50 protein-coding genes (2 of these 50 running past the window's edge) are annotated in these 56,991 nt (G+C 64.8%); 15 read left to right on the forward strand and 35 right to left on the reverse strand.

Features of this window, described 5'->3' with window-relative positions; genetic code table 11:
• A protein-coding gene (locus tag IC762_RS32280) for a type II secretion system F family protein (RefSeq protein ID WP_195786117.1) crosses the window boundary here: on the forward strand, nt 1–744 show its 3' portion. Its footprint begins 231 nt before the window's first position; the window shows 744 of its 975 coding nt (coding positions 232–975); its start codon lies beyond the left edge, outside the window; its stop codon occupies nt 742–744.
• A 176-nt stretch (nt 745–920) separates the two neighbouring features.
• On the opposite strand, the gene IC762_RS32285 is transcribed toward IC762_RS32280, so the two are convergent.
• Nucleotides 921–1,733 carry a tetratricopeptide repeat protein gene (locus tag IC762_RS32285; RefSeq protein WP_195786118.1) on the reverse strand — a complete coding sequence of 271 codons (813 nt, stop codon included), beginning with the start codon at nt 1,731–1,733 and terminating at the stop codon, nt 921–923.
• Nucleotides 1,734–1,929: 196 nt separating this feature from the next.
• Between IC762_RS32285 and IC762_RS32290 the strand changes: the two genes are divergently transcribed.
• Together IC762_RS32290 and IC762_RS32295 are read left to right on the forward strand one after the other, a co-directional pair.
• Nucleotides 1,930–3,306 carry a leucyl aminopeptidase family protein gene (locus IC762_RS32290; RefSeq protein ID WP_195786119.1) on the forward strand — a complete coding sequence of 459 codons (1,377 nt, stop codon included), beginning with the start codon at nt 1,930–1,932 and terminating at the stop codon, nt 3,304–3,306.
• On the forward strand, nt 3,299–4,141 hold the full coding sequence (locus tag IC762_RS32295; RefSeq protein ID WP_195786120.1) for a C40 family peptidase: 843 nt from the start codon (nt 3,299–3,301) through the stop codon (nt 4,139–4,141). The genes IC762_RS32290 and IC762_RS32295 overlap by 8 nt, the downstream gene beginning before the upstream one ends.
• 391 nt (nt 4,142–4,532) lie before the next feature.
• Here IC762_RS32295 and IC762_RS32300 read toward each other — a convergent pair whose 3' ends face one another.
• From IC762_RS32300 to IC762_RS32325, 6 genes are all read right to left on the reverse strand, one after another.
• Nucleotides 4,533–6,158 (reverse strand): ABC transporter ATP-binding protein, encoded by a 1,626-nt coding sequence (locus IC762_RS32300; RefSeq protein WP_195786121.1) that lies wholly within the window; start codon nt 6,156–6,158, stop codon nt 4,533–4,535.
• Nucleotides 6,159–6,161: 3 nt separating this feature from the next.
• The gene (locus IC762_RS32305) at nt 6,162–7,349 is read right to left on the reverse strand and encodes an ABC transporter permease (protein ID WP_195786122.1); all 1,188 of its coding nucleotides are present in this window, start codon (nt 7,347–7,349) and stop codon (nt 6,162–6,164) included.
• On the reverse strand, nt 7,349–8,461 hold the full coding sequence (locus IC762_RS32310; protein WP_195786123.1) for a microcin C ABC transporter permease YejB: 1,113 nt from the start codon (nt 8,459–8,461) through the stop codon (nt 7,349–7,351). Before IC762_RS32310 ends, IC762_RS32305 begins: the two co-directional genes overlap by 1 nt.
• Before the next feature lie 3 nt (nt 8,462–8,464).
• Entirely contained in the window at nt 8,465–10,336 is a 1,872-nt protein-coding gene (locus IC762_RS32315; RefSeq protein ID WP_195786124.1) for an extracellular solute-binding protein, read from the reverse strand.
• A gap of 17 nt (nt 10,337–10,353) precedes the next feature.
• Nucleotides 10,354–12,210, reverse strand: coding sequence for an extracellular solute-binding protein (locus tag IC762_RS32320; protein WP_195786125.1), 1,857 nt, complete (start codon nt 12,208–12,210; stop codon nt 10,354–10,356).
• 269 nt (nt 12,211–12,479) lie between these two features.
• Nucleotides 12,480–13,028, reverse strand: coding sequence for a c-type cytochrome (locus IC762_RS32325; protein ID WP_195786126.1), 549 nt, complete (start codon nt 13,026–13,028; stop codon nt 12,480–12,482).
• Nucleotides 13,029–13,267: 239 nt separating this feature from the next.
• Here IC762_RS32325 and IC762_RS32330 point away from each other — a divergent pair, with 239 nt between their 5' ends.
• Nucleotides 13,268–14,008 (forward strand): 3-deoxy-manno-octulosonate cytidylyltransferase, encoded by a 741-nt coding sequence (locus tag IC762_RS32330; RefSeq protein WP_195786127.1) that lies wholly within the window; start codon nt 13,268–13,270, stop codon nt 14,006–14,008.
• Between the two features lie 91 nt (nt 14,009–14,099).
• Nucleotides 14,100–14,960, forward strand: a complete 861-nt coding sequence (locus IC762_RS32335; RefSeq protein WP_195786128.1) for a prephenate dehydratase — start codon at nt 14,100–14,102, stop codon at nt 14,958–14,960.
• Nucleotides 14,961–15,114: 154 nt separating this feature from the next.
• On the opposite strand, the gene IC762_RS32340 is transcribed toward IC762_RS32335, so the two are convergent.
• Nucleotides 15,115–16,134: an LLM class flavin-dependent oxidoreductase gene (locus IC762_RS32340; RefSeq protein ID WP_195786129.1), complete on the reverse strand. Its 1,020-nt coding sequence runs from the start codon at nt 16,132–16,134 to the stop codon at nt 15,115–15,117.
• Between the two features lie 398 nt (nt 16,135–16,532).
• Here IC762_RS32340 and metF point away from each other — a divergent pair, with 398 nt between their 5' ends.
• The 3 genes from metF (at nt 16,533) to maiA (ending at nt 22,077) form a co-directional block, all read left to right on the forward strand.
• Complete coding sequence (gene metF, locus IC762_RS32345) at nt 16,533–17,438, forward strand: methylenetetrahydrofolate reductase [NAD(P)H] (protein ID WP_195786130.1); 906 nt, start codon at nt 16,533–16,535, stop codon at nt 17,436–17,438.
• Nucleotides 17,439–17,441: 3 nt separating this feature from the next.
• The gene (metH, locus tag IC762_RS32350) at nt 17,442–21,299 is read left to right on the forward strand and encodes a methionine synthase (RefSeq protein ID WP_195786131.1); all 3,858 of its coding nucleotides are present in this window, start codon (nt 17,442–17,444) and stop codon (nt 21,297–21,299) included.
• Between the two features lie 118 nt (nt 21,300–21,417).
• Nucleotides 21,418–22,077, forward strand: coding sequence for a maleylacetoacetate isomerase (maiA, locus tag IC762_RS32355; protein WP_195786132.1), 660 nt, complete (start codon nt 21,418–21,420; stop codon nt 22,075–22,077).
• 166 nt (nt 22,078–22,243) lie between these two features.
• Here maiA and IC762_RS32360 read toward each other — a convergent pair whose 3' ends face one another.
• The 6 genes from IC762_RS32360 to IC762_RS32385 all read right to left on the reverse strand — a co-directional run bounded on the left by IC762_RS32360 (nt 22,244) and on the right by IC762_RS32385 (nt 28,945).
• Entirely contained in the window at nt 22,244–22,870 is a 627-nt protein-coding gene (locus tag IC762_RS32360; protein WP_195790385.1) for a glutathione S-transferase family protein, read from the reverse strand.
• Nucleotides 22,871–23,126: 256 nt separating this feature from the next.
• Complete coding sequence (locus IC762_RS32365) at nt 23,127–23,750, reverse strand: GNAT family N-acetyltransferase (RefSeq protein WP_195786133.1); 624 nt, start codon at nt 23,748–23,750, stop codon at nt 23,127–23,129.
• Nucleotides 23,751–24,013: 263 nt separating this feature from the next.
• A complete protein-coding gene (glpK, locus tag IC762_RS32370; RefSeq protein ID WP_195786134.1) occupies nt 24,014–25,516 on the reverse strand; it encodes a glycerol kinase GlpK in 1,503 nt (500 codons plus the stop codon).
• Between the two features lie 288 nt (nt 25,517–25,804).
• A complete protein-coding gene (locus tag IC762_RS32375) occupies nt 25,805–26,848 on the reverse strand; it encodes an SGNH/GDSL hydrolase family protein (RefSeq protein WP_195786135.1) in 1,044 nt (347 codons plus the stop codon).
• Between the two features lie 73 nt (nt 26,849–26,921).
• Complete coding sequence (locus IC762_RS32380) at nt 26,922–27,686, reverse strand: SGNH/GDSL hydrolase family protein (protein WP_195786136.1); 765 nt, start codon at nt 27,684–27,686, stop codon at nt 26,922–26,924.
• The gene (locus tag IC762_RS32385) at nt 27,686–28,945 is read right to left on the reverse strand and encodes an OpgC domain-containing protein (protein WP_195786137.1); all 1,260 of its coding nucleotides are present in this window, start codon (nt 28,943–28,945) and stop codon (nt 27,686–27,688) included. Before IC762_RS32385 ends, IC762_RS32380 begins: the two co-directional genes overlap by 1 nt.
• A gap of 294 nt (nt 28,946–29,239) precedes the next feature.
• Between IC762_RS32385 and apaG the strand changes: the two genes are divergently transcribed.
• On the forward strand, nt 29,240–29,638 hold the full coding sequence (gene apaG, locus IC762_RS32390) for a Co2+/Mg2+ efflux protein ApaG (RefSeq protein WP_195786138.1): 399 nt from the start codon (nt 29,240–29,242) through the stop codon (nt 29,636–29,638).
• A gap of 118 nt (nt 29,639–29,756) precedes the next feature.
• On the opposite strand, the gene IC762_RS32395 is transcribed toward apaG, so the two are convergent.
• The 3 genes from IC762_RS32395 to IC762_RS32405 form a co-directional block, all read right to left on the reverse strand.
• Complete coding sequence (locus tag IC762_RS32395; RefSeq protein ID WP_195786139.1) at nt 29,757–30,758, reverse strand: Hsp33 family molecular chaperone; 1,002 nt, start codon at nt 30,756–30,758, stop codon at nt 29,757–29,759.
• A gap of 193 nt (nt 30,759–30,951) precedes the next feature.
• Nucleotides 30,952–31,878 (reverse strand): ornithine carbamoyltransferase, encoded by a 927-nt coding sequence (gene argF / locus IC762_RS32400; protein ID WP_195786140.1) that lies wholly within the window; start codon nt 31,876–31,878, stop codon nt 30,952–30,954.
• Nucleotides 31,878–33,083, reverse strand: a complete 1,206-nt coding sequence (locus tag IC762_RS32405; RefSeq protein ID WP_195786141.1) for an aspartate aminotransferase family protein — start codon at nt 33,081–33,083, stop codon at nt 31,878–31,880. Before IC762_RS32405 ends, argF begins: the two co-directional genes overlap by 1 nt.
• Nucleotides 33,084–33,597: 514 nt before the next feature.
• Here IC762_RS32405 and IC762_RS32410 point away from each other — a divergent pair.
• Entirely contained in the window at nt 33,598–34,113 is a 516-nt protein-coding gene (locus IC762_RS32410; protein WP_195786142.1) for a GcrA family cell cycle regulator, read from the forward strand.
• A 175-nt stretch (nt 34,114–34,288) separates the two neighbouring features.
• Here IC762_RS32410 and phoB read toward each other — a convergent pair whose 3' ends face one another.
• The 10 genes from phoB to IC762_RS32460 form a co-directional block, all read right to left on the reverse strand.
• Nucleotides 34,289–34,999 (reverse strand): phosphate regulon transcriptional regulator PhoB, encoded by a 711-nt coding sequence (gene phoB / locus IC762_RS32415; RefSeq protein ID WP_016844067.1) that lies wholly within the window; start codon nt 34,997–34,999, stop codon nt 34,289–34,291.
• A 154-nt stretch (nt 35,000–35,153) separates the two neighbouring features.
• The gene (gene phoU / locus IC762_RS32420) at nt 35,154–35,870 is read right to left on the reverse strand and encodes a phosphate signaling complex protein PhoU (RefSeq protein ID WP_195786143.1); all 717 of its coding nucleotides are present in this window, start codon (nt 35,868–35,870) and stop codon (nt 35,154–35,156) included.
• Between the two features lie 104 nt (nt 35,871–35,974).
• On the reverse strand, nt 35,975–36,793 hold the full coding sequence (gene pstB, locus IC762_RS32425) for a phosphate ABC transporter ATP-binding protein PstB (protein WP_195786144.1): 819 nt from the start codon (nt 36,791–36,793) through the stop codon (nt 35,975–35,977).
• Nucleotides 36,790–37,635 (reverse strand): phosphate ABC transporter permease PstA, encoded by an 846-nt coding sequence (gene pstA / locus IC762_RS32430; RefSeq protein WP_195786145.1) that lies wholly within the window; start codon nt 37,633–37,635, stop codon nt 36,790–36,792. Before pstA ends, pstB begins: the two co-directional genes overlap by 4 nt.
• Before the next feature lie 4 nt (nt 37,636–37,639).
• Nucleotides 37,640–38,638 carry a phosphate ABC transporter permease subunit PstC gene (pstC, locus tag IC762_RS32435; RefSeq protein WP_195786146.1) on the reverse strand — a complete coding sequence of 333 codons (999 nt, stop codon included), beginning with the start codon at nt 38,636–38,638 and terminating at the stop codon, nt 37,640–37,642.
• Nucleotides 38,639–38,880: 242 nt separating this feature from the next.
• Complete coding sequence (gene pstS / locus IC762_RS32440) at nt 38,881–39,891, reverse strand: phosphate ABC transporter substrate-binding protein PstS (RefSeq protein WP_195786147.1); 1,011 nt, start codon at nt 39,889–39,891, stop codon at nt 38,881–38,883.
• Between the two features lie 133 nt (nt 39,892–40,024).
• On the reverse strand, nt 40,025–41,338 hold the full coding sequence (locus tag IC762_RS32445; RefSeq protein WP_195786148.1) for an ATP-binding protein: 1,314 nt from the start codon (nt 41,336–41,338) through the stop codon (nt 40,025–40,027).
• Between the two features lie 83 nt (nt 41,339–41,421).
• Nucleotides 41,422–42,477, reverse strand: a complete 1,056-nt coding sequence (locus IC762_RS32450; protein WP_195786149.1) for a lysylphosphatidylglycerol synthase domain-containing protein — start codon at nt 42,475–42,477, stop codon at nt 41,422–41,424.
• Nucleotides 42,478–42,770: 293 nt separating this feature from the next.
• Nucleotides 42,771–43,067 carry a hypothetical protein gene (locus IC762_RS32455; RefSeq protein WP_195786150.1) on the reverse strand — a complete coding sequence of 99 codons (297 nt, stop codon included), beginning with the start codon at nt 43,065–43,067 and terminating at the stop codon, nt 42,771–42,773.
• A gap of 2 nt (nt 43,068–43,069) precedes the next feature.
• Nucleotides 43,070–44,464, reverse strand: a complete 1,395-nt coding sequence (locus IC762_RS32460; protein ID WP_195786151.1) for an OmpA family protein — start codon at nt 44,462–44,464, stop codon at nt 43,070–43,072.
• Nucleotides 44,465–44,633: 169 nt separating this feature from the next.
• On the opposite strand from IC762_RS32460, the gene IC762_RS32465 reads away from it, so the two are divergent.
• Nucleotides 44,634–45,692 (forward strand): polysaccharide deacetylase family protein, encoded by a 1,059-nt coding sequence (locus tag IC762_RS32465; protein WP_195786152.1) that lies wholly within the window; start codon nt 44,634–44,636, stop codon nt 45,690–45,692.
• A 132-nt stretch (nt 45,693–45,824) separates the two neighbouring features.
• Here the strand turns inward: IC762_RS32465 and IC762_RS32470 are convergent, their stop codons facing one another.
• Genes IC762_RS32470 through IC762_RS32480 form a run of 3 tightly spaced genes read right to left on the reverse strand, consistent with a single transcriptional unit; the run spans nt 45,825 to nt 46,991 of the window.
• Nucleotides 45,825–46,553: a sulfite exporter TauE/SafE family protein gene (locus tag IC762_RS32470; RefSeq protein WP_195786153.1), complete on the reverse strand. Its 729-nt coding sequence runs from the start codon at nt 46,551–46,553 to the stop codon at nt 45,825–45,827.
• Nucleotides 46,554–46,597: 44 nt separating this feature from the next.
• Nucleotides 46,598–46,789 (reverse strand): hypothetical protein, encoded by a 192-nt coding sequence (locus tag IC762_RS32475; RefSeq protein ID WP_195786154.1) that lies wholly within the window; start codon nt 46,787–46,789, stop codon nt 46,598–46,600.
• A complete protein-coding gene (locus IC762_RS32480; protein WP_195786155.1) occupies nt 46,776–46,991 on the reverse strand; it encodes a hypothetical protein in 216 nt (71 codons plus the stop codon). The genes IC762_RS32475 and IC762_RS32480 overlap by 14 nt, the downstream gene beginning before the upstream one ends.
• A gap of 233 nt (nt 46,992–47,224) precedes the next feature.
• Between IC762_RS32480 and IC762_RS32485 the strand changes: the two genes are divergently transcribed.
• Nucleotides 47,225–48,025, forward strand: coding sequence for an SDR family NAD(P)-dependent oxidoreductase (locus IC762_RS32485; protein WP_195786156.1), 801 nt, complete (start codon nt 47,225–47,227; stop codon nt 48,023–48,025).
• Between the two features lie 190 nt (nt 48,026–48,215).
• Here IC762_RS32485 and boxB read toward each other — a convergent pair whose 3' ends face one another.
• The 4 genes from boxB to IC762_RS32505 all read right to left on the reverse strand — a co-directional run bounded on the left by boxB (nt 48,216) and on the right by IC762_RS32505 (nt 54,150).
• Nucleotides 48,216–49,667 carry a benzoyl-CoA 2,3-epoxidase subunit BoxB gene (boxB, locus tag IC762_RS32490; protein ID WP_195786157.1) on the reverse strand — a complete coding sequence of 484 codons (1,452 nt, stop codon included), beginning with the start codon at nt 49,665–49,667 and terminating at the stop codon, nt 48,216–48,218.
• A gap of 128 nt (nt 49,668–49,795) precedes the next feature.
• Entirely contained in the window at nt 49,796–51,484 is a 1,689-nt protein-coding gene (boxC, locus tag IC762_RS32495; RefSeq protein ID WP_195786158.1) for a 2,3-epoxybenzoyl-CoA dihydrolase, read from the reverse strand.
• A gap of 172 nt (nt 51,485–51,656) precedes the next feature.
• On the reverse strand, nt 51,657–52,466 hold the full coding sequence (locus IC762_RS32500) for an alpha/beta fold hydrolase (protein ID WP_195786159.1): 810 nt from the start codon (nt 52,464–52,466) through the stop codon (nt 51,657–51,659).
• Nucleotides 52,467–52,617: 151 nt separating this feature from the next.
• Nucleotides 52,618–54,150 (reverse strand): benzoate-CoA ligase family protein, encoded by a 1,533-nt coding sequence (locus IC762_RS32505; RefSeq protein WP_195786160.1) that lies wholly within the window; start codon nt 54,148–54,150, stop codon nt 52,618–52,620.
• A gap of 143 nt (nt 54,151–54,293) precedes the next feature.
• Between IC762_RS32505 and IC762_RS32510 the strand changes: the two genes are divergently transcribed.
• Entirely contained in the window at nt 54,294–55,202 is a 909-nt protein-coding gene (locus IC762_RS32510) for a helix-turn-helix transcriptional regulator (RefSeq protein WP_195786161.1), read from the forward strand.
• A gap of 157 nt (nt 55,203–55,359) precedes the next feature.
• On the forward strand, nt 55,360–55,983 hold the full coding sequence (locus IC762_RS32515; protein ID WP_195786162.1) for a hypothetical protein: 624 nt from the start codon (nt 55,360–55,362) through the stop codon (nt 55,981–55,983).
• A gap of 54 nt (nt 55,984–56,037) precedes the next feature.
• Here IC762_RS32515 and IC762_RS32520 read toward each other — a convergent pair whose 3' ends face one another.
• The gene (locus IC762_RS32520; RefSeq protein WP_195786163.1) at nt 56,038–56,823 is read right to left on the reverse strand and encodes an IclR family transcriptional regulator domain-containing protein; all 786 of its coding nucleotides are present in this window, start codon (nt 56,821–56,823) and stop codon (nt 56,038–56,040) included.
• A gap of 111 nt (nt 56,824–56,934) precedes the next feature.
• On the opposite strand from IC762_RS32520, the gene IC762_RS32525 reads away from it, so the two are divergent.
• On the forward strand, nt 56,935–56,991 hold the start of the coding sequence (locus IC762_RS32525; RefSeq protein ID WP_195786164.1) for an aromatic ring-hydroxylating dioxygenase subunit alpha. The gene runs 1,302 nt beyond the window's last position; 57 of the gene's 1,359 nt are visible here — the first part of the coding sequence; the start codon lies at nt 56,935–56,937; its stop codon lies off the right edge, out of view.

A 56,991-nucleotide genomic window follows, 5' to 3' on the forward strand; every position in this document is an offset into this window, starting at 1 on the left:
GTCGTCTCCAAGGTGGTCGACGACCTCAACCTCACCAAATGGCTCGCTCAGGAAGCCGCGCTCGAGAAGCTGGTGATGGCGGGCTATCGCGGCCACGCCCCCTACGTCACCTTCCTGTTCGCGCGCGCGGTAACGCCGATCGTGATGCTGATCGCCGCCATCGTCTATACGTTCTTCATCGCAGGCGCGAACTGGTCGCTGATGCTCAAGGTCGGCATCTGCGTCGGCGCGGCCTATGCCGGCCTGCAAGCGCCGATGCTGTTCCTGAAGAACGCCATCAGCAAGCGCCAGCTCCAGATCAAGCGCGCTTTCCCGGACTCGCTCGACTTGCTGCTGATCTGCATCGAGTCGGGCATGTCGGTCGAAGTCGCCTTCCGCAAGGTGGCCAATGAGATCGCCGGGCAATCGATCGCGCTGTCGGAGGAGTTCGCGCTGACCACCGCGGAATTGTCCTACCTGCAGGACCGCAAGTCGGCCTACGAGAACCTGGCGCGCCGCACCGGGCTCGAGGGCGTCAAGTCGGTGTGCATGGCGCTGCAGCAGTCCGAACGCTATGGCACGCCGCTCGGCCAGAGCCTGCGCGTGATGGCGCAGGAAAACCGCGACATGCGGATGAACGAGGCCGAGAAGAAGGCGGCCGCGCTGCCGCCCAAGCTGACCGTGCCGATGATCCTGTTCTTCCTGCCCTGCTTGTTCATTGTCATCCTCGGGCCGTCCTACATCAAGATCGCGACCATGCATTGAGCCGCGCGGCGGCCGCGATCTGCTCCTTCCCCCTGAAAGGGGGAAGGTCGGGATGGAGGTCAAGCCACGGGCGATGCTCTATGCCGAGAGAGCAGATCCCCACCCGCTTTGCTCTCACGAGCAAAGCGACCTCCCCTTTTCAAGGGGGGTGCAGTCCAAAATCATCCGAGTATTGCTTAATCGCCCTTCGCGACCACCGGCGCGGCGCGCGAGGCCGTGTGTGGGCCGCTCTTGCCGCGCAGCATGTCCCTGAGATAGGCGACATTGGCCGCGGCCTCGTCTGCCGGAAGGTCGGCCTTGACGATGGTTTCCGCTTCCGCGAAGCGGCCCTGCAGACCGACGACGAGCGCGAGATTCTGCCGGATCCTGGCGTCGGCGCGGGCGCTGGCATAGGCGCGGCGCAGCGTCTCCTCGGCCTTCGGCAGTTCCTTGGTCAGCATGTAGGAGAGGCCGAGATTGGACAGCACCGACGGCTCGTCCGGCGCGATCCGCAGCGCGCTTTCGTAATAATTGCGGGCCTCCTCGTGCCGGCCCATCTTGTCGAGCGTGGTGCCCTGCACCGACAGGATGCGCCAGTCCGGATTGTCAGGGCTGTGGGCGCGGCTCAGCACGTCGAAGGCGGCCTGCGAATTGCCGTTGTCGGCGAGCGCACGGCCATAGGCCGCGAGCAGCGGCCGATTGCCGGGGCTCGCCAGCGTCGCCTGCTCGAGCACGGCGCAGGCCTGCTGCCGCTGGCCGATATTGCGCAATGCCTGGCCATAGGCGATCGCGGCATCGACGTCCTTGGGATTCTTGCGGTAGCGCTCGCTGTAGAATTCGACGGCGCGGCGCGGATCGTCCGGCGCCTGCTCGGCCTTGGAGGAGACCAAAGAGCCCGTCACGTCGGACATGGTCTGGCAACCGCCCAGTCCTGCACCCAGGACCGCCACGAGGGCCGCGGAAGCGAGATGCCGGGCGAGAGGCCGGGCCAGCTTGGACTGTCGACGCATGGCACTTTGACTCACGAAATCAGGCGAATGGATCGAGCCGAACGCGCCAGCAATAGACTGTTAACCCTAACGTCTGGTTAATTGGCGTGTCCGGCGCCACCCGGTTCCAGCGGAGCAGCGAAGCACGGCCGCGCTATCGCCCACTGCCAAAGCCGTGTTAGTTGCGACCAGCAAGGCCAGAACAGCCGAGAGCCGCATGTCATCCATCTTCGCGACCGCCGCCACCGCCGCCATCCCGATCACCTTCGTTACCGAGGCGACCTGGGATGCGATCCGCGACGAGCTGCCGCCACTTGCGCGGCAGTTCGCCGAGGCCAACGGTTTTGCGGCGAAGCCGGGCAAGGTTCTCGCCTTGCCGGCGGCTGACGGCCGCATCGCGCAGGTGCTGTTCGCGCTCGAGGACGAGACCAGCAAGGCGCGCGATCCGTTCCGGCCCGGCGCGCTGCCCGGCCTGCTGCCGCCCGGCGTCTACCGCTTCGCCAATGCGCCGCACGAACCGCGACTCGCGGCACTCGGCTTCGCGCTCGGCTGCTACCGCTTCGGCCGCTACCGCAAGAACGAGACCCCCGACGTCCGCCTGGTGCCGCCCGACGGCGTCGACGTCACCGACGTGGCGCGCATGGCGGAGGCGGCGGCGCTGGCGCGCGACCTCATCAACACGCCCTCCAACGACATGGGCCCGGCCGAGCTTGCCGGCGTCGCCCGCGAGCTGGCCGGCCGGTTTGGTGCGAGCATCAACTGCATCAGCGGCGCCGAGCTCGAACAGGACTTTCCGCTCATTCACGCCGTCGGCATGGCGTCGACACGCCCGCCGCTGCTGATCGACCTGAGCTGGGGCGATCCGGCGCACCCGAAGGTGACCTTGGTCGGCAAGGGCGTCTGCTTCGACACCGGCGGGCTCGACCTCAAGCCGTCGAGCGGCATGCTGATCATGAAGAAGGACATGGGCGGCGCCGCCAACGTGCTGGCGCTGGCGCAGATGGTGATGGACGCCAAGCTCAAGCTGCGGCTGCGCGTGCTGATCCCGGCGGTCGAAAATGCGGTGGCCGGCAATGCGTTCCGCCCGCTCGACATCTTCAGATCGCGCAAGGGCATCACGGTCGAGATCGGCAACACCGACGCCGAGGGCCGGCTGGTGCTCGCCGATGCGCTGGCGCTGGCCGACGAGGAAAAGCCGGAGCTGCTGGTCGATCTGGGCACCCTGACCGGCGCGGCGCGGGTGGCGCTGGGGCCGGATTTACCGCCCTTTTACACCAATGATGAGACGCTTGCCGCCGATGTCGCCGCTCACGCCAAGGCAGAGAATGATCCGTTGTGGCGCATGCCGCTGTGGCCGGCCTACGACACCTGGCTCGACTCCAAGACCGCCGACATCAACAACGCGCCGTCGGGCGGCTTTGCGGGCTCGATCACCTGCGCGCTGTTCCTGCAACGCTTCGTCGAGCATGCCTCGAACTGGCTGCATGTCGATATCTACGGCTGGACGCCGTCGGCAAAGCCCGGTCGGCCCGAAGGCGGCGAATGCCAGGCCGCGCGCGCGATCTACAAACTGTTGAGCCAGCGCTATGCATGATGTCAGACTGACACCGGCCCGCGACGACCTCGCCGCGAAGTATCTCGAAGGCAAGGTCAAGGCCGCGCGCTTCGTCGAGGGCGTGGTATTCGAGGTCGCTGACGCCATCGCGCCGCTGCGCCAGGCGCCGGCCGCCGATGCCGAACAGATGACGCAGGCGCTGAAGGGCGAGCGCGTCACGATCTATGACCGCAACGGCGAAGGCTGGGCCTGGGGCCAGCTGGTCGATGACGGTTATGTCGGCTGGATTCCCGATGCCGCGCTGGTGAAGGCAGGCGCTGCGCCGACGCACAAGGTGACGGCGCTGCGCACGCTCGCCTTCCCCGGACCGTCGATCAAGCTGCCGCCGGTCGAGGCGCTGGCGATGGGAGCGAAGCTGACTGTCCTCCGCGAGAACGGCGCCTTCGCGGTGACCCGCGACGGCTGGCATTTGCCGCGCCTGCATCTCGCCGCGCTCGATGCGATGCAGACCGACTTTGTCGCAGTCGCCGAGCGGTTCGTCGGCACGCCCTATCTGTGGGGCGGCAAATCGAGCCTCGGCATCGATTGCTCCGGCCTGGTGCAGGTTGCGCTGACGGCGTCGGGCACCGGCTGTCCGCGCGACAGCGACATGCAGCAGGAGGGGCTCGGCCGGGAATTGACCGCTGCGGAAGCGAGGCACCTCACGCGCGGTGATTTGATCTTCTGGAAGGGCCATGTCGCGATCGCGCGCGACGCCGACACGATCGTGCACGCGAATGCACATCACATGGCGACGGTGGTCGAGAACGCGCAAGCGGCGATCGCACGGATCAAGGCAGCCGGCAGCGAGGTCGTTGCGATCAAGCGGCTGTAACCGACTTCGTCATTCCGGGGCGACGCGAAGCGTCGAGCCCGGAATCCATTCATCCACGGAGCATGCGGCCCGATGGATTCCGGGTTCTCGCTTCGCGAGCCCCGGAATGACGGGCTTGAGTCACGTCGCCACCGCCTCCTACGCCGTCCGCTTCGAGCGAGAGTCCGTAGGATGGGTGGAGCGCAGCGATACCCGTCAATTTCCATCCGCGCGGGCACGACGATGGGTATCGCTTCGCTCCACCCATCCTACGCGGCTGCCAAAATATCGAAAAACAACCCCATGCAAAGGAGCCGGCGGCGGCCGGCGCTCGACACGCAGCTTGACACGTCGGGCAAATCAGCGGTATTCTTCCATTATTCCGAAGTCGCGCAAGCGGTGTCGCCGCTACTCACGTCGCCACCGCGCCCTCGCCGTCCGTTTCCAGCCGGAATGCGGCGGCGAACAAGGCGCGGGTGTAGTCGCTCTTCGGGTTCTTGAAGAGCTCGACGGCAGGCCCCTCCTCGACCACCTTGCCGGATCTCATCACGATCAGATGGCTCGCCAGCGACGCGACCACACGCAGATCGTGCGAGATGAACATGTAGGTGAGATCGCGCTTGCGCTGCAGGTCGCGCAGCAGGTCGACCATCTGCGCCTGGAACAGCATGTCGAGCGCCGAGGTCGGCTCGTCCAGCACGACGAAGTTCGGCTCCAACACGACCGCGCGTGCGATCGAGATGCGCTGGCGCTGGCCGCCGGAGAATTCATGCGGATAGCGGAAGCGCGACTCCGGATCGAGGCCGACTTCGTTCAGGGCCTTGATCACCCGCGTCTCGCGTTGCTCGCGCGACAGCTGCTTCTGGTGCACCTCGAGCCCCTCGGCGACGATGTCGGCGACCGACATCCGCGGGCTGAGCGAGCCGAACGGATCCTGGAACACGATCTGCATGTCGCGGCGGATCGGCAGCATCTCGCTGAAGCGCAGGCCCTGAATGTCCTTGCCGAGGAATACGATCGGACCGTTAGAGGAGATCAGCCGCAGCAGCGCCAGCCCGAGCGTGGTCTTGCCGGAGCCGGATTCGCCGACCACGCCGAGCGTCTCGCCCTTGCGCACCGCGAGGCTGACGCCGTCGACCGCCTTGATATGGCCGACGGTCGAGCGCAGCAGCCCGCGCTTGATCGGAAACCAGACCTTGAGATCGTCGGCCTTCATCACGACCGGCGCGTCCGGCTGCGGCGGCGCCGGGTCCGGCTTCGGCTCGGCCGCGAGCAGCGCTCGGGTATAGGCATGCTTCGGCGCGGTGAAGACCTGCTCGACCGGCCCCTGCTCGACGATCTTGCCGCTGTTCATCACGCAGACGGTGTCGGCGATGCGGCGGACGATGCCGAGATCGTGGGTGATGAACAACAGGCTCATGCCGAGCCGGGTGCGGATCTCCGCGAGCAGCGTCAGGATCTGCGCCTGCACGGTGACGTCGAGCGCCGTGGTCGGCTCGTCCGCGATCAGGAGGTCCGGCTCGTTGGCGAGCGCCATCGCGATCATCACGCGCTGGCGCTGGCCGCCCGACAATTGATGCGGATAGCTCTTCAGCCGCGTCTCCGGCTCGGGGATGCCGACCTGACCCAGCAGCTCCAGCGTGCGCGCCCGCGCCGCGGAGCCGCCAATGCCCCGGTGCAGCGACAGGATCTCGCCGATCTGGGATTCGATGGTGTGGAGCGGATTGAGCGAGGTCATCGGCTCCTGGAAGATGATCGAGATGTCGTTGCCCCGCACCTCACGCATCTCGCGATCGGACGCGGTCAGGAGATCTCGGCCGCGGAAGCGGATCGCGCCGGACGGATGCGAGGCCGCGGGATAGGGCAACAGCTTCAGGACCGACAGCGCGCTGGCGGATTTTCCCGATCCGGATTCACCGACCAGCGCGACGCACTCGCCGCGCTTGATCGAGAACGAAATGCGGTCCACCGCAAGCGAGCGGCCGAATGCGACCGAGAGGTCGCTGACGTCGAGCAGGGGCTGGTTGGTCGCGTCCATGCGTCAGCCCCTCGAGAACGTCTTGCGCGGATCGAAGGCATCGCGCGCGGCCTCGCCGATGAAGATCAGCAGCGACAGCATGATCGCGACCGCGAAGAATCCGGTGAGGCCGAGCCACGGCGCCTGCACATTGGCCTTGCCCTGCGACAGCAACTCGCCGAGCGACGGCGAGCCGGGCGGCAGGCCGAAGCCGAGGAAATCCAGCGCCGTCAGCGTCATCACCGAGGACGACACGATGAAGGGCAGGAACGTCATGGTCGCCACCATCGCGTTCGGCAGCAGATGGCGCCACATGATCACCTTGTTGGAGACGCCGAGTGCGCGCGCCGCCTGGATGTACTCGAAGTTGCGCCCGCGCAAGAACTCGGCGCGCACCAGCCCGACCAGCGAAACCCAGGAAAACAGCAAGAGGATGCCGAGCAGGATGAAGAAGCCCGGCGGCAGCACCGCCGAGATGATCAGGAGCAGATAGAGCGAGGGGATCGCGGTCCAGATCTCGATCAGCCGCTGGAAGATCAGGTCGGTCCAGCCGCCGAAATAGCCCTGGATGCCGCCGGCGGCGACGCCGATGATCGAGGACAGGATGGTCAAGGTCAGGCCGAACAGCACCGAGATGCGGAAGCCGTAGATCAGCCGCGCCACCACGTCGCGGCCCTGGTCGTCGGTGCCGAGCCAATTGTATTCGAGGTCGCGGCAGCCTTTCAGGCCCTTGCGCTGCACGACGTCCTTGCACTGCGCCTCGGTCAACAGCCAGGTCGGCTTCGACGGCACCGGCGTCGGCGGATCGAGGTTGCGGGTGTCGTAGGAGTAGCGGATCGGCGCCCAGACGATGCTTCCGCCCTTCGCCGCGATCTGCTTCTGCAGATAGGGATCGCGATAGTCGGCCTCGGTCTCGAAATCGCCGCCGAAGGTGGTCTCGGCATAGCTCTTCACCACCGGCCAGTACAGGTGGCCGTCATACCTGACCAGCAGCGGCTTGTCGTTGGCGATGAAGTTGGCGAACAGCGACACCACGAACAGCACGAGGAAGATCCAGAACGACCAGTAGCCGCGGCGGTTCGCCTTGAAGCTCTGCCAGCGCCGCTTGTTCAGCGGCGATGGCGAAAAGCCGTGCCTCGTGGCGGGCACCGCCTCGCCGAGCGGCGATTGCGTCGTGGTTTCGACCGGTTGCTGGGGCGCGAGCACAGTCATCAGACCTCCCGCGCCTCGAAATCGATCCGTGGATCGATCCACATATAGGTGAGATCGGAGACCAGATTGACCACGAGCCCGACCAGCGAAAAGATGAACAGCGTTCCGAACACCACCGGATAATCGCGGTTCAGGATGCTCTCGAAGCCGAGCAGGCCGAGCCCGTCGAGCGAGAAGATGGTCTCGATCAGCAGCGAGCCGGAGAAGAAGGCGTGGATGAACGCGCCCGGGAAGCCGGCGATCACGATCAGCATCGCATTGCGGAAGACGTGGCCGTACAGCACCTGGCGTTCGCTGCAGCCCTTGGCGCGCGCCGTCACCACATACTGTTTGCGGATCTCGTCGAGGAACGAGTTCTTGGTCAGCAGCGTCATGGTGGCGAAGGCCCCGAGCGCCATCGAGATCATCGGCAGCGTCAGGTGCCAGAAATAATCGATGATCTTCCAGTACCAGGGGAATTGCGACCAGCCGTCCGAGGTCAGCCCGCGCAACGGGAAGATGTTGAGGAACGAGCCGCCGGCGAACAGGATGATCAAGAGGATCGCAAACAGGAAGCCGGGAATTGCGAAACCTATGATGACCACCGCCGAGGTCCAGGTGTCGAACCGCGAACCGTCCTGCACTGCCTTGCGGATGCCGAGCGGGATCGAGATCAGGTAGGTCAAGAGCGTCATCCAGAGGCCGAGCGAGATCGAGACCGGCAGCTTCTCCTTGATCAGATGGATCACGCTGTCGCTGCGGAAATAGCTGTTGCCGAAGTCGAAGCGGGCGAAATTCCAGACCATCAGCAGGAAGCGTTCCGGCGCCGGCTTGTCGAAGCCGAACTGCACCTCGAGCTTCTTGATGAAGTCAGGATCGAGCCCCTGCGCGCCGCGGTATTTCGAGTTGACCGCACCGGCCGCTCCGGCGCCGGTCTGGCCACGCTGCGCGCCGAAATCACCACCGCCGCCCGAGACGCGCGAGGTGCCGCCGGTGTCGGCGCCGTTGATCTGCGCGATGACGCGCTCGACCGGCCCGCCCGGCGCGAACTGCACGACGACGAAGGAAACGAAGAGGATGCCGAGCAGGGTCGGCAGCATCAGCAGAATACGGCGGGCGATATAGGCGCTCATCGGCTACTTCGCCTGCTCGAGCTTGGAAGCCTTGGTCGCGTCAATCCACCAATTCTCAGGCGCACCGACGCCTTGGGCATATTTCGCCGGCTTCTCCGGATGCGCATACTGGTCCCAATAGGCGACGCGGTGCTTGTCGGAATACCATTGCGGCACCCAGTAACGGCCGGCGCGGAACACGCGGTCGAAGACGCGGCACGCCACCGTCAGCGCCTGGCGGTTGTCGGCGCCGAGAATCTTCTCGATCAGCGCGTCGATGACGGGGCTGGAAATGCCTGCGAGGTTGTACGATCCCTTGGTCTTGGCCGCATCCGAGGAAAAGAATGCCCGGATACCGTCGCCAGGTGTCGCCGAGAAGTTGAAGCGCTCCATCGTCATGTCGAAATCGAAATCTTCCAGGCGTGCACGATACTGGACGGCGTCGACCAGGCGGAATGTGGCGTCGATCCCGAGCGTGCCGAGGTTCTTCAGATAAGGCCCGTGATGCGGCTGCAACGACGGCTCGTCGACCAGGAATTCGATCGTGAAGGGTTCGCCGTTCGGCAGCACGCGCTTGCCGTCCTTGACGGCATAGCCGGCGTCGTTGAGCAGTTGCACGGCCTTGCGTAACTGGGTGCGATCCTGCCCCGATCCGTCGGTGACCGGCGGCAAGAACGGCACGCCGAACACTTCGTCCGGCACCTGGCCGCGAAACGGCTCGAGCAGTGCGAGTTCTTCCGGCGACGGCGGCCCGCTCGCCATCAGGTCCGAGTTCTGGAACGGCGACACCGTGCGGGCATAGGTGCCGTACATGATGGTCTTGTTGGTCCATTCGAAATCGAAGGCGTTGGTCAGCGCCTCGCGCACGCGCGGATCCCTGAACTTGTCGCGGCGCATGTTGATGAACCAGCCCTGCGCGCCGGACGGCGTGTCGTCGGGCAGGACCTCGCGCTTGACACGGCCGTCCTTGGCGGCCGGGAAGTCATAGCGCGTCGCCCAGATGCGCGCGGTCAATTCTTCGCGGAACAGATAGTTCTTGCCGGTGAAGCCTTCGAAGGCGACGTCGCGATCGCGGTAGAATTCGTAGCGCACCGTATCGAAATTGTAGCTGCCGCGATTGACCGGAAGATCGGCGGCCCACCAGTCCTTGACCCGGTCGTATTCGATGTAGCGGTTGGCCTCGAACCTGCCGACCTTGTACGGCCCCGAGCCGAGCGGCGTTTCCAATGTCGACTCCTCGAACGGCTGCGTCGCGTAATAGGCTTTCGAGAAGATCGGCAGGCTCGCGACATAGAGCGGCACGTCGCGGGCGCGCCCCTGCGCGAAGGTCACGACGACGGTCGCGTCGTCGGGCGCCTCGGCCTTGACGAAATCGCGCAGCTGCACCTGGATCAGCGGATGGCCCTTTGCCTTCAGCGTATTGAACGAGAAGGCGACATCCTGCGCGGTCAACTTGGTGCCGTCGTGGAAACGCGCCTCGGGCCGCATCGTGAAGCGGTAGCTCAATTTGTCCGGCGAGATCTGCACCGACTTCGCGGCGAAGCCGTACATCGCGTCGGGCTCATCGTTGGCGCGCGACATCAAGGTCGCGAAGGTCATGTCCATGCCCTGCGCGCCTTCACCCTTCAGGATGTAGGCGTTGAGCGAGCTGAAGGTGAAATAGGACTGGTTATAGGCCCGCACCGAGGGGATCAGCGAGAACGCTCCGCCCTTCGGGGCCTTGGCATTGACGTAGTCGAACTGCTGGAAGTCCGCCGGATATTTGAGGTCGCCAAACACCGATATGCCGTGCATCTCGGCGTCAGCTTCGGCCGCCGCCGGCACGGCACGAAATCCTGCAGCACTCAACGCGCCGATGCCGAGACCGAGTGCGTGCCGACGAGTGAAGTGCGCCATGCGCTGATCCTTGGACGTTATGAACGCTTGAGCTTGGCTGCCTTGTCGGCGTCGTACCACCAGAGATTTGGGAAGCCGGAGACGCCGTATTTCGGCAGCGGGTCAGGATGGCTGAAGCGATCCCAATACACATAGCGCTGCTGGTCGTAATTGAAGTGCGGAACGCAATAGAAGTTCCAGAGCAGGACCCGGTCCAGCGCCTTGGCGGCGGCGACTTGTTCGGTGCGACTCTTGGCGAAAATGACGCGCTCGATGATGGCATCGACGGCCGGATTCTTGATGCCGGGGAGATTGCTAGAGCCCGGCCGGTCGGCAGCCTGCGACCCGAAATTATCGCGCTCTTCATTGCCCGGAGAGATCGACTGCGGCCATACGGTGGTCGTCATGTCGAAATCGAAATCTCGGATCCGGTTCTGATACTGCACGGTGTCGACGGCGCGCAGATTGAGCGCGATGCCGAGCCGTTCGAGGCTCGGCTTGTAGAACAGTGAAATCCGCTCCATGCCGGGATCGGAGCTGGTGCCAAGCAGCTCGACGGTGAAGGGTTGGCCGGAAGCATCGACGAGCTTGCGATCGCGGACCTCAAACCCGGCCTCTTTCAGCAAGCGTGTCGCTTCGCGCAGATTGGCGCGCACGTTTTCCGGCGTGCCGCCGACTGGATCCTTGTAAGGCGTGGTGAATACCTCGGGCGGCACCTTGTCGCGCACCGTCTCGAGAATCTCGAGCTCCTTGCCTTCAGGCAGGCCGGTCGCCATCAGGTCGGGGATACCATCGAAATAACTGGAGTCGCGATGGTAGTCGCCGTTCGACAATGTGCGATTCATCTCCTCGAAATCGAACGCGTAGTTGAAGGCGCGGCGCAGCCTGGCATCGGCAAACTTCGGACGCCTGAGGTTGAACACCCAACCCTGCATCCGGCCGAGATTGCGGACGGGGAACAGCTCCTTGAGCAGGCGCTTCTCGCGCACGGCCGGCACGTCGTAGGAGGACGACCACTCCTTGGCGCTGCGCTCACCATACCAATCGAACTGGTCAGCCTTCAGAGCCTCGCGTCCCACGGTATCGTCGCGGAAATATTCGTAGCGGATCTCGTCGAAATTGTTCTGCCCAACTGCGATCGGGATGTCCTTGCCCCAATAGTCCTTGACCCGCTCGAGCACGAGCGATCGCCCTGCAACGAACTCCTTGATCTTGTAGGGGCCCGATCCAAGCGGCGGCTCCAATGTGCTTGCGGTGACGTCGCGCTTGTTGCCCTGCGCGTCGGTCCCCTCCCACCAATGCTTCGGCAGGACGATGAGCTGGCCCGTGATCAGTGGCAGTTCGCGATTGCCGGGACCGTCGTAGGTGAACTTGACGTCGCGGTCGCCGATCTTCTCGGCCTTCGCGATATGGCGGTAGTAGGTGCTGAACATCGGGCTGTTCGCCTTCAGCACCTCGAACGAAAAAATCACGTCTTCCGGCGTGACCGGCTTGCCGTCGTGCCAGCGTGAACTCGGACGCAGGCGGTAGATCGCATAGGAGAAATCGTCGGGAAACGCCGCGGCCTCGGCGAGCTCGCCATAATACGTATCGGGCTCGTCGAGCGACGCCTCCATCAAGGAATCATAGATGCGGGCCACGCCCGCGGCGACCGTCCCCTTCAACCCCGCGACGACCAGGTTGAAGCTGTCATAGGTGCCGAGTTGGAACAGCCGTGCCACGCCACCCTTCGGCGCGTCCGGATTGACGTAATCGTAGCGCTTGAAGTCGGCGGGATATTTAACTTCGCCGTAGGTGGAAACCCCATTCCGCCATTTCAGCCCGTTCGGGGCATCGTCCGCAAAGGCCGGCATGATCGCGGACAGGCCGGAGTTCAGTCCAAGCGCCGGAGCCATCGTGGCCAGGGCGCTGCCTTGAAGAAGGTGTCGTCGGGTGATCGCCAAGTTCGGTCTTTCCAGCTCGCGGCCCCCGGTCAGTTGGGACCCAATATAAGGCAACGGTTCGACAGATTACGTTGCTTTTTCCTCATGATCATCGCCCGGGAACCAATCCGCTGCGGCGAAACGTCCCGATAACGACTGCGCGACACCGCATGTCCCATGCGAAAACGGCCAGGCGAAGCCTGGCCGTCTGATCCGGGTGTGCTTCGTGGAGAAGCAACGCGCTACTTCGAAGCCGTCGGAAGCGGCTCGGGCTTATCCGAATTCGAGTTCAGGTAGGCGATGATGTCGGCGCGCTCGCTGTCCTTGGGAACGCCGGCAAAGCCCATCGCAGTGCCCGGGATGAAGCCCTTCGGGTTGGCGATGAACTTGTTGAGGTCGTCGAAGCTCCAGGTGCCGCCCTTGGCCTTCATCGCGGCCGAGAAGTTGAAGCCACGGCCCTCGCCGCGCGCCTCGTTGACGATGCCGAACAGGTTCGGACCGACGCGGTTCGGGCCGCCCTTCTCGAAGGTATGGCAGGCCTGGCACTTCTTGGCCGCGGCGGCGCCCTTCTCGACGGAGGCGGTCTGCAGCAGCTTCTCGATCGGCTCGGACGGCGCGGCAGCTGCGGCGGGGCCGCCGGCAGGCGCCTCTTCCTTGACCGCGATCTCGAAACCCGGCTTTTCCGGCAGCTTCGGCGCAAACGCTGCGCCGGCGGCGAAGCTGGTCACCAGAACGACGATGCAGGTGCCGAGCAACGCACCGAGGATTTTGTTGAGTTCGAAGGAGTCCATTTCGATCAGGCTCCGGGCCTAAAATGTCGACTTCAGGCCGGGAAGTGCGGCCGGGGGGAAAGAGCAGCGAAGAGACCCGGGAATCGGCCTCATCCAACCGCCCCCCAAGCAGGGTTGAGATATCGGTTTGCCCGCGCTCTGGCAACCCGTATAAACGCGCCGCAATCACCCCCTCTCTCCGTCGATTTCCGCTGGCCGGACAGGCTTTCGGACAGCCTTCTCGATAATCTTGGAGCCGAATGACCGCCTCCCGTACCTTGGTGCTGATTCCGGCCCGCATGGCCGCGACCCGCCTGCCTGGAAAGCCGCTCCTGGACATCGCCGGCCTGCCGATGATCGTCCATGTGCTGCGGCGGGCGGAGGCGGCCGGGATCGGGCGGGTTGCGGTGGCCACCGATACGGCGGAGATCGCGGCCGCGGTGACAGCCCATGGCGGCGAGGTGGTGATGACCCGCGCCGAGCACCCGTCCGGCTCGGACCGGATCCATGAGGCGATGACGATCCTGGACCCGAACGGCAGCGCCGAGATCGTGGTCAATCTGCAGGGCGATTTCCCGACCATCACGCCCGACACCATCCGCGCGGTGATGCCGGCGCTTGCCGATCCGACCGTCGACATCTCGACGCTGGCCTCGCGGATCCATACCGAGGAGGAGGACCGGGCGCCCAGCGTGGTCAAGGCGGTCGGCTCGCCGATCGGGCCGAACCGGCTGCGTGCGCTCTACTTCACCCGCGCCTCCGCGCCCTATGGCGACGGGCCGCGCTACCATCATATCGGCCTCTATGCCTACCGCCGCGCCGCGCTGGAGCGGTTCGTGCGGCTGCCGCCCTCGCCGCTCGAGCAGCAGGAGAAGCTCGAGCAGCTCCGCGCGCTGGAGGCGGGGATGCGGATCGACGTCACCATCGTCGACACGGTGCCGCGCGGCGTCGACACCGCCGCCGACCTGGACACCGCGCGTACAATCCTTTCCAAAGCCTGATCGGCATCTCTTGGATTGAGCATGACCTTCCCGGAAAACCGGTTTCCACTTTTCCGGATCATGCTCTAAAAGGCGCCGCAGGAAAGATATCATGACCAAGAAGCTGAAAATCGCGTTCCAGGGCGAGCCTGGCGCCAATTCCCATATCGCGATCGTCGAGGCCTATCCCGACGCCGAGCCGATGCCCTGCCCGACCTTCGAGGACGCGCTGGCCGCGATCTCCTCCGGCGAGGCCGATCTCGGCATGATCCCGATCGAGAATTCGGTGGCCGGCCGCGTCGCCGACATCCACCATCTGCTGCCGGCGTCGGGCCTGTTCATCGTCGGCGAGTGGTTCCTGCCGATCCGTCATCAGCTGATGGCGATCAAGGGCGCCAGGCTTGCCGACATCAAGAGCGTCGAAAGCCATGTCCAGGCGCTCGGCCAGTGCCGGCGCAGCATGCGCAAGCTCGGCATCAAGCCGATCGTCGCGGTCGACACCGCCGGCAGCGCGCGCGACATCTCCGAGCGCGGCGACAAGCACGTCGCGGCAATCGCCTCGCGGCTTGCCGCCGAGATCTACGGCCTCGATATCCTGGCCGAGAACGTCGAGGATGAGGATCACAACACCACCCGCTTCGTGGTGCTGGCGCGCGAGGCGAAATGGGCCGCGCAAGGCTCGGGCCCGCTGGTCACGAGCTTCGTGTTCCGGGTACGCAATTTGCCCGCCGCGCTGTACAAGGCACTGGGCGGCTTTGCCACCAACGGCGTCAACATGACCAAGCTCGAGAGCTACATGGTCGACGGCAATTTCTTCGCCACGCAATTCTATGCCGATGTCGACGGCCATCCCGACGACCGCGGGCTCGCCTTTGCGCTGGAGGAGCTGAAGTTCTTCTCGCGCGAATTCCGCATCGTCGGCGTCTATCCCGGCCATCCGTTCCGCGCCACGTTCAGCGAGACGCGGGACTAGGCCGCGCGGGCGCAATTCTCTCCGCGCGTCGTCCCGGCGAAGGCCGGGACCCATAACCACAAATGCAGCTTGTTGCGCAGCGCTGGAACGACGAGTCCCGTTCACAACAGGGGCCGCGGCGTATGGGTCCCGGCCTTCGCCGGGACGACGATCGTTATGCGGCGCCCCTCTTCACAAGCCCGAACGTCTCCGCCAGCAGGCTGTAGGACTTCTTCCTCGCCTCGTGATCGTACACGGCCGTGATCACCATCAGCTCATCCGCCTCGGTCGCTGCGATCAGCGGCTCGAGTTTCGCCATCACCGTCGCCGGGCTGCCGACGAAGAAGCGGGCGCGGTTGCGTGCGATCGAGGCGCGCTCGGCGTCGGTATAGGGATAGGCCATCGCCTCCTCGACGCTGGGCAGCGGCAGGTACTGGCCGCGATCGCGGCGCAGGCGGTTGAGATCCATCGACATCGCGAGCTGTTCGGCTTCCGCATCGGTCTCGGCCGCGACGGCCGCGACCGCGAGGATCGCCTGCGGCGCGGCGCGCCAGCCCGAGGCATGGAAATGCGCGCGATAATTCGTCATCGCCGCGACCGCATCATGGGTTGCGAAATGATGTGCGAACGCAAAGCCCATCCCGACCTGGGCAGCGAGCTCGGCCGAGTAATCGCTGGAGCCGAGCAGCCAGATCGGCGGCAGCGGCGAATCGTCCGGCATCGCCACCACCTTGTGGTACGGATGGCCGGCCGGGAAATCCCGCGTCTCCCACAAGGTCAATTCGTGCAGCCGCTCCAGGAAATCGTCGCCCTCGCGCTTGTCGAGCCGGCTGCGCAGCGCGTAGGCCGTGGCGCCATCGGTGCCGGGCGCGCGGCCGAGGCCGAGATCGATGCGGCCGGGAAACAGCGCCTCCAGCATCTTGAAGCGTTCGGCGACGACCAGCGGCGCATGGTTAGGCAGCATCACGCCGCCGGAGCCGACACGGATGTGCTGCGTCACCGCCGCGATCTGCCCGATCATTATATCGGGCGCCGGGCTCGCGACGGAGGCGAGGTTGTGGTGCTCGGCGAGCCAGTACCGGACATAGCCGAGCCCATCGACATGACGCGCCAGATCGATGCTGTTGCGCAGCGCGGCCGCAGGTTTTGTGCCTGATGTGACGACCGAGAGATCGAGGACGGAGAGCGGGATCATGGCGCTCAACCTAGTGGGGGCCAACGGGCCGACAAAGGCCCCGGCCGCGCAGATCAGGCCCGCGCCGGAACACCGCAGCCGATCGGCGGGCCGGTCGCGTCCGTTGGGATGAATTAGGGCATTTCATATGGAAATCACACTGCCCACATTCCAGGCTCCAACGATAACCGCTTCGGCGAAATACCTTTTATCTATTATAACAATACTTTATATTAAGCTGAGGCGCTCATGTATCCTGCCCACTTAGGTCGTCATAACGATCACTAGAAGCATATATTTGGCTGTATTGGGCAATTTCCCATATCCGATGGGCTGTTTGATCCAGCCGATTTCGCTTATCTTACAACCTCCATACCCGGCCAGACGTCTGCCCACTCGTTGCGGAGCCCTTGCGTATCATGACCGAGACCTTTTCTCCCCTGCCGAACGGGCAGCGCGCGCCAAAGATCTCCTTCGAGTTCTTCCCGCCGAAGACCGAGGAGATGGAGCGCAATCTCTGGGACACCATCAACCGCCTGGCGCCGCTGACCCCGAACTTCGTCTCGGTGACCTATGGCGCCGGCGGCTCGACCCGTGAGCGCACCCATTCGACGATCAGCCGCATCCTGCGCGAGACCGACCTGCTGCCGGCCGCGCATCTGACTTGCGTCGGCTCCTCGCGCGGAGAGATCGACGAGATCGTCGACCGCTACCACGAGGTCGGTGTCCGCCACATCGTGGCGCTGCGCGGCGATCCGCCGGCCGGCATCGGCACGCCCTATTTCACCCATCCGGACGGCTACCAGAGCTCGGCCGAACTCGTCGCCGGGATCAAGAGGCGCCACGCCGACATCGAGGTGTCGGTGTCCGCCTATCCCGAGAAGCATCCGGAAGCCGCCGACTTCGATGCCGACATCGACACCCTGCAAGCCAAGGTCGACGCCGGCGCCGATCGCGCGATTACGCAGGTATTCTTCGACAACGAGCTCTACTACCGCTACGTCGACCGCGTGCAGGCGCGCGGCATCGCGATTCCGATCGTGCCGGGCATCATGCCGATGCACAATTTCAAGCAAGCGCGCAATTTCGTCACCCGCGCCGGCACCAGCGTGCCGGACTGGCTGGCGGAGAAATTCGACGGCCTCGACAACGACGCCGAGACCCGCAAGCTGGTCGCGGCCACCGTCGCCGCCGGCCAGGTGCAAAAACTGTTCAAGCGCGGCGTCGACACTTTCCACTTCTACACCATGAACCGCGCGGACCTGGTGTTCGCGATCAGCCATCTGCTCGGCATCCGGCCGAATGGCGCCCAGAAGGCTGCTTAGCTCATGACAGTTCCGGTTTCTCCCAAGCGTTCCGCTTTGCTCGCGGCTGCCCGTGAGCGCATCCTGGTGCTCGACGGCGCCATGGGCACGATGATCCAGGGCCTGCAATATGACGAAGCCGCCTTCCGCGGCGCGCGCTTTGCGGACTTCCATCGCGACATCAAGGGCAACAACGACCTCCTGATCCTGACCCAGCCCGAGGCGATCACCGACATCCACGCCGCCTATCTGCGCGCCGGCGCCGACATCGTCGCGACCAACACCTTCTCCTCGACCTCGATCGCGCAGGCCGACTACGACATGTCGGACCTCGCCTATGAGCTGAACCTGCAAGGCGCGCGGCTCGCACGCGCCGCCGCGGAACGCGTGCGCGCCGAGGACGGCAGAGAGCGCTTCGTCGCCGGCGCGCTCGGCCCGACCAACCGCACCGCCTCGATCTCGCCCGACGTCTCCAATCCCGGCTATCGCGCGGTGACCTTCGACGACCTGCGCAAGGCCTATGGCGAGCAGGCCCGCGGCCTGCTCGACGGCGGCGCCGACCTGCTGCTGGTCGAGACCATCTTCGACACGCTGAACGCCAAGGCCGCGCTGTATGCGATCGCTGAAATCATCGAGGAGCGCGGCATCGACGTGCCCGTGATGATATCAGGCACCATCACCGACAAGTCCGGCCGCCTGCTCTCCGGCCAGTTGCCGGAAGCATTCTGGCATTCGGTGCGGCACGCGAAGCCGATCACGATCGGCTTCAACTGCGCGCTGGGCGCCGAAGACCTGCGCGCGCACATCGCCGATATCGGCCGCGTCGCCGATACGCTGGTCTGCGCCTATCCGAACGCCGGCCTGCCCAACGAGTTCGGCCAGTATGACGAGACGCCGGAATTCATGGCGCGGCTGATCGGCGAGTTCGCCGCCGCCGGCCTCGTCAACATCGTCGGCGGCTGCTGCGGCACCACGCCGGACCATATCGCGGCAATCGCAAGCGCCGTCGCCCCCCACAAGCCGCGCGCCGTGCCCACAATCGAACCGCGGCTGAAGCTCTCCGGCCTCGAGCCGTTCACACTGACCGACGCCATTCCCTTCGTAAACGTCGGCGAGCGCACCAACGTCACGGGATCGGCGCGCTTCCGCAAGCTGATCACGGCGGGCGACTACACTGCGGCGCTCCAGGTCGCGCGCGACCAGGTCGAGAACGGCGCCCAGGTGATCGACGTCAACATGGACGAGGGCCTGCTGGATTCGGAAGCCGCGATGGTGACGTTCCTCAACCTCGTCGCGGCCGAGCCGGACATCGCGCGTGTCCCCGTCATGGTGGACTCCTCGAAATTCCACGTCATCGAGGCCGGCCTGAAGTGCATCCAGGGCAAGCCGATCGTGAACTCGATCTCGATGAAGGAAGGCGAAGAGAAATTCCTGCACGAGGCGACGATCGCCAAGCGCCACGGCGCCGCCGTGGTGGTGATGGCGTTCGACGAGGTCGGACAGGCCGACACGTTCAAGCGCAAGACCGAGATCTGCAAGCGCGCCTACGATCTCTTGGTCGAGCGGCTCGACTTTCCGCCGGAAGACATCATCTTCGATCCGAACATCTTCGCGATCGCGACCGGCCTCGAGGAGCACAACAATTACGGCGTCGACTTCATCGAGGCGACGCGCTGGATCCGGCAGAACCTGCCCGGCGCGCACATCTCGGGCGGCGTCTCCAATCTGTCGTTCTCGTTCCGCGGCAACGAGCCCGTGCGCGAGGCGATGCATTCGGTGTTCCTGTATTATGCCATCAAGGCCGGCATGGACATGGGCATCGTCAATGCCGGGCAGATGATCGTCTATGACGACATCGATCCGGAGCTGCGCCAAACTTGCGAGGACGTGATCCTCAACCGCGACCCGGCTGCGTCGGAGCGGCTGCTGGCGCTGGCGGAGAAGTTCCGCGGCAAGGAGAAGCAGACCAAGGAGGCCGATCTCGCCTGGCGCGAATGGCCGGTCGAGAAGCGGCTGTCCCACGCGCTGGTGCACGGGATCACCGAGTTCATCGAGGCCGATACCGAAGCCGCGCGGCTCACGGTCGCGCGTCCGCTCAACGTGATCGAGGGGCCGCTGATGGCCGGCATGAACGTGGTCGGCGACCTGTTCGGCGACGGCAAGATGTTCCTGCCCCAGGTGGTGAAGTCCGCCCGCGTGATGAAGCAGGCTGTCGCCTATCTGATGCCGTTCATGGAGGAGGAGAAGGCGCGCAACCTCGCCAACGGCGTGACCGGCGACGGCCGCAACGCCGCCGGCAAGATCGTGCTCGCTACCGTGAAGGGCGACGTCCACGATATCGGCAAGAACATCGTCGGCATCGTGCTCCAGTGCAACAATTTCGAGGTGATCGACCTCGGCGTGATGGTGCCCGCGAGCAAGATCATCGAGACCGCGAAGGCCGAGGGCGCCGACATCATCGGCCTGTCCGGCCTGATCACACCTTCGCTCGACGAGATGAGCTTCCTCGCCGGCGAGTTGGAGCGGCAGGGCATGAACGTGCCGCTCCTGATCGGTGGCGCTACCACCAGCCGCGTGCATACGGCGGTGAAGATCGACCCGAACTACAAGAGCGGGCCGGTGGTGCACGTCAACGACGCCAGCCGCGCGGTCGGCGTCGCCTCCTCGCTGCTGTCGACGGAGAAGAAGCAGGCCTACGCCGCCGAGGTGCGCGCCGAATACGCAAAAATCTCTGCGGCGCATTTCCGCGCCCAGGCCGACAAGAAGCGGCTGAAGCTCACCGATGCCCGCGCCAACAAGGTCGCGATCGACTTTGCCGCGAAGCCTCCGAAGCAGCCGGCCTTCTTCGGGCTGAGGAGTTTTGACGCCTACGATCTCGCCGAGCTCGCGGACTACATCGACTGGACGCCGTTCTTCCAGACCTGGGAATTGACCGGCCGATACCCTGCGATCCTCGACGATCCCAAGATCGGCGAAGTCGCGCGCTCGCTTTATGCCGACGCGCGCAAGATGCTTGACACCATCATCGCGGAGAAGTGGTTCACGGCGCGGGCCACCATCGGGTTCTGGCCGGCGAATGCTGTTGGCGACGACATCGCGGTTTATGCCGACGAGACGCGGAAAGAGAGGATCGCGACCTTCCACACGCTGCGCCAGCAGCTCGAGAAGCGCGAAGGCCGCTTCAACGCCGCGCTGTCGGATTTCATCGCGCCGAAGGAGACGGGCGTGGCCGACTATATCGGCGGCTTCGTCGTCACCGCCGGGATCGGCGAGGATGCGGTCGCTGACCGCTTCAAGAACGCCAATGACGACTACTCCTCGATCCTGTGCAAGGCGCTGGCGGATCGCCTCGCCGAAGCCTTCGCCGAGCGCATGCACCAGCGCGTGCGCAAGGAGTTTTGGGGCTACGCGCCGGACGAGCCGTGGACGTCGGACGAGCTGATCCTCGAGAAATACGACGGCATCCGCCCCGCGCCCGGCTATCCAGCGCAGCCCGACCACACCGAGAAGCAGACGCTGTTTACGCTGCTCGATGCTGAGGCGACCTCCGGCGTCAAGCTGACCGAGAGCTTTGCGATGTGGCCGGGCTCCTCGGTCTCCGGGCTGTACTTCTCGCATCCGGAGAGCTTCTATTTCGGCGTCGGCAAGATCGAGCGCGACCAGGTCGAGGACTATTCCGCGCGCAAGCAAATGACGGTCGCCGAGATCGAGCGCTGGCTGGCACCGGTGCTGAACTACATCCCGTCGCAGGACGGCACCAGGGATGTGGCGATCGCCCCGGCCGCGACGCCGGCCAACGACGTGGAATTGGCCTCGCATCCGCAGGGCTGCACCTGCGCCGTGCATCTGGCGTGGCGCAAGAAGGCCGTGGGGGCGGGTTGAGGCTCTCCAAGACGTGTCGTCGCCGGGCTTGACCCGGCGATCCATCTTCCAACAAATCTTCTTGCAAGATCGATGGATGCCCGGGTCAAGCCCGGGCATGACAAGTGGAGCGTGCCCCATGCAGTTCTTCTCCTTCTGGCGATCGCTGGCGAGCTTTCGGGTGCGGATCGCACTCAATCTCAAGCAGGTGCCGGCCGAGGTGATCCATGTCGACATCGATGCCGACGCGCATCGCGCCGATGCCTATCGCAAGATCAATCCGCAGATGGCGCTGCCGGCGCTGGTGACCGACGACGGCACCGTGCTGTTCCAGTCGCTCGCGATCATCGACTACCTCGACGAGACCTATCCGCAGCCGCCGCTGCTGCCCCCCGATGCGCTCGGCCGCGCCCGGGTCCGCGGGCTGGCGCTGATCGTCGCCTGCGAAGGCCATCCGCTGTTGACGCCGCGGGTGCGGCGCTATCTCAACCGCGAGCTCGATCTGCGCGACGGCCAGCAGAGCGCCTGGTTCCGGCACTGGACGATCGAGGCACTGGCCGCGCTCGAAGGCCACCTCGCCGGCCACAAGGCAACCGGGCAATTCTGCCACGGCGATACGCCGGGCCTTGCCGACATCTGCCTGGTCGGCCATGTCACGGCGGCGATCAACCAGCAGATCAGCCTGTCGCCCTGGCCGACGGTGAAGCGCATCCACGACACCGCGATGGCGCTGCCGGAGTTTGCGAAGGCCCATCCCCGTGTGCAACCCGACACGCCGGAGGCGATGCGGGTGAAGTAGGCAACACTCTCTATATGTCGTCCCGGCGAAAGCCGGGACCCATAACCACAGAATTGTGTTGTTCGGGCAGGCTGTGGCTCCAGCGCTGCACCGCAATTGACATCAGTGGTTATGGGTCCCGGCTTTCGCCGGGACGACATGGAATTTGTGGCGCGAGGTCGGCTCCCTACCCCTTCGGCGGCGCCAGCGGTTGCACGATCTCCTGGAACGGCGGCAGCGCCTCGCAACGCGCGGCGTGGGCCTTCAGCGCGCCATAACGGGCATCGAACAGATGCGGATGCGCTTCGCCGGTGAAGCGCAGCGCGCAGGCGACCGCGATGTCGGCGTGGCCGATGCGATCGCGGAGCCAGTACGGCGTCGCGACCTGTGCGCGCTCCTTCTCCAGCACCGCGAGCACGCCCGATATCTGGGCCTCGCAGCGCTCGACCCACAGCTTGAGCTGCTCCTTGCGCAGCACCCGCTCGTAGATCAGGCTGACCGCCTTGTCGGCGAGCCCGGTCGCAAGCGAGATGATGCGCAAATGTCTGCGCCGCTCCGTGCCTGAGCGCGCGATCATCGCCCGCTCCGGCCCGAGCAGTTCGTCGAGATAATCCAGGATCGCGCCGCTTTCGATCAGCGCCTCGCCGTCATCCAGCACCAGTGCCGGCACCCGCCGCAGCGGATTATAGGCCGCGACCTGCTCGGCGTCGCCGAAGGTCGACCACGGCTTGTGCTCGAAGGGTAGCCCGTAAAGCCGCAGCGCGATCGCGGTGCGGCGGACAAAGGGTGAGTCGTATTGGCCGATCAGGAACATGTTTGCACACTCGTCATTGCCGGGCTCGACCCAGCAATCCATCGTTTCTTCCAGGATGGATGGATGCCCGGGTCAAGCCCGGGCACGACGATACGATTGGCGGGTGGCGCTTTGCGCTATCCTAGAGCATGATCCGGAAAAGTGTGAAGCGGTTTTCCGAAAAGATCATGCTCAAACAAAGAGCTAAAGCGCGATGACGATTCAACCCAATCTCATCGCGCTTTAGATGGGCCGCACCGCATTGCAACCGGGTGCGTCAGCATTTCGAAGTCGTTCTTGGCGACACCTGCTCGATCACCGGCACATGCTGCGCCACGTCGCGCGGCACTGAGCCGTCGAGCCGGGGATCATCCGCCACCTCGATCTGCCGACGGAACGCGCGGAAGCCCGAGCGCTGGTAGAATGCGACGGCGGAGGGATGATCGAAGGTGCAGGTGTGCACCCAGAAGCGACCGATGTGGTGCGACCAGGCGATCTCGATCGCGCGGTTCATCAGGAAGCGGGCGGCGCCGGTGCCGATGAAGTTTGCGGTGACGCCGAAATAGACCAGCTCGCAGTTACCGGGCTCGTGGAAATCGAGCTCGAGCAGGCCTTCGTCGCGGCCGTCAACGACGAGGGTGTAGACTTCGATGCCATCAGCGTGGATGAGCGCAGCAAGTTCGGCGTCGTTCATACGCGCGCGGGAGAACCACAGCCATTCGTCACCGACGCGGCGGTAGAGTTCGCGGTACCAGGCGAGCGCGGGTGGATCGACACGGCGCAAGCCCCACGCGCCGGGCGGATCGTCGCGCCGTGGCGGGCGCGACGTCATTTCGAGATGGGTGACGACGGCGGCGATTTTACCTGATGGGACGTCGGAGTAGCCGTCGGGCAGCATCATGTCGAGGTTCCTGTATCTGAGACCTTCCGACGGAGGGGGCATATTCCATCGAAAGGCAGCAATGGGAGCGAGCAAAGGGCCCGCCCCGTGTTCATGTTGTTCTCCCTGATGGTTGTTGTTGGTTATGCGACGTGTTCTGCCGCAAATTTGTAGAATGGGCAAAGGAGCGCAAGCGACGTGCCCACCATCCGCGCCGTGCTCGCGATGGTGGGCACGCTTGCGCTTTGCCCACCCTACGGTTCTGCGCGCGTCGCCCGCGCGCCCTATTCTCCCTCGTCGCTCGCGAGCACGCCCTTCACGGCGCGGGCCCAGCCGGCGAGCTTGCGGTCGCGCGTGGCCTGGCTCATCGCCGGGCGGAAGCGGTGCTCGAGCCGCCAATTGTCGGCGAACTTTGCCGGCTCTGGATAGACGCCCGCCTCGTAGCCGGCGAGATAGGCGGCGCCCAACGCCGTGGTCTCCTGGATCATCGGACGATCCACCGGCGCGTCGAGCAGATCGGCGAGGCGCTGCATGGTCCAGTCCGACGCCGTCATGCCGCCGTCGACGCGCAGCACGGTGTTGGCGGCGTTGGCCTCCGGCCAGTCGGTGCGCATCGCGGCCCAGAGATCGAAGGTCTGGTAGCAGACGCTCTCCAGGGTCGCATGCGCGATCTCGGCGGGGCCGGTGTTGCGGGTCAGCCCGATCAGCGCGCCGCGCACGCGCGGATTCCAGTACGGCGCGCCCATGCCGACGAAGGCCGGCACCAGGTAGACGCTCTGCATGCTGTCGGACTTGTCGGCAAGAGGTCCGGTCTCGGCGGCGTGCTTGATGATGCCGAGCCCGTCGCGCAGCCATTGCACGGCAGAGCCTGCGACGAAGATCGAGCCTTCCAGCGCGTAGGTGCGCTTGCCCGCGAGCTGATAGGCGATGGTGGTGAGCAGCTTGTGCTTGGAGACCACCGGCGTGGTGCCGGTGTTGAGCAGCGCGAAGCAGCCGGTGCCGTAGGTCGACTTCATCATGCCCGGCTCGAAGCAGGCCTGGCCGATGACCGCGGCCTGCTGGTCGCCGGCGATGCCCGAGATCGCGATCGGGCCGCCGAACAGATCGGCGGTGCTCTCGCCGAAGCGCGCGGAGGAATCCTTCACCTCGGGCAGCATCGAGCGCGGCACGTGCAACAGTCTTGCGAGCTCGTCGTCCCATTCGCCGGTGTGGATGTTGAACAACAGCGTGCGCGAGGCGTTGGTGGCATCGGTGGCGTGTACCCGTCCGCCGGTCAGCCGCCACAGCAAATAGCAGTCGACGGTGCCGAACAGCAGTTCGCCGCGCTCGGCACGCTCGCGGGCGCCCGGTACGTGGTCGAGGATCCAGGCGACTTTGGTGCCGGAGAAATAGGGATCGATGATCAGCCCGGTTTTCGCCGAGATCGCGGGCTCATGGCCCTCGGCCTTGAGTTTTGCGCAGACGTCGGCGGTGCGACGGTCCTGCCAGACGATGGCGCGGTGCACGGCCTGGCCGGTGGCGCGGTCCCACACCACGGTGGTCTCGCGCTGGTTGGTGATGCCGATCGCGGCGATGTCCCGCGCTTTGAGGCCGGCCTTCTCCAGCGCGTCACGGCACACCATGATGGTCGAGGTCCAGATGTCCTCCGGCTCGTGCTCGACCCAGCCCGAGGCCGGGAAATGCTGCGGAAATTCCTGCTGCGCCACCGCGGCAATCGAGATGTCACTGCGAAACACCATGGCGCGCGACGATGTGGTGCCCTGATCGATGGCCAGCACGAAAGACATGAGCGTTTCCCTAAAACTTCGTCCCGATGGGGATTGTGTCGACGCCAAAGGGAGCGGATTAGCGCGGGGACGTCAAGCTTGACCCGTCATTCTGAGAAGATGTGAATGCATGATTCTCGATGACGCAACATACTCGATGTCGTCCCTGCGAAAGCAGGGACCCATACTCCGCAGCGGGCGTTGTGAAAGGGACTCGTCGTCCCGGTGGTGCGCAACTATGAAATTCGGTGGTTATGGGTCCCTGCTTTCGCAGGGACGACACTGAATGTGCGGTCGCAAAAGGCCCGCTTACATCGGCCGATAGGTGCGCGTCTCGGCGGGGACGTTGACGCCGATCTTGATCGCGCCGACCGAGCGGATGATGTCGTCGCCGAGCAATTGGGCGAAGCAGGCATAGCCCCAATCGTTCATGTGCAGGCCATCGGAGATGACGAAATCGTTGATCGGGATCGCCTGCTTTTCGTGCCACTCGCGCATCACCTCGAAGCGCGGGAAGATGCCGACATGGCGCAGCGCGGCGATGCGGCCGAGCAGCTTCACCATGCCGCGCGCGCTTTCGGGGCGCTCGGTGACGCGCGGCGAATATTGCGGATCGACCAGCACGAGGTCGGAGCCGCCGGCCTGGATGCGCGCGACGCCGTCCTCGACATCCTTCTCGGTCTCGGCCGGATCGAGGTTGCGCAGCACCGCGTTGGTGCCGACCTGCCAGATCACGAGATCCGGATGGGCATCGATCACCTGGGTTTGCAGCCGCTTCATCATCTCGGGCGCATCCTCGCCGCCGATACCGCGGTTGACCACGGTGATGTCGGCGGTCGGATACTGCCGGCGCAGCTGCGTCGCGAGCCGGTTCGGATAGGTGAATTCCGGCGCCGAGGAGCCGTAGCCCTGGGTCGAGGACGAGCCGAAAGCGACGATCAGGACCGGCTTGCCGGCTGCGAGCTTAGCCGCGACATGCGGCAGCGAACCGGTGCTGTTCGCCACGCCCTTGGGCTGCAGGCAGGGCACGCGGTGGAAGATGTCGCCGGCCGACTTCGCGGCCTGTTTCAGCCGGTCGACGGCCTGCGCAGCGAAGCCCGGCTGCTGCGTCTTGGCGGCATCGGTTGCCGCAGCGGCCGTTTGCTTCGCCGTATCAGGCTTCGTTGCGTCGGGCTTCGTCGCATCAGGCTTGGCGGCCTCGGCCTTCGCACCGGGCGCAAGCGCTGCGTGCTGATCGCCTGGCGCGGTCTGCGCGCATGACGGCGCGACGGCGGTGGACACAACGAGCGCAAGTGCGGCCGCGGCGCCCAGGCCGCGCCACGCGATCACTCGAAAAGGGCGAACGAAACTCATCTACTTTCTCATGCTCTTTATTTTGCGCATGTTCCGATCGGACAACCGGTCACCACTTTTTCCGGATCATGCTCTAGTTCTGCTGCGCCGGGCCCAGATGGGCCGCATCAATCACGAATTTCGAAAGCGCCTGGCCGAGGCAGGCGTGGACTTTCTTGGCCAGGTCGACACCATGCACGGTGCTGAACAGGTCGAAATATCCCGCATCGCTCCACTGCTTCATGATCGCAAAGCGATCGAACAGCGGCACGTCGTGCTGCTGCGCCACCACCTTCAAATTGTCGAGGTAAGGCGGCGCAGAAATCATGGTTTCCGTGCGCGGGCTATATTGCAGATTGACCAGCACCACGTCGGTCCCGGCCTTCTGCAACGCAACAACGCCGTCGTCGATGGCGCTGCGGAAATCGTCGGGATCGACTGCTCGCATAGCATCGACCGTGCCGGTCTGCCAGATGACCAAAGTAGGCTTTTTTGCCTCGACAAGCTTAACGAGGGTCGCGGCCGTCTCCTCCGCGGTGCTTTTTGCCTGTAATTCTACGGATAGATCGATCACAGCCTGCGGCAGCGCCTCCTTCAGCGCAGCCTGCAGCTTGGCCGGATAGGCGCTGGCCTCGTTGTTCGGGATCGTCGAGGAGCGGCTGCCGACCACGAGCACGTTCAACGGCTGGTTGGCCTTCACCGCATCCCTGACCTTCGGCAGCACGCTCTCGCTGGAGAGGAGATAACCCGGCACGTCGCACGGCGCAGGCGGCTCGGCAGCGGGCTCCTCGGCGCACGCGGGCGCAGCCACCAGCCAAACGGCCAGCAGCGTCAGACCCAGCAGCGTCCGCGCGGACATCATGCTCCCCCTCCGGCCAGGTCGGCATTGCCGGCGCCTTTTGTTCGCGAGGCGTTTTTGTCGGCAGAGTGCTTGTACCACGAAATGATCCACGCCATGCCCCACATGATGAGGATGCCTGCGACACTGATCAAGGCGTGCAGTGCGGCACCGCCAGAGACCTCGGCAAGCACGAAATGACCGGCAAAGGCGAGGAAGACCCCGAGGCAGAATATCTCAAGCGAATGCTGGCCACACAGGATCAATGGTCGCAGCCACGGCGATTTCAAGCCCGGCCAATCCCGGGGCAGGAAGCGCACGGTGAGGGCTGCGAGCGCCAGGAAATGCGCGAAACGCAGCACGTCGAGGTCGGTCTTGTTGATCGGGTACATCCACTGCTCGATCAGCTTCGGCATGATGTGGCCGAGCTGCGGGACGTACCAGGTCAGGGTCACGAAGAACGCCGCGACCAGATAGACGATGCAGATCCACATCGTGATGTTCGACGACAGGATCCGCGACATCCGCCGCGCGCCGCCGAGCGCGCACCAGGCGCCGAACACGAACAGCAATTGCCAGGCGAATGGATTGAACGCCCAGAAGCCGTTCGGATAGGCCGAGAGGTAGAGATCGAACTGCCAGGTCAGCGCATAGAGCAGCACCGAGAGCCCGAGCGTGACGTCGGGCTTCCATTTCATCAGCCACAGGATCAGCGGCAGGAACAGCATCAGCACGATATAGAGCGGCAGCACGTCCATATTGACGGGACGGAAACGCAACAGCAGCGCCTGGACGATGGTGACATCCGGCTGCTTGAGGAAATCCATGATCCCCATTTCCTCGCTGTAGAGCGGGTTCTCGAACGAGGTCGCGACATAGGAGATCTCGGCGAGGAAGATCGTGAACAGGAAGACATGCGCGACATAGATCTGCCAGACCCGGCGCAGGATCCGCGCGGTCGCGATCACGAAGCCGCTTTCCAGCATGGCGCGGCCATAGACGAAGGCCGCGGTGTAGCCGGAGATGAAGATGAAGATCTCGGTGGCGTCGGAGAAGCCGTAATTGCGCAGGGTGAGCCAGGTGAGCAGATTGGTCGGCAGGTGGTCGATGAAGATCAGCCACAGCGCGAGGCCGCGAAACAGGTCGAGCCGCAGTTCGCGCTCGCCGGTCGCCGGCAGCGTGATCGCAGGCGCCTTCGCCGCGGCTTTCGCCTGCGCACCCTTGGTACCCTTGGCGTCAGCCGCGGGCGAACCGGCTATGGGATCGGCAATCGAGCTCATCAAACACCGTGTCGGACGCGGCAAGCCCGCGGCCCGTGCTGAAAAGATAATATCGGCCCACGACTTGCGGACAAAGCGCTGAGTGCGGCGGCATGCGGCGCGATTTAGGCCGGAACTATGTTGAAAGCGCGATGAACGGGGCCGCCCCAGGGCCGGCATTTCGTCGCCCCCTCGGCAATCGATTGGTTCCGGCGGACCAATTGGCTATGATAAGCATCGCTTTGAGCATGATCTGATCGGAAAACCACTGCACGCTTTTCCGGATCACGCTCGTCAATCACCGAAAGCGACTGCATGTACCGCGCCATTACCCGCCAGATCGAAGTCACCGTCGAGCCGAACTTCATGCCGGATCGCTCGTCGACCGAACGGGGCGAGTATTTCTGGTCCTACACGATCGTGATCACCAATTCGGGCGCCGAGACGGTGCAGCTGCGCACCCGGCACTGGATCATCACCGACGCCACCGGACGCCGCCAGGAGGTGCGCGGCGAGGGCGTGGTCGGCGAGCAGCCGACGCTCGCGCCCGGCGAGCGCTATAAATACACCTCCGGCGTGCCGCTGCCGACCGCCTCCGGCTTCATGACCGGGAGCTATCAGATGGTCTCGGAAAGCGGCGAGCGCTTCGACATCGACGTGCCGACATTTTCGCTGGATAGCCCGAGCCCGGATGGGAAAAGGGTGTTGAACTGACGCCTGCGACAACGGCAGTGCCGTAGGGTGGGCAAAGCGAAGCGTGCCCACCATCGCGAGCACAACGCGGATGGTGGGCACGTCGCTACGCTCCTTTGCCCACCCTACGACTATCTCGCTACTCCACGCCCGCTTCGTCCGGGGTGAATTCGTACACCGACGAGCAGAACTCGCAGGTGACGACCACCTTGCCGTCCTTGACCATGTCGGCGCGGTCTTGCGGCGCAAAGCTCTTCAGCATCGACGACACCGCGTCGCGCGAGCAGGAGCATTGCGCGCGCAGCGGCTGCGGGGTGAAGACGCGGACGCCGCGTTCGTGGAACAGGCGGTAAAGCAGTCGCTCGCCGGAGAGGTCGGGGTCGATCAGCTCGACATCCTCGACGGTCGAGACCAGCGACTGGCCCTCGACCCAGGCGTCGTCGTCCGGCACCTCGTGCGCAACGGTGCCCTCCGGCGCATCGCCCGGATGCAGATCGGCCTGCTTGGCGCGTTCGGGCGCCTTGGGCAGGAATTGCAGCAGGATGCCGCCGGCGCGCCAATGCAGCTTGCCGCCCTCGCCGCCGCGCATCTCCTCGCCGACGGCAAGTCGCACGCGGGTGGGGATCTGCTCCGAGCGCAGGAAATATTCGTGCGCGGCATCTTCCAGGCTGCCGCCGTCCAGCGCGACCAGGCCCTGGTAGCGGCTGGTGTTCGAGCCCTGGTCGATGGTCATCGCGAGATGGCCCTTGCCGAGCAGCTGGCCCGAGGTCTGGCCGGGCTTGAGCAAGGCCTTGTCGTAGCGCGCATAGGCACGCAGCCGGTCGGGCGCCTGGAAGTCGACGATCAGGAGCGAGACCGGGCCATCGGTCCGGGTCTGCAGGATGAAGCGGCCCTCGAACTTCACGGAGGAGCCGAGCAAGGTCGTCAGCACGATGGCCTCGCCGAGCAGCTTGCCGACCGGCGGCGGGTAATCGTGCTTGTGCAGGATCTCGTCCAGCGCAGGGCCGAGCCGGGTCAGCCGTCCGCGCAGATCGAGCGCGCCGACCTCGAAGGCCAGCACGGCATCGTCGACCGGAACCGCCGACGGCGCGCGGATCGGCGCCTCGGTGGTGATTTTGATGTCGGGGGATTGTGAAACCATGGCGCTCTATCTGGGGTCTCGGACCATGAAATAAAGGGGTTCACTCGAACAGTGGTCGTCGTCCCGGCGAAGGCCGGGACCCATAGCCGCAGGTGCGTGTTGGAGCATCGAGCTGGGGCTACAGCCTTCGCGACAACTTACAACAGTGGTTATGGGTCCCGGCCTTCGCCGGGACGACGATACCGAGTTATTGCTACGCGACCGCGTCAAAACACCAGGCCAGGATGCCCTTTTGCGCGTGCAGGCGGTTCTCCGCTTCGTCGAACACGACCGATTGCGGACCGTCGATCACCTCGTCGGTGACCTCCTCGCCGCGATGCGCGGGCAGGCAGTGCATGAACAGCGCGTCGGGTTTTGCCAGTTGCATCAGCTTGGCATTGACCTGATAGGGCTTGAGCACGTTGTGGCGGTGCTCGCCCTCCTTGTCGCCCATCGACACCCAGGTGTCGGTGACGACGCAGTCGGCGCCGCGGACGGCAGCCTCCGGATCGGTGCCGAGCATGATCGGCGCGTTGGTCGCCTTGATCCAGTCGCGCATCGGCTTCTTCGGCGCGAGCTCCGGCGGGGTCGCGACATTGAGCTGGAACTTGAAACGCTCCGCGGCGTGCGCCCAGGACGCCAGCACGTTGTTGTCGTCGCCGGTCCAGGCCACCGTCTTGCCCTCGATCGAGCCGCGGTTCTCCTCGAACGTCATCAGATCGGCCATCACCTGGCAGGGATGCGAACGCCGCGTCAGCCCGTTGATGACGGGCACGGTGGCGTGCGCCGCGAGCTCGAGCAGCGCATCGTGGTTGAGGATGCGGATCATGATGGCATCGACATAGCGCGACAGCACGCGCGCGGTATCGGCGATGGTCTCGCCGCGGCCGAGCTGCATCTCGGTGCCGGTCAGCATGATCGATTCACCGCCGAGCTGGCGCATGCCGACGTCGAACGACACCCGCGTGCGGGTCGACGGGCGTTCGAAGATCATCGCCAGCGTCTTGCCTTCGAGCGGCCGCTTGGCCTTCTCATGCGCCTTCAGCGTCGCCTTCATGGCAGCGCCCGCCGAGAGCATGTTGCGCAACTCGGCAAGCGGCAATTCGTTGATATCGAGGAAGTGGCGGACCTGCTTGCTCATCATCCCGCCGCCTTCTTCGCGGCCGCCGACAGCGTGGCGCAGGCGCGCTCGAGCGAGGCGATCGACTGGTCGATCTCGGCCTCGGTGACGATCAACGGCGCCAGGAAGCGGACGACGTTGTCGCCGGCACCGACGGTGAGCAGCTTCTCGTTGCGCAGCGCGGCGATCAGGTCGCCCGACGGCACCACCGCCTTGACGCCGATCAGCAGCCCTTCGCCGCGCACTTCAGACACCACGCCCGGATAGCGGTCGATGACGGAGGCGAGCTTCTGCTTCAGGAGCAGCGACATCTTCTGCACGTGCTCGAAGAAGCCGGGCTTGAGCATGACGTCCAGCACGGCATTGGCTGCGGCGACCGCCAGCGGATTGCCGCCGAAGGTCGAACCATGCGAGCCGGGCGCCATGCCGGAAGCGGCCTTGGCGCTCGCCAGCACCGCGCCGATCGGGAAGCCGCCGCCGAGCGCCTTTGCCAGCGACATCACGTCGGGCACGACGCCGGTGCGCTTGTAGGCGAACAATTCGCCGGTGCGGCCCATGCCGGTCTGCACCTCGTCGAAGGCGAGCAGCAGGCCGTGCTCGTCGCAGAGCTGGCGCAGCGCCTTGAAGAAGGCCTGCGGCGCGCCGCGCACGCCGCCCTCGCCCTGCACGGGCTCGATCAGGATGCCGGCGGTGTGCGGCCCGATCGCCTTCTTCACCGCCTCGATGTCGCCGTGCGGCACCTGGTCGAAGCCGTCCATCGGCGGGCCGAAGCCTTCGAGATATTTGGCCGCGCCGGTCGCTGCGAGCGTTCCCAGCGTACGGCCGTGGAAGGCACCTTCGAAGGTGATGATGCGGTAGCGCTCGCCATGGCCCTTGGAGAAGTGATAGTGGCGGACCAGCTTGATCACGCCCTCCATCGCCTCCGCGCCCGAATTGCAGAAGAACACGAAGTCGGCAAAGCTCTGCTCGCAGAGCCGCGCGGCGAGCACTTCGCCGTCCGGGCTCCGGAACAGGTTCGACATGTGCCAGAGCTTGGTCGCCTGTTCCTGCAGCGCCTTGACCATGTGCGGATGGGCGTGCCCGAGCGCGTTCACCGCAACACCGGAGGTGAAGTCGAGATAGCGGTCGCCATTGGTTGCGATCAGCCAGGCGCCCTCGCCGCGCTCGAAGCCGAGATCGACCCTGGCAAAGACGGGGAGCAGATGCGACGGGACGCTGTTGGTCATGGCGATCACTAAGGGGTTGGCACAGACGGTTTGCACGGACGGTTTTATGCCGACGATTGCCGCGCGCCTTGACGCCGGCGCAGCAACGGCCAGCTTCGGAAAACAAAACGTGCCGCTTTGCGGGCGGCACGTGGCAGGCATTCTATGCTGCGGCCGGTCCGTGTCAATCGCCCCGAGGCGACTGCCCGGCGAAGCGAGACGCGCGCAATCCGGGATAGTCCGGTGCGGTGGAAAAACCGCACTGCAATGCTTAACTGTGTGGGAACATGTGGACGCGCGGCCGCGGACTCTTGCGCCAGAGTCACGCCATATTGTAGCGTTTGGCCTGTCGGGTACGACATCTCGTGCGGCAGTACTGGACCCCTTTAAGTAGCCTTTGTTTCTCGCGTGAACGTTCAGGCGCAACAGCGCCCGGCGAGGGTTAAGGGATTCTGACCGCAGGGATTTTTACGACGATTTTGGCCCGCAGCGCCGCCCCGATGACTGGCCGGCGCACCGCGAAGGGAAGAATGCGATGACGGTATTGACCTGGTCCGACGATCGCGTCGAGCAGCTGAAGAAGCTCTGGGAATCCGGCCTGTCGGCCAGCCAGATCGCAGCCGAACTTGGCAATGTGACGCGAAACGCCGTGATCGGCAAAGTGCACCGGCTTGGCCTGTCCGGCCGCGCCAAGGCACCCTCGACGGCGGCGCCGCGGCCACGCAAGGCCCGCCCCGCCCAGCACATGATGCGGGTGTCGCGCCCGGTCTCGCGCGGCAACACCGCGCTGGCGCACGCCTTCGAGGTCGAGATGGAGCCGGATCCGATCGCCTACGACAACGTGGTGCCGATGAGCCAGCGGCTGTCGCTGCTGGAATTGAACGAGGCGACCTGCCACTGGCCGGTCGGCGATCCCTCGAGCCCGGATTTCTTCTTCTGCGGCGGCAAGGCGCTCGGCGGCCTGCCCTATTGCGCCCACCACTCGCGCATCGCCTATCAGCCGGCTGCCGATCGTCGCCGATCGCCGTCGAACAAGCCGCAGCTCAAGTAATCGCAAGCGATACATTGATGACGTCGTCCCGGCGAAAGCCGGGACCCATAACCACCGGCGCATGTGGTTATGCCGAGGCTGCGGCCACAGCGCGCTCAAACAATCAAGATTTGTGGTTATGGGTCCCGGCTTTCGCCGGGACGACGGAGTTTGTGCGGTTTAGCCGCACGCAGCCTTACGGCTGCGGCTCGGCCTTCGCAAAACGGTCGTCCAGCGCGTAGCCGGCGCCGCGGACGGTGCGGATCGGGTCCTGCTCGCGGCCGGGATTGAGCAGCTTGCGCAGGCGGCCGATATGCACGTCGACGGTGCGCTCGTCGATGTAGATGTCGCGGCCCCAGACGCTGTCGAGCAACTGCTCGCGGCTGAACACGCGGCCGGGATGTTCGAGGAAGAATTCGAGCAGGCGATACTCGGTCGGCCCGAGATCGATCGGACGGCCAGAGCGCGCGACGCGGCGCTTCTCGCGGTCGAGTTCGATGTCGCCATAGGTCAGGACGGTTGCGAGCCGCTCCGGGCTGGCGCGGCGCAGCAGGCCCTTGACCCGGGCGAGCAGCTCCGGAACCGAGAACGGCTTGACGATGTAGTCGTCGGCGCCGGTGGCGAGCCCGCGCACGCGCTCGCTCTCCTCGCCGCGCGCGGTCAGCATGATGATCGGCAGCTGCTTGGTCTCGGGCCGCGCCCGCAGGCGGCGGCACAGCTCGATGCCGGAGAGGCCCGGCAGCATCCAGTCGAGCACCACGAGATCGGGGACGCGCTCTTTCAGCCGGGTGTCGGCGTCGTCGCCGCGCCCGACCGTCTCGACATCGTAGCCCTCGGCGTCGAGGTTGTAGCGCAGCAACGTCGTCAGCGCCTCCTCGTCTTCGACTACCAGAATGCGTGCGCTCATCGGTCTAAGTTCTCTCTGTGGGATGATCCGTTACCCGGACGCCAACCGAAACGCTAAAGCGCGATGAGATTGGGTTGAATCGTCATCGCGCTTTAGCTCTTTGTTTGAGCATGATCTTTTCGGAAAACCGCTTCACACTTTTCCGGATCATGCTCTAGTTACCCGGCACCGTGGTGGCGAAATTGGTCATGTCGCCCTTGGGACGCTTGTCGGTGATCTGTTGTCCTTCGATCATGTAGAACACGGTCTCGGCAATGTTGGTCGCGTGGTCGCCGATCCGCTCGATGTTCTTGGCACAGAACATCAGATGGATGCAGAACGAGATGTTGCGCGGGTCTTCCATCATGTAGGTGAGCAGCTCGCGGAACAGCGAGGTGCAGATCGCATCGACCTCCTCGTCGCCCTTCCAGACGTTCATCGCCGCCGGCAGATCGTGCGCGGCATAGGCGTCCAGCACCGACTTGACCTGCGACAGCACGAGGTCGGTCATGTGCTCGAGGCCGCGGATCAGCTTCAGCGGCTGGAAATCGCTCTCCAGCGCGGCAACGCGCTTGCCCATGTTCTTGGCGAGGTCGCCGATCCGCTCGAGGTCGGTGGCGACCCGCATCGCGCCGACGATCTCGCGCAGGTCGATCGCCATCGGCTGGCGGCGCGCGATGGTCAACACCGCGCGCTCCTCGATGACGCGCTGCAAATTGTCGATCTCGATGTCGGCGGCGACCACGCGCTTGCCGAGCGCGACGTCGCGCCGGATCAGGGCGTCCACGGACTCGGTGATCATGCGTTCGACGAGGCCGCCCATCTCGGCGACCAGGCGGGTCAGTTCCTGCAGGTCGCTGTCGAATGCCTTGGCGGTATGTTCAGAAGCCATCGCTTGGTCTCCTTCAACCATGATCCATGCCGGACCATGATCTCATGTCCCTGTTTGAGCATGATGTCATCGGAAAGCCGGTCCACGGCGTTCCGGATCGTGCGCTAGCCAAACCGGCCGGTGATGTAGTCCTGGGTGCGTCGATCGCTCGGCGAGGTGAAGATCTTGTTGGTGTCGTCGAACTCGATCAACTCGCCGAGATACATGAAGGCGGTCTTGTCGGAGACGCGCGCCGCCTGCTGCATGTTGTGGGTGACGATCGCGATCGTGTAGTCCTCGGACAGTTCCTGGATCAGTTCCTCGACCTTGGCGGTCGAGATCGGATCGAGCGCCGAGCACGGCTCGTCGAACAGAATGACCTCGGGGCGCACCGCGACGGTGCGCGCGATGCAAAGGCGCTGCTGCTGGCCGCCGGAGAGCGACAGGCCCGACGCGTTCAGCTTGTCCTTGACCTCGTTCCACAGCGCGCCGCCGCGCAACGCCTTCTCGACGCGGTCGTCCATCTCGCTCTTCGAGATCTTCTCGTAGAGGCGGATGCCGAACGCGATGTTCTCGTAGATCGTCATCGGGAACGGCGTCGGCTTCTGGAACACCATGCCGACCCGCGCGCGCAGCAGGTTGAGGTCGAGCTTGGGATCGAGGATGTTGGTCTGGTCCAGCATCAGCTGGCCGACCGCGCGCTGGCCCGGATAGAGGTCGTACATCCGGTTGAAGATGCGCAGCAGGGTCGACTTGCCGCAGCCGGACGGGCCGATGAACGCCGTGACGCGGTTGGTGCCGAGCGTCAGGTTGATGTTCTTCAGCGCGTGGTGCTCGCCGTAGTAGAAGTTGAGGTTGCGCACCGTGACCTTCGGCGGCGCCTCCGGCAGCGGCACCTGCGGAACTTGGCTGGTGGCGGTTGTCGACATGGAAAGTTCGGTCATTTTGCGGCCCTTTCGGCACCGAGGACGCGCGCGCCGATATTGAGCGCGAGCACGGTGATGGTGATCAGCAATGCGCCGCTCCAGGCCAACTCTTTCCAGTAGGCGTAGGGGCTTTGCACGAAGTTGTTGATGGTGACCGGCAGGTTGGCCATCGAGCTGGTCAGATCCCAGCTGAAGAACTGGTTCGACAGCGCGGTGAACAATAGCGGCGCGGTCTCGCCGGCGACGCGCGCGGTCGCCAGCAGCACGCCGGTGATCAGGCCCGATCGGGCCGCACGATAGGCGATGCGCTTGATCACCAGCGAACGCGGCAGGCCGAGCGCGGAGGCCGCCTCGCGCAGCGGATTCGGCACCAGCAGCAGCATGTCCTCCGTGGTGCGTACCACCACCGGAATGACGATGACGGCAAGCGCGAGCGCGCCGGCGATCGCCGAGAAGCCGCGCATCGGCACCACGACCGCGCCGTAGACGAACAGGCCGATGATGATCGAGGGCGCGCTGAGCAGGATGTCGTTGATGAAGCGGATCACCGAGGTGAGCTTGTCATGCTTGCCGTATTCGGCAAGGTAAGTGCCGGCGAACAGGCCGAGCGGCGCGCCGATGCCGACCCCGATCACGGTCATGATGACCGAGCCGACGATGGCGTTCAAAAGACCGCCTTCGGTCGAACCGGGCGGCGGCGTGTTCTGGGTGAACAGCTGCACGCTGAGGCCGGCGAGGCCGTTATAGAGCAGCGTGGCCAGGATCAGCGCCAGCCAGGTGACGCCGAACAGCGCGGCGGCGACGCAGAGGGCGCGGATCACGATGTCGTTGCGGCGGCGGGATTTGTAGATCGGGTTCATGGCGTTATTTCCCCGCCTTCTTCTCGAGCCGCAGCAGCATCAGCCGCGCGCCGGCCAGCACGAAGAAGGTCAGCACGAACAGGAGCAGGCCGAGCAGGATCAGGCCGGACTGGTGCAGGCCGTCGCTCTCGGCGAATTCGGAGGCGATCGCCGCCGAGATCGTGGTACCCGGCGCGAAGATCGACGACGAGATGCGGAACGAGTTGCCGATGATGAAAGTCACCGCCATGGTCTCGCCGAGCGCGCGGCCGAGCGCCAGCATGATGCCGCCGATCACGCCGACCCTGGTGTAGGGGATCACGACGTTACGGACGACTTCCCAGGTGGTGCAGCCCATGCCGTAGGCGGCTTCCTTGAGCACCGGCGGCACGGTCTTGAACACGTCGACCGAGATCGCGGTGATGAAGGGCAGCACCATGATCGAGAGGATCAGCGCGGCGTTGAACAGGCTGAGATAGGACGGCGGTCCGCCGAACACCGCACCCAGCACCGGCACGCCCTCGAAGACGCGGATGATGAACGGCTGGAACGTGTTGGCCAGGAACGGGCCGAGCACGAAGAAGCCCCACATGCCGTAGATGATGGACGGGATGCCGGCGAGCAGCTCGATGGCGATGCCGATCGGGCGGCGCAGCCATTGCGGGCACAGCTCGGTCAGGAACACGGCAATGCCGAGACCGACCGGAATGGCGATCAACATCGCGATCACCGAGGTCAGCATGGTTCCGTAGATCGGGCCGAGCGCGCCGAGCACCGGCGGATCCGCCGAAGGCGCCCAGCGCTGGGTGGTCAGGAACGCGAAGCCGTATTCGTGCATCGCCGGCCAGGCGCCGACAATGAGCGAGATGATGATGCCGCCGAGGATCAGCAGCACCGAAATCGCGGAAATCCGGGTGATCCAATAAAAGGTGAGATCGCCGAGCTTGAATGCACTCAGCGCCCTGGCACGGTCATAGGGTCCGACAGCGTCGACCACGTTGCTCGTGTCGCTTTGAACGGCCATATCTACCACGCTGATCCCCTGTCCGCTTTACATTTCGTGGCCTGGATGGTCGGGCCGATCAGGCCTTCCATCCCGGTGAAGGCACGGAGTTCGGTGAGCTCGGAGTTCGGTGAACTCGTCCTGGCGCGAGGGAACGCCTGCGAGCGGCCGTAACTTCAAATCACGAGAGCCTTCCGGAAGTCCCGCCCCTCTTCCTTCCGAGGAAGGAAGAGGGAAAGGTTCGTTGTCTTGTCGCGAGCGCGTTAGCTCTTGATGTCGGCCGACCAGGTCTTCTCGATCAGCTTGATGACCGAGTCGGGCATCGGGATGTAGTCGAGCTCTTCAGCCGGCTTGGCACCCTTCTCGAAGGCGTACTTGAAGAACTTGAGCGCTTCCAGCGACGCCGCCTTGTCGGTCGCTTCCTTGTGCATCAGCACGAAGGTCGAAGCGACGATCGGCCAGGACTTGTCGCCGGGCTGGTCGGTGAGGATCAGGAAGTAGCCGGGAGCGTTGGCCCAGTCGGCATTCGAGGCGGCAGCCTGGAACGCTTCGTTGGTCGGCTGGATGGTCTTGCCGGCCTTGTTGACCAGCGCGGTGTAGGTCAGCTTGTTCTGCTTGGCATAGGCGTACTCGACATAGCCGATCGAGTTCTTGGTCTGGCCGATGTTGGCGGCCACGCCCTCGTTGCCCTTGGCGCCGACGCCGACCGGCCATTCGACGGCCGTACCGGAGCCGACCTTGCTCTTCCAATCCGCGCTGACCTTGGAGAGGTAGTCGGTGAAGTTGAAGGTGGTGCCCGAACCGTCGGCGCGGTGCACGACGGCGATCGCTTCCGACGGCAGCTTGGCGTTCGGGTTGAGCTTCTTGATCGCCGCGTCATCCCACTTGGTGATCTTGCCGAGGAAGATGTCGCCCATGGTCTGGCCGTCGAGTACCAGTTCGCCGGCCTTGACGCCGTCGATGTTCACGACCGGAACGATCGCGCCCATGATCATCGGCCACTGGGCCAGTCCGTCCTTCTGGAGCTGGTCGGCCTTGAGCGGCGCGTCGGTCGCACCGAAGGTCACGGTCTTGGCCTGGATCTGCTTGATACCGGCGCCCGAACCGATCGACTGATAGTTCACGCCGCTGCCGGATTCCTTCTTGTAGGCATCGGCCCACTTCGAGAGGACCGGGAAAATGAAGGTCGAGCCCGCGCCCGTGATATCGGCCGCGAAAGCAGGCGTCGACACCGCCAGCACGCCGGCGGCGCAGATTGCCTTGATGAAATTCATAGTGATCTCCTTTGGCGGGCGAAGCGCCGAATGCGCCCGATCGCGCCCACGCCGGTCCATCTAGGATCGGTCGGTGCTGCTTTTATAAAGGTTGGATGACAGTTGGATGACAGACGCAAGCCGCTGAAATACTTCAGCTTTGGGTTTGCACATGGGTCCGCGGCCGGGGAAAACAGGCCGTAAAAGTGGCGCCGTTTTTCGGCACGCTTTCGATCAAAAGCCGCCCGCGATGACGGTTAAGAATATGTTTCACCAACGATAATCCGAGGCCGGTTCCACCCTGACTGCGGCTGTCACCGACGTCGACCCGGTAGAAGCGCTCGGTCAGCCGCGGCAGGTGCTCCGGCGCGATCCCGGGGCCGAAATCCCGCACCATGATACGGATTTCGGGGGTGGTCTCGCCCGGCGTGCCTGGAACCGCCTGGTTCAGCGACACTATGACGCGGCCGCCGGAGGCGCCGTATTTGAGCGCATTCTCGATCAGGTTCTCGAACAGCCGCAGCAGCTCCTCGCGGTCACCGGCGATCGCAACCGGCTTCTCGGGCAGGTCGACCTCGATCTCGACCTGGCGCTCCGCGGCGAGCGCCTCGAGCCCGTCGACCACCTGGCGGATGATCGGCACGATATCGATCAGCGCCTCGGGGCGGACATGGGCCGACAACTCGACCCGCGACAGCGACAGCAAATCGTCGATCAGCCGCGCCATGCGGGTGGCCTGGGTGTGCATGATGCCGAGGAAGCGCTCGCGCGCCCGCGCATCCTCGCGCGCTGGCCCCTGCAGGGTGTCGATGAAGCCGGACAGCGCGGCAAGCGGCGTGCGCAGCTCGTGGCTGGCATTGGCGACGAAGTCGGCGCGCATCTCCTCGACCCGGCGCAGCGGCGTCAGGTCGTGGAAGGTCATCAGCATGCACTTCTCGGTGCCGCCGAATTGGGTCGGCACCGGCACCGGCGTGATCACCAGCTCCATCCAGCGATCGACCGGCACGTGGTCGGTGTAGGTGGCGCGGCGCGGCTCGGCGGTCGCGATCGCCTCGCGCAGCGCGATGATGATTTCCGGCGAACGCAGCGCAAATTGCGCCAATTCGTTCTTGCGCAGCGCCGGCGCGAGCTGCGCTGCGGCGGTGTTGAGATGGATGACACGGCCGGCGCGATCGAGCAGCACCGCCGGGTCCGGCATGCCGGCGACGACGGCGCTGACGGCCGAGGCCTCGACCGGATTGCCGCCGCGGACATCTTCGCGCGAGGTGGTCGCATCGTGCAGCCGCCACGGCACCAGCGCCGCGGCTGCGATGCAGACGAACACCGCGCAGGCGCGCACCAGCGACAATTCGCCGAGCGCGACCACCACGCTCAGCGCGAGCGCCGCGGCGAGCAGGATCAGGGCGGCGTGACGCAACCGGTCCGGCCACGGCGAGAAGATGGAGGAAGGCGAATCGTCAATAGCCATCGCGACGGCTTTCTTCCCTTCGGTTCGTGACCCGCTCGGGCGAGGTCAAAATCGACCGCGCGAGGAGCCATCGGGCCGCATCGTCAGGCGCCGGAGTCACCGCGCTTGCGGACCAGAACCGCTTCGTGGTGCGGCTCGGCGCGGGATCCCGAATCAGCCTGCGACAGGCGTTTCAATCGGGCGCCGACGATAACCTCCCGAAACGTCAGCAAGATTACAGATATGACGAAGGGCGCAATATAATAGAGCAGGCGGAACAGCAGCATGCCGCCGAGCAGGTCCTCGCGGTCCATCTGCCAGAGGCCGACCAGCATGGCGGCATCGAACACGCCAAGCCCGCCGGGCGAGTGGCTGGCGAAGCCGAGCAGGGTCGCCGACACGAAGATCACGGCGACCACGACAAAGCCGAGATTGGGCTCGTCCGGCACCAGCACATACATCGCGAGCGCGCAGAAGCCGAGGTCGACGATGCCGATCGCGATCTGCAGCAAGGTCAGCGGGCCGCCCGGCAAGGTCACCGTCCAGGGGCCACGGCCGACCACCCGCTTCTGGGTCCAGACCCAGACCACATAGGCCACCAGCGCGACGATGATCCCAAACGCCAGCGCCCGATTCAGCCAGGGCGGCAGCTGGTCGATGTTGGCGGCCGCCTCCGGATGATAGGCGATGCCGAGCCCGAGTACTGCGGCATTGCCGAGCCAGAAGGTGAGGCCGGCAAGGAAGCAGATTTTTGCGACGTCGATCGCATTCAGCCCCCAGGCCGAATAGATCCGGTAGCGCACCGCGCCGCCGGTGAAGACGCTGGCGCCGACATTGTGCCCGATCGAATAGGAGGTGAACGAGGCCAGCGCGTTGATGCGGTACGGCACGTGGCCGTGGCCGATCGCGCGCACCGCGAACAGATCGTAGAAGGTCAGGGTGAAGTAGCCTGCGGCGACGAAGGCGGCGGCCAGCGCGATCTGGCGCGGCTCGGTGCTCTTGATCGCCTCCAGCACCTCGTTGGAATCGATGCCGCGCAGCATGTGGTAGAGCACGTAGCAGGCGATCCCGATCACGGCGATGCTGACGACGACACCCAGCCGGTGCAGGATCTGCTTCTGGCGCAGAAACGCCATCGCCCCGCGTATTGCTTCCAGCATCTAGACCTCGAATTGCGATCCCGCGACGGCGGCTCCCGGGCGAACCCCGCCGACGCTCCGCTGTTCCCTGCCCCCTGTAGCGCGTTTTGAGCCGCAGTGGAATTCGTCGAACGACAATAAAACGCGCATCTTCAAGATATTAGGGATGATTCATGACAGCGGATGCACAAATTTGGGCGTTTGGCTGCACATCGACAAGGCTTTGTCGCGCAAGTGCGGCAGATCGCCCGCCACACGAAATCCGGGAAACTACGGGACAACGCCTCACCGTGCCGTGATCGCAAGGTCATGCCCTAGCTCGCGGGCCTGCTGCGCGACACCACGCGGTCGCGCAGCCAGGAGCCGACCGCGCAGCCGCACAGATAGAGCGCGAACATGATCAGGAACAGGTCGAGCCAATAGCCGAAGCGGCCGGGCACCACATGGGTGAACGACGCGGCGATCAGCGCAGCCGCCAGCAGCGACAGCCAGCGCATCCAGAACTTCGAGACGCCCTGCGCCCGATGCACCACGGCGATCCAGCCCATGCCGAAGCCGAGCAGCAGCGCCGCCACCAGCCAGCCCCAGAAGAATGTCGCAAGCTGGGTCATCGCTACTTCACCACGAATTCGATGCGGCGGTTCTGCGCCTTGCCGTCTTCGCTGTCATTGGCGGCCACCGGCTGCGCGCTGCCATAGCCGGTCGATGTGAAGCGATCGGCCGGCAGACCGGCGCGAACCAGATAGTCGACCACCGCCTGCGCGCGGCGCTCCGACAAGGCCTGGTTGGCAGCCTCCTCGCCGTCGCTGTCGGTATGACCGGCGACCTCGATCGTCGCCGTCGGACAGCGCATCGCGATCTCGATCAGGCGATCGAGCAGGCCGGCGGAGTCCGGCACGATCTCGGCCTTGCCGGACTCGAAGCGGATCTTGCCCTTGGCGAGGATTTCCGAGAACAGCTGCTGACACACGGTGGGATCGACCGGCGCCGACGCCGGCTTGACCGAGATCTCGGGCTTGTACAGCCAGCCCTGCGGAAAGTCGCGGCCGAGCCCGTCGCGGATCTGGCCGCCGGCGGCATCATAAAGCGCGTCGCCCGACAGCTTGACCTCGCGGTCCGACACCACCAGCGTGCCGGTCGACAGCCGCGACAGCGCGCCGAGCGCGGGCACCACGGCCGCGGCAAAGCCAATGGGCGCGCCGACGCTGGCCTTGAGGTTGTCGACGACCTTCTCGCTGAAGAATTTTCGTCCCGCCGCGGCGACGATCGCAGCATGCGTGTTGTTGTCAGGCACGTAGCCGGTCAGGGTCAGCGTCACCGCGACCGGATCCTTGTAGGCCTGAAACACGTAGGGCGGCGCCTTGATGTCGTTGGCGGCGATCGAAAAACCCTCCGGCAGGTTCTTCAGCGCCGCCGCGATCGCCTCGCGGCCGCCGAGCTCGCGCGCCATCCCTGCGAGATTGACCTTGCTGTCGGTCAGCGTGATCTTGCCGTCCTTCAGCTTGCCGATCTGGTCGAGCAGCAGCAGCGCGGCGGTGTCGAACCGTTGCGGCGCGCCGCGGGCGAGCCCCATCTGATCCACCACTTCGACCCCGCCGAGGGCCGCCTTCGCGGCCTCCGTCAGCTTGCCCTTGCTCGACGGCAGCGGCGCGTTACCGCCAAGCGTGACGCGGACGACGTCGCGCTCCGCCGACCAGACGAAGGGCTTGGCCTCGGGAACCAGCCGGGTCTCGTCATTGACCAGCCGCACGCCCGGCACGGCTTCGACCGAGGCCACCGCGCTGAGCCGGCCGTCCTCGGAGAAGGCGTTGGCGGCGAACGTGACGTCACGGCCATCGACCGCGATACGACGTTTGTCGAGTACCGTTTCCTTCAGTGCGGCATTAGAGCGCGCGGCAAGGTCCGCTTCGACCGTTGCAGTGCTGGTCCAGGCCGCGATACCCCAAAGGATGACCAGCGGAATGACGCCGGGCCACCATTTGCTACTCCACTTGAAAAGTCCGTGCATTCAGGGTCCTGCGGCTCGGTAAACAGAGAGAAAACAAACCCTTCGCCGACTGTCAAACCCCAAATCGCAGCCCCCAGGAAAGACGCAAATGTCTGACCGGACTAACAGTTTATTCAGCGGTCGTTGGCTAAGTTCGCGGCAAAATATAGATCGGCCGGCCCGCGCCCTCATGAAACAACTCCGCACCACCGTGATCCGCGCCGGGCTGGAGGCGCTGTACTTCTCGGGTGCGCATTATCTGCTGCGGCCGATCTACGCCGGCGTCGGCGCGATCTTCATGCTGCATCATGTCGGGCCGCCGCGCAGCGACGCATTCCAGCCGAACCGTCACCTCGCCATCGAGCCCGATTTCCTGCGCGCGATGCTGGCGCATCTGCGTGACCTCGACATCGACATCGTCACCATGGACGAGGCGCATCGCCGCCTCACCGAACGGAATTTTGCGCGGCGCTTCGCCTGCTTCACCTTCGACGACGGCTATCGCGACAACCGCGATTTCGCGCTGCCTGTGATGCGCGAGTTCGACGCCCCGCTGACCGTCTATGTCGCGAGCGACTTCGCCGAGGGCTGCGGCCGGCTGTGGTGGATCGCGCTGGAGCGGGTGATCGCCACTGCATCGGCGATCGAGGTTCCGATCGACGGCGCCATGACGCGGCTCGACTGCGCGACGCCGCAGGCCAAACAGGCCGCGTTCAACAGCATGCATGACTGGCTGCGGTCGCTGCCGGGCGAGCAGGAGATGCAGGCCGAGATCTCCGCGCTGTGCGCCCGCCACGGCGTCGACGAGGGGGGCATCGCGCGCGAGCTCTGCCTGTCCTGGGACGAGCTGCGCGGCTTCGCCGGCGATCCGCTCGTCACCATCGGCGCGCACACCATCAGCCATTGCAATCTCGCCAAGCAGAGCGAGACCATCGCCTCATTCGAGCTCGCCACCAGCCGGGCGCGGATCGAGGACGCGCTGCAGCGGCCGGCGCTGCATCTCGCGTATCCCTACGGCGACCGGATCGCCGCGGGCCAGCGCGAATTCGCGCTCGCCAGGACGACCGGCTTCCGGACCGCGGTGACGACGCGGCCGGGCATGCTGTTTGCCGAAAGCGCCGACCACATCACCGCGCTGCAGCGGGTCTCGCTGAACGGCAATTACCAGACGGAGCGGCTGTTGCCGGTGCTGACCTCGGGCGCCGCCACCGCGGTGTGGAACGGCTTTCGCCGCATCGACGCGGCTTAGAGCATGATCCGGAAAAGTGCGAAGCGGTTTTCCGAAAAGATCATGCTCAAACAAAGAGCTAAAGCGCGATGACGATTCAACCCAATCTCATCGCGCTTTAGGCCGCATTCGTAGCCCGGATGGAGCGCCGCCTCACACCGCCAGCAGCATCCCCGACACCAGCAGCAGGCCGAGGATCACGCGCCGGAAGCCGGCCTCGTTGATGTTGCGAAAGGCGAGCAGGCCGAGCCAGGAGCCTGCGAGCAACGCCGGCACGCTGAGCACGAGATCATAGGCGACCTTGGCCGGCAGGTCGTGACGCAGCAGCATCAAGGCAAGCGCAGACAGCTGCATGGCGGCGATGAAGGGCTGAACCAGACCGCGTTGCTGCTGCTTCGGCACGCCGCGCAGGTCGCACCAGATCGTCGGCAAGGCGCCGGGCATCGCGGTCAGCCCTCCGATCAGGCCGCCGCCGAATCCGACCAACGCGATGCGTCCGCGGTGGACGTCCTGGGCACCGGCAAGCGCGGGCCTGAACAACATGTAGGAGGCGTAGAGCGCGACCGCGAAGCCGAAGCCCTCGCGAAAGGTCCGGCTGTCGGTATTGGACAACAGCCAGAGCGCGATCGGGACGCCAAGCAGGCCGCCGCAGATCAGCGGCAGGCTCGCCCTCCAGGCGATGTTGCGCCTGAGCGCCCAGAGATTGGCGCCCTGGACGCCGACACTGCAGGCCATCATCAGCGGCACCGCCTCGGTCGGCGGCATCACATGCAGCAGGACGGCGCCCGCGACCGCCGAGAAGGCGAAGCCGGCCAGGCCGGAGACGAAGGCGCCACAGAACACGGCGGCACTGAGCACAAGGAAAGACGTCACGTCGGCCATCAGGTGGGCCTCCGGCTGGTTGCAATGATGATGGTCGTGAGGACTTAATCGGTCAGAGCTTTGGGCTCTTGCCGCGGCATCGTGGGATCATCCACGGCCGCGGGCATCAGCAATGTCGCCACGAGGATGTGCAGGACGAGAAAGCCGACCGCGATGGCGACCAGCCACGCGGTTTCCCCGATCTCTGGAAAACGCACGGTCGATTGGCGCGGCTGCGACCGTTCAAGAAGCGACATGATTGCGGCCCTCCTGCTCGGCGCGGCGCTGCGCCGCCCGGTCGAACAGATGCTGATGCTGCTTCAGGACACGGCGCGCCTGGATCCGGCGCGTGTGGTGAAGTGCGCTGATGATCGACGCGAACAAACTCTTCCGTCGTCCGCCAAATGAAACGACGCCGACCGGCGTCGCGCCCGTCACTGGCAATGCGATGTGCTTCATGTCAGGAACTCCTGCGTTGGAATTCCACCCGCGCGCATGATGCACCCAGCCGCGCCGCGCGCTTGTGCACTGCATCACATCTCAAGAACTCTTGATCGACGCGTGTGATCGCGCCAATAGAATCGCCATTCACCCGTTCGGGTGACGTCTGAGCATCCGTTCAGCAGTGCCGCCGGTTCCTTGACTAGACCGGCCAACGCGGCCAGAACGCTGGTCACTCTCAAGGAGGCAATATGTTCAAGGATCTGTTCTCACTCAAAGGCCGTGTCGCGCTGGTGACCGGCGGTTCGCGCGGCATCGGCAAGATGATCGCGGCCGGCTTCCTCGCCCAGGGCGCAGCGAAGGTCTACATCACCGCACGCAAGGCAGGTCCCTGCGAAGCCACCGCGCAGGAGCTCTCGGCCGCCTATGACGGCGAATGCATCGCGCTGCCGATCGACATCTCGACGGTGGAGGGTTGCGAAAAGCTCGCCACTGAGATCAGCAAGCGCGAGCCGAAGCTCGACATCCTCGTCAACAATGCCGGCGCCGCGTGGGGTGCCGATTTCGACGAATTCCCGGAGAGCGGCTGGGACAAGGTGATGGACCTCAACGTCAAGTCGATCTTCTTCCTGACCAAGGCGCTGGCCAAGCCGCTGCGCGCCGCCGCTTCGCACGAAAAGCCGGGCAAGGTGATCAACATCGCCTCGATCGACGGCATCTTCGTCAATCCGATGGAGACCTATTCCTACGCCGCCAGCAAGGCCGCGGTGATCCATTTGACGCGGCGGATGGCGACGCGGCTGATCAAGGACAACATCAACGTCACCGCGATCGCGCCGGGCGCCTTCAAATCCGACATGAACCGCGCCGCGCGCGACCACGCCGACGAAGTCGCGCAGCGCGTCCCGTCGCGGCGGGTGGGCAGCGACGAGGACATGGCGGGGACGGCGATCTACCTCGCCTCGCGCGCCGGCGACTATGTGGTGGGCAACACCATCGCGGTCGATGGCGGCGTGGTCTATGCGACCGCGGGACTGGAGATCGCGGGGTAGCTGTCATCGCCCGGCTCGACCGGGCGATCCAGTACGCCGCGGCGCTTCGCATTAAGCACGACGGCTCTGGAATACTGGATCACCCGCTTTCGCGGGTGATGACGGCGAGAGCGCATGATGCGAAAAAAGAAAGGGGCGAGCCAGGGACCTTTTCGGCTCGCCCCTTTCTGCTCTCTCCGCGAGGAGAGAATCAGGTCTCGATCCGCACGTACTCGAAATCGCCGGGCTTGTTGTCGATGCCGACCTTCGGCGCCGAGATCCAGGAGGCGAACTGGCCGGGCTCGGTGACCGGCTTCATCAGCGAGGCGATGAAGTCGCCGTCTTCGGTCGATGGCAGCCAGTCGTTCTTGCGCTTGGCCCAGGTGGCATCGTCGATCAACAGGCCATCGGGCGTCGCGTGGACATCCCTGAACTCGCCGATCTGGCGGTGAAAGACCGTGTTCGGCACCGTGAGCTTGTAGTCATAGCCGGCGGTCGAGATCACCTTGTTCCAGCGCAACATGCCCTTGACGCAATCCTGCGTGTAGTCGTCGCGCAGCCGCATGTTGAGCGCGGTCAACGCCGGCTCGTCGACCATCTTGATCTGGCCGTCGATCAGCTTCATCACCGGATAGGTCGAGGTCTTGAGCTGGTGATCGTCTTCGATCGTGGTTTCCTTGTAACGACCCTTGACGCCGGCATTGAAGGCATTGGCGGCATTGGTCGAGACTTCGGAGCCGAACAGGTCGAGCGACAGCGAATAGTGCAGGTTCAGCTTCTTCTGGATGGTCGGCAGGTCGATCACGCCGAGCGCGCGGACCTTTGCGATATCGGTCGGGTCGGTGATCCCCGCTTCCTGCATCGCGTCGCAGGTGCGCTGCACGACGCGGGTGATGCCGGTCTCGCCGACGAACATGTGATGGGCTTCCTCGGTCAGCATGAAGCGGCAGGTGCGCGACAGCGGATCGAAGCCCGACTGCGCCAGCGAGTGCAGCTGCATCTTGCCGTCGCGGTCGGTGAAGTAGGTGAACATGAAGAACGACAGCCAGTCCGGCGTCGCCTCGTTGAAGGCGCCGAGCATGCGCGGTGAGTCAGCATCGCCGGAGCGGCGGCGCAGCAGATCGTCCGCCTCCTCGCGGCCGTCGCGGCCGAAATACTTTTGCAGCAGGTAGACCATCGCCCAGAGATGGCGACCTTCCTCGACATTGACCTGGAACAGGTTGCGCATGTCGTAGAGCGAGGGCGCGGTCTTGCCGAGATGGCGCTGCTGCTCGACCGAGGCCGGTTCGGTGTCGCCCTGGATCACGATCAGGCGGCGCAGCATGGCGCGATGCTCGCCGGGGACTTCCTGCCAGGCCGGCTTGCCGAAATCCTCGCCGAACGGAATGACGCGATTCTCTTCCTGCGGCGCAAGCAGAATGCCCCAGCGATATTCGGGCATCCGCACGTAGTCGAACTTGGCCCAGCCGCGCGGATCGACCGAATAGGCCGTGCGCAGGTAAACGAGCGACTCCTGAAAGCCCTCCGGGCCCATGTCGCTCCACCAGTCCATGTAACCGGGGTGCCAGCCTTCCAGCGCCTTCAGCACCTGGCGGTCCTCGGCGAGATTCACGTTGTTCGGAATCTTGGTCGAGTAGTCGACGTTCATGATGTTCATGTTCATGGCAGCCTCCTTGGGGCAGATTTCTTTCGTCATGGCCGGGCTTGACCCGGCCATCCACGTCTTGCTTCGTTGAACTGAAGGAAGACGTGGATGCGCGGCACAAGGCCGGGCATGACGCAGCAAAATTCCTACACTCGCGTCATGTCGAATTGCGCCTTCTGGCCGGTGCCGTAGCGGCGCAGCGCACCGTCTTCACCGACCGCGTTGGGCCGCTGGAAGATCCAGTTCTGCCACGCGGTGAGGCGCGAGAAGATCTTCGATTCCATGGTCTCGGGACCGACGAAGCGCAAATTGGCTTCCATGCCGGTGAGGCCGTCGGGCGAGAACGAGGTGCGTTCCTCCAGGAACACGCGGACCTCGTCGTCCCAATCGATGTCGTCGAGCGCGAAGGTGACGAGGCCGAGCTCCTCGGCCTCCTCCGCATCGAGCGCCTTGCCAATCGCGGCCTGCGCGCGCTCGATATCGGACGGGTCGGCCTGGAAGCGCGACTGCAACCGGGTCAGGCCGTGGCTCATGGGGTACGGGCCGAAATTCATCGCGGTGAGTTCGATCGCCGGCGGCGGGCGGTTGTCGCCCTGCTTCTGGCCGATCAGCATGTAGGAGCGGTCGGCGGCGAACACGAGCTCGGCCAAGGTGCCGACGAAGCAGGAGCCGGGCTCGACCAGGGTCACCAGCGTGCGCGAGGTGACGTCGATGCGCTTGAGCACGCGCTTCCAGGTGTGCCTGACCTCGTTGACCAGCCAGTGCGCCTTGTTGGCCTCGAGGAACGTGTCATAGGACACGACATTGGCGCGGTCGCCATGGCTCTTGAACACCAGCATCGCGATGCCGAGTTCGTTGATGCGCAGATGCAGGATCGCGTCGTCCAGCTCGCGCGCGACCTGCAGCGGCCAGAACGACGCGCCCTGCGTGATCATGCCGTCGATATCGGCGGGCGCGGCGGTTTCCGGCGCCTTGATCGAGATCGTTGCGATGCGCGCGTTGCGGTCGATGTCGACGCTGACGAAATCGTAGCGGATCGCGCTGTCGTCGACGGTGCGGTTGAGCCTGGTCAGCGCGATGCCCTTGCCTTCGCCGTTACGCTTCGACCTGGCGGAAAATTCCTTGATGCGCTCGGCGAGCTTGCCTTCGAGCTTGGAGTTCGGCGCGATCTCGTCGACCAGCCGCCACTGGACCGCGCGCTTGCCCTTGATGCCTTCCTCGATGGTGCAGAAGAAATCGGCGTGGTCGCGGCGTACCTTGCGCTTGTCGACGACGCGGGTGAGGCCGCCGGTGCCCGGCAGCACGGCGAGCAGCGGAACCTCGGGCAGCGCGACGGCAGCGGCACCGTCATCGGCCATCATGATGTGGTCGGTTGCGAGCGCGAGCTCATAGCCGCCGCCGGCCGCGGTGCCGTTGACGACGCAGATGAAGCTCTGGCCGGAATTTTCGCTTGAATCTTCCAGGCCGTTGCGGGTCTCGTTGGTGAACTTGCAGAAATTGACTTTGTGCGCGTGGGTCGATCCCGCCAGCATGCGGATGTTGGCGCCGGCGCAGAACACGCGGTTCTTGCCCGAGCGCATCACCACGACCTTGACCTCGGGATGCTCGAAGCGCAGCCGCTGCACGGCGTCGGCCAGCTCGATATCGACGCCGAGATCGTAGGAATTGAGCTTGAGCTGATAGCCCTCGAACAGGCCGGCGTTCTCGTCGACGTCCATCGTCAGCGTCGCGACGTCGCCCTTCACGTCTAGCTTCCAGTGCCGATAACGCTGTGGCTCGGTCTGGAAATCGATGTACTTCGCCCCGCCCGCAAGGACCCGATCATCGCCAGCCATGGGCCACCCTCTACTGTTGTTGCTGTTGTACGTTGACGTCGCTTCGTTCGACCTGACATGCACAATAATGCATGTTTTCGATCTCGTCTAGTTCAAAACGCAAAAACATGCATTTTGTTTCATGTTTGGAAAAACGACCGTTCGGCCAATGGCCTAGCATCGGCAATAAATCTCAGGCCGCCAACGTCCGGTCGTCGCGTAGCGCCGCGAGAGCGAATTCAGTGACCGCCTGCAGGGTCACCGCCGAAGCCTCGCGGTGCGGCGAGTGGCCGGCACCCGGGATCGCCACGACGTCCACCGGGCAGTAGCACTCTTCTTGCGCGATCTCGACCTGGCGCATCGTGCCGTATTGATCATCGGCGCCCTGCACGATCAGCACGGGCACGCGGATATAGGCGAGATATTCGGAGATATCCCAATCGCGGAATTTCGGATCGAGCCAGGCGCCGTTCCAGCCATGGAAGGCATTGTCGACGTCCTTGTGCCAGCGCGCCAGCTTCTCCTTCAGATTGGTGGTCTCGTACGCCGTCTTGATCTCGGCGATCGAGGCTACCGAAATGTCCTCGACGATGAAATGCGGCGCGAGCAGCGCGATGCCGTGCAGGCGATGATCCTGATGCGCGCCGGCATAGATCGCCGCGATCGAGGCGCCGTCGGAATGACCGACCAGTAGGCCGCGGCGGAAGCCGATTGCATCGAGCAGTTTCGGCAACACATCGAGCGCCTCGCGATGCATGTAGTCGACCGGCCGCGGCAGCGTCACCGGCGACGATGCGCCATAGCCGGCGCGTGAATAGACGAACACGCCGGCACCGGTCGCCGCCTGCAGTTTTTCGGGGAAGTCGCCCCACAGGCCGACCGAGCCGAGGCCTTCGTGCAGCATCACGATGGTGGGGGCGGTGTCGGGTGATGGACCGAGCCTGCGGTATTCGAGCTCGGCGGCGTCGATGGAGAGGAAGCCGTTGGAGGTCAAGTTCTGCATTGGCGGGGCCTCCTCACTCGTCGTCCCGGCGAAGGCCGGGACCCATACGCCGCGGCCGTTGTTTTGAGAGATGCTGTTCGACGGCTTTCGCGCAGCAACTGAGACCTGTGGTTATGGGTCCCGGCCTTCGCCGGGACGACCCGTGGAGACATTATTGCGCGCCATCGCGCAGTTTGAATCGCTGGATCTTTCCCGTCGCCGTCTTCGGCAAGGACTCCACCACATCGATCCAGCGCGGATACTTCCATGGGCCGATCTTCTGCTTGACGTGCTCCTTCAGCGCCTCATGCAGACCGTCGGCCGTGCTCTCCGGCCGCAGCACCACGAACGCTTTCGGCTTCAGCAGCCCTTCCGGATCGGCCTCCGGCACCACGGCGGCTTCCAGCACCGCGGGATGGGTGATCAGCGCGCTCTCGACCTCGAACGGCGAGACCCAGATGCCGGAGACCTTGAACATGTCGTCGGCGCGGCCGCAGAAGGTGTAGCGGCCCTCGGCATCGCGGATGTATTTGTCGCCGGTGCGGGTCCACGGCCCTTCGAAGGTGGCGCGGCTCTTGGCGCGCTGGTTCCAGTAGCTCTCGCCGGCGGATGGCGCATCGACCAGCAGCTCGCCGACTTCGCCATCGGCGACCTCGGCACCCAATTCGTTGACCAGCCGCACCTTGTAGCCGGGCACCGGGCGGCCGGAGCAGCCGTACTTGATGTCGCCAGGCGCATTCGACAGGAAGATGTGCAGCAGTTCGGTCGAGCCGACGCCGTCGAGGATGTCGACGCCGAACCGCGCGCGCCAGGCGTTACCGACCGATTCCGGCAGCGCCTCGCCGGCCGAGGTGCAGACCCGCAGCCGATCGCCGCCGCTTTGCGCCTTCATCGCCTCGTCGTTCAGCATCGCCGCGAACAGGGTCGGCACGCCGAAGAAGATGCTGGGATGATACTTGTTCAGCAGCGCGAACATCACCGCCGGCGTCGGACGCTCGGAATTGAGCACCGTGGTGGCGCCGACCGACATCGGGAAGGTCAGCGCGTTGCCGAGGCCGTAAGCGAAGAACAGCTTTGCCGCCGACAGCCCGACATCGTCCTCGCGGATCCCAAGCACCTGCCTGGCATAAGTCTCCGCCGTCGCGGCGAGATTGGAATGCAGATGGCGCACGCCCTTCGGCATGCCGGTCGAGCCCGACGAATAGAGCCAGAATGCCGGCTCGTCGGCATGGGTCGGCGCGGTCGCGAACACGTCACCTTCGCGCGCGATCTCGTCGGAAAGCCTCTTGTGGCCGTGCGCCTCCTTGCCGGAGACGATCACATGCTCGAGGTCGGGCATGCGCGTGACGACGTCCTTCACCACCGGCAGCAGCGCCTCGGAGATGAACAGCACGCGCGCCCGGCAATCGCCGAGGATGTAGGCGTATTGCTCCGCGGTCAGCAGCGTGTTGAGCGGCACCGGCACCACGCCGGCGCGGATCGCCCCCAGGAACACGGTCGGGAAATCGACCGTATCCAGCATGATCATGGCGACGCGCTCTTCGCGGCGGACGCCGAGCCGGCGCAGCATGTTGCCGACCCGCCGGGTCTGCCGCTGCAACCCGCCATAGGTGAGTTGGGACACCGTGTCGTCGAACACGATCTTGTCGCCGCGGCCTTCATCGACATTGCGGTCGAGCAGCCAGGAGACTGCGTTATAAGTCATGCTCCGCTCCTCGGACCCAGACGCGCCACGCTTCCCTCTCCTGTGAATTTAAGAATTATAATTCATACAAAGCCACTACGTTGGCTTGCTGTCAATGCTCTTCGGCATTATGTTTCCGAAAACTGCCGCCTCGCACAGGGATCATGACCGCAGACCCCGATCCGGAAACTGCCTTCCTCGAACAGCTTGGCCAGCGTGTGCGCACGACGCGCGCGCTCCGCGGCATGTCGCGCAAGGTGCTGGCAAAAGTCTCCGGCATCTCCGAACGCTACATCGCCCAGCTCGAAAGCGGCAAAGGGAATGTCTCGATCGTGCTGCTGCGCCGTGTCGCAGGCGCGATGGCCGCGCATCTCGAAGATCTCATTCCGTCCGCCGAGCCTGCGCCCGACTGGGCCGTCATCCGCGACCTGCTGCGCAAGGCCTCGCCGAGCCAGATCGCGCAGGCCAAGGACATCCTCGCCGGCAGCAGCCCGTTGGCGCCGCGCCGCGCCTCGTTCTCCGGCATCGCGCTGATAGGCTTGCGCGGCGCCGGCAAGACCACGCTCGGCCGCATGCTGGCAAAGAAGATCGGCTGGAGTTTTGTCGAGCTCAACAAGGAGATCGAGGCGCAGAACGGGCTCTCCGTCGCCGAGATCATCGCGCTCTACGGCCAGGAAGGCTTTCGCCGCATGGAGCAGGCCGCGTTGACGCAATTGCTGGCGCGGAAGGAATTGATGGTGCTGGCGACCGGCGGCGGCATCGTCTCGGAGCCGCTGACCTTCGATCTGATCCTGTCGTCGTTCTATACGATCTGGCTGAAGGCCGAGCCCGAAGAGCACATGGCCCGCGTGCGTCGTCAAGGTGATCTGCGCCCGATGGCCGACGACCGCTCGGCGATGGCGGAACTGCGCAACATCCTGGTCAGCCGCGAGCCACTGTACGCGCGGGCGTCGGCGGTGGTCGACACCGCGGGGCTGTCGGTCGATGCGGCGGCGGCGCGGCTGATCGATTCGGTGCGGCCGGTGCTACAGAACGAGGCGCGCAGCTTCGGCCTGCGCAGCGTGGCGCTTTAATACCGCCGCCTCACCAATCCCGATCTTTAAAGTCGGATCAAATGCGGGCATTTACGGCCCTATGTGCCGCTTTCGGCTAAACTTTGCGGATGTTTGCGCGATACCTCGCGCGACTGCCCCGATAAAGTACCAGCTCCGACTTAACCCGGTGCGTGTGATGAAGATCAGCCCGTTCATTTCTTATGCGCAGAGTCTCGCGTGGATTTCTTGCTTCGTCGCACTGCTAGTGGTCATCTTCATGATTTCGAGCCTGTTGTTCTTCGATCTCGCCCACGGCAACCCCTACCGGCCGTCAAGAGACCTGGGCACTACGGTCGTAATCGTGCCGCTGCTTATGGCACTCATTGCCGCCCTAGGTACGCTGCTCGTGTTGACCGTGCCGCAGTTTTTCCAGGCTTTCACGATCGAGGCGCTCGGTCGAATCTTCGGTGATCGAGCACGATTCGCCGTGCTGCCAGTTTTGCCGCTGACGGCAATTCTCTCCTGGTATTGCCGCGACTACCTGACGCCTTCCTACGAGCTCGGCATCAATGCCGGGCCCGATTGGACACCTTATCAGCACGGCATCACTCTTCATCGCTACTTCACGACCCTGATGTTTCAGGCCGCGCCCACGCTATTTAGTTTGCTGCACATGGATCTTGGAACTCGCGGCAAATCACGTACGCGATTGCTTCTCGTCACCGCAGCGCTCGTCGCCATCGCCGGTAGCATCGGTGGCTACACTGCGGCTCAGCAGCAAATTCGGCTGCTTGAAACTTCAACGCAACCCTCACGATAATTTGCATGCGTGATTGGCCGGCTCTCCGGACTTTCACGCTCAAATCACCAACCCTCACAACAACCTGCTCTTCACGTCCTCCGCCCCCTCACGGAGCAGCGGCAGGAAGCGGTCGATCAGCTCCTGCTTGGGCACACGATCGACATGGGCGCCCATGTTGATGGCGGCGACGATGGTGCCGTCGTAGCGGCGCACCGGGACCGAGATCGAGCGGAAGTGCGGTTCGGCTTCGCGATCGACCAGCGAGTAGCCCTGCGCGCGATCGGCGATGACGGTGGCGAGCAGCTTCTTCGGATCGGTCACGGTCTGCGGCGTCACCGCTTCGCGGCGCGTCGCCTTCAGCCGCGTCGCGAGCTCGGCATCGTCGAGACGGCCGAGCATGGCGCGACCGACGGAGGTGCAGAACGCCGGCAGGCGGTAACCGATATCGAGGCCAGCGGAGAACACCCGGGTCGGGCTGGACCGCGCCACGAACACGACATCGTCGCCGTCGAGCAGCGCGAGCGAGGCGATCTCCTGCGCCGCGGTGGCGATGCGGTCGAGCACCGGCTGCAGCACCGTCACCACCTGGTTGGATTGCAGGAACGCGCCGGCCAATGTCAGCACGTGCGGCGTCAGCGTGAATAGCTTGCCGTCGGTGGCGACGAAGCCGCCATGCGCGAGCGTGAACAGGATGCGGCGCGCCGTGGCGCGCGGCAGGTCGGCGGCGCGCGCCAGGTCGCTCAGCGTCGCCGGTCCTGAGACGGTGCCGAACACTTGCAGCAGCCGCAGGCCGCGATCGAGGCTCTCGACGAAATCGGTGGCGCGCTCGTCCTGATCGTCGCGCTTGAGCTTTGGCATCGAGGTCCGGCTTTGAACGGTTCAAAAATTCGGCTTGCTGTCCGATCGAGATATGGCATAATTCGGACATTCGTTCAATAGGCGAACAAATCCAAATCAGGAGACGCCGCCATGATGAGCCAGGAAGCGAACGATCTGATCACCCGTGTCGGCCGCAAGGACCCCTGC

This window comes from Bradyrhizobium genosp. L (assembly GCF_015624485.1).
GTDB lineage: Bacteria > Pseudomonadota > Alphaproteobacteria > Rhizobiales > Xanthobacteraceae > Bradyrhizobium.

Bases quoted from the DNA above. Each gene is read 5' to 3' on its own strand.
- IC762_RS32285 (WP_195786118.1), bottom strand. From the start codon at position 1,733: ATGCGTCGACAGTCCAAGCTGGCCCGGCCTCTCGCCCGGCATCTCGCT.
- IC762_RS32290 (WP_195786119.1), top strand. From the start codon at position 1,930: ATGTCATCCATCTTCGCGACCGCCGCCACCGCCGCCATCCCGATCACC.
- IC762_RS32295 (WP_195786120.1), top strand. From the start codon at position 3,299: ATGCATGATGTCAGACTGACACCGGCCCGCGACGACCTCGCCGCGAAG.
- IC762_RS32300 (WP_195786121.1), bottom strand. From the start codon at position 6,158: ATGGACGCGACCAACCAGCCCCTGCTCGACGTCAGCGACCTCTCGGTC.
- IC762_RS32305 (WP_195786122.1), bottom strand. From the start codon at position 7,349: ATGACTGTGCTCGCGCCCCAGCAACCGGTCGAAACCACGACGCAATCG.
- IC762_RS32310 (WP_195786123.1), bottom strand. From the start codon at position 8,461: ATGAGCGCCTATATCGCCCGCCGTATTCTGCTGATGCTGCCGACCCTG.
- IC762_RS32315 (WP_195786124.1), bottom strand. From the start codon at position 10,336: ATGGCGCACTTCACTCGTCGGCACGCACTCGGTCTCGGCATCGGCGCG.
- IC762_RS32320 (WP_195786125.1), bottom strand. From the start codon at position 12,210: ATGGCTCCGGCGCTTGGACTGAACTCCGGCCTGTCCGCGATCATGCCG.
- IC762_RS32325 (WP_195786126.1), bottom strand. From the start codon at position 13,028: ATGGACTCCTTCGAACTCAACAAAATCCTCGGTGCGTTGCTCGGCACC.
- IC762_RS32330 (WP_195786127.1), top strand. From the start codon at position 13,268: ATGACCGCCTCCCGTACCTTGGTGCTGATTCCGGCCCGCATGGCCGCG.
- IC762_RS32335 (WP_195786128.1), top strand. From the start codon at position 14,100: ATGACCAAGAAGCTGAAAATCGCGTTCCAGGGCGAGCCTGGCGCCAAT.
- IC762_RS32340 (WP_195786129.1), bottom strand. From the start codon at position 16,134: ATGATCCCGCTCTCCGTCCTCGATCTCTCGGTCGTCACATCAGGCACA.
- metF (WP_195786130.1), top strand. From the start codon at position 16,533: ATGACCGAGACCTTTTCTCCCCTGCCGAACGGGCAGCGCGCGCCAAAG.
- metH (WP_195786131.1), top strand. From the start codon at position 17,442: ATGACAGTTCCGGTTTCTCCCAAGCGTTCCGCTTTGCTCGCGGCTGCC.
- maiA (WP_195786132.1), top strand. From the start codon at position 21,418: ATGCAGTTCTTCTCCTTCTGGCGATCGCTGGCGAGCTTTCGGGTGCGG.
- IC762_RS32360 (WP_195790385.1), bottom strand. From the start codon at position 22,870: ATGTTCCTGATCGGCCAATACGACTCACCCTTTGTCCGCCGCACCGCG.
- IC762_RS32365 (WP_195786133.1), bottom strand. From the start codon at position 23,750: ATGATGCTGCCCGACGGCTACTCCGACGTCCCATCAGGTAAAATCGCC.
- glpK (WP_195786134.1), bottom strand. From the start codon at position 25,516: ATGTCTTTCGTGCTGGCCATCGATCAGGGCACCACATCGTCGCGCGCC.
- IC762_RS32375 (WP_195786135.1), bottom strand. From the start codon at position 26,848: ATGAGTTTCGTTCGCCCTTTTCGAGTGATCGCGTGGCGCGGCCTGGGC.
- IC762_RS32380 (WP_195786136.1), bottom strand. From the start codon at position 27,686: ATGTCCGCGCGGACGCTGCTGGGTCTGACGCTGCTGGCCGTTTGGCTG.
- IC762_RS32385 (WP_195786137.1), bottom strand. From the start codon at position 28,945: ATGAGCTCGATTGCCGATCCCATAGCCGGTTCGCCCGCGGCTGACGCC.
- apaG (WP_195786138.1), top strand. From the start codon at position 29,240: ATGTACCGCGCCATTACCCGCCAGATCGAAGTCACCGTCGAGCCGAAC.
- IC762_RS32395 (WP_195786139.1), bottom strand. From the start codon at position 30,758: ATGGTTTCACAATCCCCCGACATCAAAATCACCACCGAGGCGCCGATC.
- argF (WP_195786140.1), bottom strand. From the start codon at position 31,878: ATGAGCAAGCAGGTCCGCCACTTCCTCGATATCAACGAATTGCCGCTT.
- IC762_RS32405 (WP_195786141.1), bottom strand. From the start codon at position 33,083: ATGACCAACAGCGTCCCGTCGCATCTGCTCCCCGTCTTTGCCAGGGTC.
- IC762_RS32410 (WP_195786142.1), top strand. From the start codon at position 33,598: ATGACGGTATTGACCTGGTCCGACGATCGCGTCGAGCAGCTGAAGAAG.
- phoB (WP_016844067.1), bottom strand. From the start codon at position 34,999: ATGAGCGCACGCATTCTGGTAGTCGAAGACGAGGAGGCGCTGACGACG.
- phoU (WP_195786143.1), bottom strand. From the start codon at position 35,870: ATGGCTTCTGAACATACCGCCAAGGCATTCGACAGCGACCTGCAGGAA.
- pstB (WP_195786144.1), bottom strand. From the start codon at position 36,793: ATGACCGAACTTTCCATGTCGACAACCGCCACCAGCCAAGTTCCGCAG.
- pstA (WP_195786145.1), bottom strand. From the start codon at position 37,635: ATGAACCCGATCTACAAATCCCGCCGCCGCAACGACATCGTGATCCGC.
- pstC (WP_195786146.1), bottom strand. From the start codon at position 38,638: ATGGCCGTTCAAAGCGACACGAGCAACGTGGTCGACGCTGTCGGACCC.
- pstS (WP_195786147.1), bottom strand. From the start codon at position 39,891: ATGAATTTCATCAAGGCAATCTGCGCCGCCGGCGTGCTGGCGGTGTCG.
- IC762_RS32445 (WP_195786148.1), bottom strand. From the start codon at position 41,338: ATGGCTATTGACGATTCGCCTTCCTCCATCTTCTCGCCGTGGCCGGAC.
- IC762_RS32450 (WP_195786149.1), bottom strand. From the start codon at position 42,477: ATGCTGGAAGCAATACGCGGGGCGATGGCGTTTCTGCGCCAGAAGCAG.
- IC762_RS32455 (WP_195786150.1), bottom strand. From the start codon at position 43,067: ATGACCCAGCTTGCGACATTCTTCTGGGGCTGGCTGGTGGCGGCGCTG.
- IC762_RS32460 (WP_195786151.1), bottom strand. From the start codon at position 44,464: ATGCACGGACTTTTCAAGTGGAGTAGCAAATGGTGGCCCGGCGTCATT.
- IC762_RS32465 (WP_195786152.1), top strand. From the start codon at position 44,634: ATGAAACAACTCCGCACCACCGTGATCCGCGCCGGGCTGGAGGCGCTG.
- IC762_RS32470 (WP_195786153.1), bottom strand. From the start codon at position 46,553: ATGGCCGACGTGACGTCTTTCCTTGTGCTCAGTGCCGCCGTGTTCTGT.
- IC762_RS32475 (WP_195786154.1), bottom strand. From the start codon at position 46,789: ATGTCGCTTCTTGAACGGTCGCAGCCGCGCCAATCGACCGTGCGTTTT.
- IC762_RS32480 (WP_195786155.1), bottom strand. From the start codon at position 46,991: ATGAAGCACATCGCATTGCCAGTGACGGGCGCGACGCCGGTCGGCGTC.
- IC762_RS32485 (WP_195786156.1), top strand. From the start codon at position 47,225: ATGTTCAAGGATCTGTTCTCACTCAAAGGCCGTGTCGCGCTGGTGACC.
- boxB (WP_195786157.1), bottom strand. From the start codon at position 49,667: ATGAACATGAACATCATGAACGTCGACTACTCGACCAAGATTCCGAAC.
- boxC (WP_195786158.1), bottom strand. From the start codon at position 51,484: ATGGCTGGCGATGATCGGGTCCTTGCGGGCGGGGCGAAGTACATCGAT.
- IC762_RS32500 (WP_195786159.1), bottom strand. From the start codon at position 52,466: ATGCAGAACTTGACCTCCAACGGCTTCCTCTCCATCGACGCCGCCGAG.
- IC762_RS32505 (WP_195786160.1), bottom strand. From the start codon at position 54,150: ATGACTTATAACGCAGTCTCCTGGCTGCTCGACCGCAATGTCGATGAA.
- IC762_RS32510 (WP_195786161.1), top strand. From the start codon at position 54,294: ATGACCGCAGACCCCGATCCGGAAACTGCCTTCCTCGAACAGCTTGGC.
- IC762_RS32515 (WP_195786162.1), top strand. From the start codon at position 55,360: ATGAAGATCAGCCCGTTCATTTCTTATGCGCAGAGTCTCGCGTGGATT.
- IC762_RS32520 (WP_195786163.1), bottom strand. From the start codon at position 56,823: ATGCCAAAGCTCAAGCGCGACGATCAGGACGAGCGCGCCACCGATTTC.